The following is a 57,671-nucleotide window of genomic DNA, read 5'->3' as shown; positions in this document are numbered from 1 at the left end:
GGTACAGACCATCCGGGCCAGCGCCTGCCAGAGTTGCTCGGCCCGCAGTGGTTGTGGCCAGAGGGCGCTGGCTTCGGTGACCGGTGGCCGGGCCAACCAGGTCCTGGTCGCCAACAGCATCAATGCCAGGGTGGGCGATGAAGTGACCATCGGTATCGAGGAACAGGCATTGCTCGGTGCCTCCATGCTGGTTTATGCCGTTCCGCTCGGTGCCATGGTGCTGGGAACCATCGCCGGACATAATCTGTCAGGGGGCAGTGATGGTGGCGCCATGCTGGGTGCCGCTGCCGGTCTCGCTGGCGGCTTTTTCCTGGCCAGGCTGTTTCCGGGCCGTCGTGGCGGCTACGAACCGAAGCTTCTGCGGCGCAATCCGGGGTGTGGCCCGAACCTGTCTATAAATCCTACCGATTTGTAAGTTGAAAACGCTTTTACGGGCCTCAAAACTAACCTTATGAGTTGTTAATACAGGGGGTTCAACATGCCGAGAAAGATAACAGTGGCCACCCGGACATTACCCGCGTTCCGGATCGACAAGGTGCTGGGTGCCCTGCTGATGATGTCCGTCATGGTGATGGTGTTCTGGAGCCAGGGCGTCGCGGCCCGCAGCCTGCCGGACTTTACCGGGCTGGTGGAGGAAAACTCCGGTGCCGTGGTCAATATCAGTACCACCACCGAGCCCAAGGGTGGCAACACCGGGTTCGGCGGCATGCCCTTTGATGAGCGCCAGCTGGAGCAGATGCCCGAGTTCTTCCAGCACTTTTTCCGCGGCCCCCAGTCGCCGTTCGGCGGTTCGCCCGGCGGCGCCCAGCCCCGGCGGTCCATGGGTTCGGGCTTCATCGTCTCCAGTGACGGTTACGTGCTGACCAACAATCATGTGGTCGAGGGAGCCGATGAAATCGTCGTTCGCCTGAACGATCGCCGCGAGCTGCCGGCCAAACTGGTGGGCACCGACCCGCGCTCCGACATGGCCGTGCTGAAAATCGAGGACGGTGGTGACCTGCCTGTGGTCAAGGTTGGCAAGTCCCGGGATCTGAAAGTCGGCGAATGGGTGTTCGCCATTGGCTCACCGTTCGGTTTCGATTACACCGTGACCGCCGGCATTGTCAGTGCGTTGGGCCGTTCCCTGCCCAGTGAAAACTACGTTCCGTTCATCCAGACCGACGTTGCCATCAACCCGGGTAACTCCGGCGGGCCGTTGTTCAACATGGATGGCGAGGTTGTCGGTATCAACTCCCAGATCTATACCCGCTCAGGCGGTTTCATGGGCGTTTCCTTCGCCATCCCCATTGACGATGCCATGAACGTGTTCCGGCAGATCCGTGACAAGGGCATGGTATCCCGGGGCTGGCTTGGCGTCCTGATCCAGGAGGTCAACCGCGACCTGGCCGAATCCTTTGGTCTGAAGCGGCCCCGCGGTGCGCTGATTGCCGAAGTGATGGAAGGGTCTCCGGCCGAGCAGGCAGGCCTGCAGTCCGGTGATATCGTACTCGAGTATGACGGCGATGAAGTCCAGTTCTCCTCGGATCTGCCACCCATGGTTGGCCGTACTGCGGTGGGCGAGACCGCCCGCCTGACTGTCCTGCGTGGCGGCGAGGAAATGACCCTGGAAGTGGAAATCGGTCAGCTGCCGGATGAAGGTCAGGCCCAGAGCCAGGCGCCTTCTGGTAACGACGGTGGCTCCTCTTCAGCACCCCTGGGCATGACCATTGAACCGCTGCCCGCGGAACTGGCCGATTCGCTCGGGGTTCCGGGCGGTGTGGTGGTCACCGATATCGGCCGCGGTCCGGCGTTCGAAGCAGGGATCCGGCCCAAGGATGTGATCACCGAGATCAATCGCCGTGAGGTGCGTTCGGTTTCCGATTTCCGGGAAGTGGTGTCATCCCTGCCGGAAGGTCGGGCCGTATCGGTGCGGATCGTACGTCAGGGCAGGGCGCTGTATCTGGTCATGAAGCCCTGATCCGGTAATCCTGAAGCCGTAAATAGCAGTCAGAAAGCCCCCGGGCCGGTCGGAGCGACAGGCCCGGGGGCTTTTGCTATACTCGCGCGAACCGAAGAAAAAGAGGCCAAGGAACGGACCCGGACCGATGATGAACAAGAAGGAACTTCCCCTCCGCAGACTGCTGGAATTCCGCAATGCTTGGGTAGCCTGGCTGGTCTTTGCCGTTGGTATCGCTGTGACGATTGTCCTTTGGCAGGTGTCGATCCGTCTGGTGGAGGATCGCACCGAGGCACGGTTCCGGACCCAGTCGCTTCAGCTCAAGACCGCAATCGAGGAACGCCTGCTCAACTACGAGCAGGTTCTGGCCGGCAGTGCCGGACTCTTTGCCGTCGCCGGCGATGTCTCCCGGGAACAGTGGCGCGAATACGTCGACAAGGTCGATATCAACCGTTATTACCCCGGAATCCAGGGCATAGGTTATGTCCGGCGTATCGGGGTGCGGGGAATGGCCGATCACATTGCCTCGGTCAGGGCCGAAGGGGTGCACAATTACCTGGTGACCCCGCTGGGTACAGGGCCCTATTACTACCCCATGGTTTACCTGGAGCCGGGCACCGAACGGAACCGGCGCGCACTTGGCTATGACGCGTTCAGCGATCCCAAACACCGGCAAGCCATGGAACAGGCCAGGGACGAGGCTGTTCCCACGGTCACCCCCAAAATAGTGCTGGTGCAGGAGGAGGTGGCCGAGGATCAGGCCAGCTTCCTGATGTACTATCCTGTCTTTCAGGGCGGCACCATTCCCGAGAACCGTGCCGAGCGGCGCATGATGCTTGCCGGGTATGTTTTCAGCGCCTTCCGAATGAACAACCTTCTCGATGGCATTGTCGGGCTGATTGCCCCTTTTCTTGATGTCAGGATCTACGACAACGGCGTCATCAGCCGGGATGCGGTGATGTATGGATCGAACCTGGGCTCCCTGGATAACGAGTTCAGTTTCGAGATGAGCCAGACCATCACCCATGGTGGCCGTGACTGGCTGCTCCAGACCCGTTCCACCCCGGCTTTTGATTACCTGGCCTCCGACCCACGGCCGCCCATCGTCCTGGGCAGCGGTGTGGTCATCAGCGTGCTGCTGTTCCTGTTCGTGCTTGCCCTGGTTCGTTCCCGCCTGATGGCCCAGATCACCGCCGGCCGTTACCGGGCCATAACCGAGGGTGCCGCGAATGTGACCCTGGTGATGGACCGCAATGGTCAGCCCCGGTATGCCAGCCCCTCCAGTCTCGACATCCTCGGGTTCGAGCCGGAGAAAGTGCCTGAACTGGCCTTCGGGGACCTGGTTCACAGTGACGACTGGCCTCAGCTTCAGCGCGGGTTTGAGGAATCGATCAAGTCTCCAGGCAAGCAGATGCCGGTCATTCGGGCCCGCATCAGGGATGCCGGTGGCCAATGGCGGGACATGGAAGGCACCTATACCGCCATGTTGTCGGTGCCGGGGGTCAATGGTGTGGTGCTCAGCCTTCGCGACCTCACCCAGCTCAAGGCGGCGCAATCGGAACTGCATCGACTGGCGTTCTACGATCCGCTCACAGGTCTGGCTAATCGCCAGCTGTTCCGGGACCGTCTCAACCATGTGGTGCGTCGGTGTCGCCGCAGCGGAGACTCGGCCGCGTTGATGTTCCTGGATCTCGACGGCTTCAAGCGCATCAACGACACCCTCGGTCATGATGCCGGCGACGAGTTGCTGCGCCAGGTTGCCTATTGGCTGGAAGGGTGTGTCCGGGAGGAAGATTCGGTCGCCCGGCTGGGCGGTGACGAATTTGTGGTGCTGCTGTCCAGGATCAGTGGCCCCGATGCCGCCGGCAAGGTGGCGGATACCATTCTGCGCCGGTTGTGCCAGCGGGTCCGGCTCAATGACCACGAAGTGGGTGTGACCGTCAGTATCGGTATCACCATGGTGCCCCAGGACAGCGAGGATTCCGGCACGCTGATGAAGTACGCGGACCTGGCAATGTACCGGGCCAAGGAGGTCGGCCGGAACACCTACCAGTTCTTCACGCCGGCAATGAATATCCAGGCCGCCCGGCGCCTTCTGCAGCAGGAAGAGTTGGCGACCGCCCTGGATGAGGACCGCTTTGTCCTGCACTACCAACCCAAGGTGGACCTGAATACCGAGCGGGTCATCGGGGTTGAAGCTTTCCTGCGCTGGCATCATCCCGAAAAAGGCCTGGTCTCGGCCCAGCAGTTTATCGGGCTGGCTGAAGAAACCGGGCTGATCGTGCGCCTGGGCGAGCAGGCACTGCGCCAGGCCTGTATCCAGGTACAGGCGCTTGAGCGGGCCGGCTTTGACTCCCTGAAAATGGCAGTGAACCTCTCGGTGCGCCAGCTGACCGACAACGGATTCCTGGACATGGTTCGCCAGGTAATCACCGAAACCGGTGTCTCACCGGAGTGCCTGGAGCTGGAGATGCCGGCGGAGCTGCTGAACGAGGATCCGCGCATGCTGAGGGAGTTGCTGGTCGCCCTCAACGACCTCGGTGTCTGTCTGATTCTCGATGATTTCGGCACCGGCTCCTGCTCACTGGTGGCGCTGCAGCAGTTGCCGCTGGACGTAATCAAGATTGACCATCGCTTCATTCGCGACATTCCCTACAACGTCAGTGCCACCGATGTTGCCTCCGCCGTTATCGCGCTGGCCCGTAACCTGCACCTGACGGTGGTGGCCGAGGGCGTGGAAACGCTCCAGCAACTGAGCTTCCTGAAAACCGCCGGTTGTGCCCAGTGTCAGGGCAACCTGTTCAGTTATCCGCTGGATGAGGATGCCCTGATCGGCTTCCTGATTCGCCAGTATGAGAAACCGCTGATTTCCTGATCATGGCAATGGCCGGCGGTAACCGGTAAAATCACGCCGTTCCCGGATCCCGGTAGCGGCCCCTCCGGGCTCAATCCTTCGTCTTAATTATGAGTATTCATTTTCTGTGACTGAACTGAGCCGAATCCGTAACTTTTCCATCATCGCCCACATCGACCACGGTAAATCCACCCTCGCTGATCGTTTTATCCAGATCTGTGGCGGCCTGACGGACCGTGAGATGGCCGAGCAGGTCCTGGATTCCATGGACCTGGAACGGGAGCGCGGGATCACTATCAAGGCCCAGAGTGTCACGCTCAACTACAAGGCCCGGGATGGTGAGACCTACAAACTGAATTTCATCGACACCCCGGGCCACGTGGATTTCTCCTACGAGGTGTCCCGCTCCCTGTACGCCTGTGAAGGTGCGCTGCTGGTGGTGGATGCCGGGCAGGGCGTGGAAGCCCAGTCCGTGGCCAACTGTTACACCGCCATCGAGCAGGGCCTTGAGGTGGTGCCGGTCCTGAACAAGATGGACCTGCCCCAGGCCGAGCCGGACCGGGTGGCCGCCGAGATCGAGGATATCATCGGCATCGAGGCATCCGACGCCGTGCGCTGCAGTGCCAAGAGCGGCCTGGGCGTGGAGGATGTGCTGGAAGATCTGATCCGCAAGATTCCACCGCCCAAGGGTGACCGCAGCGCGCCCCTGCAGGCGCTGATCATCGATTCCTGGTTCGACAACTACCTGGGCGTGGTATCCCTGGTGCGCGTCACCGAGGGTACCCTGCGCAAGGGCGACAAGATCGTGATCAAGTCCACCGGCAAGGCCTGGAATGCCGACAAGGTGGGCATCTTCAATCCCAAGCCCAAGGATACCGATATCCTCGAGGCGGGTGACGTAGGGTTCGTGGTTGCCGGCATCAAGGATATCCATGGCGCGCCGGTGGGCGACACCATCGTACACCAGAAGTTCGCGGCAGAGACTCCGATGCTGCCCGGCTTCAAGAAGGTCAAGCCGCAGGTCTACGCCGGCCTGTTCCCGGTCAGCGCGGACGACTATGACGACTTCCGTGACGCCCTGGAAAAGCTGACCCTGAACGACGCCTCCCTGTTCTTCGAGCCGGAGAATTCCGACGCCCTCGGTTTCGGTTTCCGCTGTGGTTTCCTGGGCATGCTGCACATGGAGATCATTCAGGAACGGCTCGAGCGCGAGTATGACCTGGATCTGATTACCACCGCGCCGACGGTAATTTATGAAGTGTTGACCAAGCAGGGTGAGACCCTGTCGGTGGACAACCCCTCGAGGCTTCCGGATATTGGCTCTATCGAGGAGATGCGTGAACCCATCGTGGAGGCCAATATCCTGGTGCCACAGGAGCACCTGGGTAACGTGATCGCGCTGTGCGAGGAGAAACGCGGCATCCAGAAGAACATGCACTTCATGTCCACCCAGGTGCAGCTCACCTATGAGTTGCCCATGGCGGAAGTGGTGATGGACTTCTTTGACCGGATCAAGTCGGCCAGCCGTGGTTTTGCTTCCCTGGATTACCACTTTGTGCGCTTCCAGCCGGCGAACCTGGTACGCCTGGACGTGCTGATCAACGGCGAGCGGGTGGATGCCCTCGCGCTGATCGTTCACAAGGAGCAGGCGCACTACAAGGGCCGGCAGCTGATCGACAAGATGAAAGAGCTGATTCCCCGGCAGATGTTTGATATCGCCATCCAGGCGGCTATCGGCACCCACGTGGTGGCCCGGGTGACCGTCAAGGCTCTGCGCAAGAACGTGACCGCCAAGTGTTACGGTGGTGACGTCAGCCGTAAGAAGAAACTGCTGCAGAAGCAGAAAGAAGGTAAAAAGCGTATGAAGCAGCTGGGTAATGTCGAGGTGCCTCAGGAAGCGTTTCTTGCCGTGTTGAAAGTCGACAAATAACAGAAGGCACCCGGATGGATATCGATTTTCCCCTGGTTCTGGTAGTACTGACCTTTGCGACAGGTCTGATCTGGCTGGCGGACAAGCTATTCCTGCGTGAGCGCCGGCTTGCGGCGGCCCGGGCCAGCAGCCCGGGCACCGGTCAGGAAGATGAAGCGGTATCCGGCGAGGAGGAACCGAAAGAGCCTTACCTGGTTGATCTGAGCCGTTCGTTTTTCCCGGTCCTGGCCATCGTCCTGATCCTGCGCTCATTCCTGGTAGAACCGTTCCAGATTCCCTCTGGCTCCATGTTGCCGACACTGGAAGTGGGTGATTTCATCCTGGTCAACAAGTACGCCTACGGAATTCGCCTGCCGGTGGCCGGCACCAAGATCCTGGAGGTCGGCGACCCCGAGCGGGGCGATGTCATGGTGTTCAAGTACCCGGAAGACGGCGCCACCAACTACATCAAGCGGGTGATCGGACTGCCCGGTGATCGCATCCGGTACCAGGACAAGCAGCTGTTCATCAACGGCGAACAGGTCGACAGCCGGTTCGTTGCGCGGTTGCCACCAATGGAGTTGCGGCGCGAGGACCTCGGAGAGGTGGAACACGATATCTTCCTGACCCTCGGACGGGCCGGCAGCTCCGGCGAAGGCGAGTGGGTGGTCCCCGAAGGCCATTACTTCGTGATGGGGGATAACCGGGACAACAGCAATGACAGCCGCTACTGGGGCACGGTGCCGGACGAACTGATCGTCGGCAAGGCCTTTGCGATCTGGATGCACTGGAAATCGATCACCAGTCTGCCATCCTTTGATCGTGTCGGTGGTATCGAATAACGCAGACTAATCTGGAGTGCAGTTATAATGAAGAAAAACAATCTCTCCACGATGGGGCGTCAGGGCGGCGCATCCGTCCTGACCATTCTGATCATGGTGCTGTTTTTCGGCAGCCTGCTGACACTGGTGGTCAAGCTGGGGCCGGTCTATATCGATGACATCACCATTCAGGAGGCCCTGGAGAGCCTGGATGGCACGGAAGGTCTTTCGACCATGGGGCCGGCGCAGGTGCTTACCCTGATCAACAAGCGTCTGAGCGTCAACAATGTGCGTGGCTTCGATCCCAAGCACATTTCCGTGGAAAAGAATGGCGAGTTCGTCGTGATCAAGGTGGATTACGAGGTTCGCAACAACCTTTTCAGTAACGTGGATACTGTTATCCACTTCAAGCATGAGTATGAGTTGAAGGGCAAGTGAGTTCACAACCGGATCTGGATCAGTTACAGCGGCGCATCGGCTATCAGTTCAAGTCTCCCGAGCGGCTGCTGCTGGCGCTCACACACCGCAGCTACGGCAACCAGAACAACGAGCGACTGGAGTTCCTGGGGGACTCCATCGTCAATATGGTCATCGCCGAGTACCTGTTCCTGAACTTTGACAAGGCCAGGGAAGGGCAGCTGAGCCGGCTGCGTGCCCGCATGGTCAAGGGCGTGACCCTGGCGGAGATCGGCCGCGAGTTCGAGCTGGGGAAATACCTGCGCCTGGGATCCGGTGAACTCAAGAGTGGTGGATTCCGCCGGGAGTCCATCCTCGCCGATGCTGTCGAATCCATCATCGGCGCCATCTATCTGGACAGCGATTTCCACACCTGTCGTTCCCAGGTGCTGCGGTGGTTCGAGCAGCGCCTGCGAAACCTGGATCTGCAGGATACCCAGAAAGATCCCAAGACCCGGTTGCAGGAGTATCTGCAGTCGCGGCAGTTCCCGCTGCCCCGCTATGACGTGATCTCCGTCGACGGTGAAGCACACAACCAGACCTTCCATGTATCCTGCGCCCTGCCATCCCTCGATCGCAAGACCACCGGCACCGGCAGCAGCCGTCGTGTGGCCGAGCAGCAGGCAGCCCGTAACGCCCTGAAAGAGCTGGGTGTGGAGAATTCCTGATGAATGATATTACCCGTCCCGAGAATCCCGACAGCCGTTGTGGATTCGTGGCCATTGTTGGCCGCCCGAATGTCGGCAAGTCCACTCTGCTGAACCATATCCTGGGACAGAAGCTGAGTATTACCTCCCGAAAGCCCCAGACCACCCGACACGAGGTGCTGGGCATCAAGACCGACGGTCCGGTCCAGGCCATCTATGTGGACACCCCGGGCATGCATGAAGACGAGCCCCGGGCCCTGAACCGCTACATGAACAAGGCCGCCTCGTCGGCGCTGATTGATGTGGATGTGGTGGTGTTCGTGGTGGACCAGCTGGCCTGGACCACCGCGGATGAAATGGTGCTGGAGAAGCTGTCCAGAGTGAAGTGCCCCGTGATCCTGGCCGTCAACAAGGTCGACAAGGTGGAAAACCGGGACGCCCTGTTGCCGCACCTGGAGATGCTGTCGAAGAAGCGGGAGTTCGCAGAAATCATTCCGCTGTCGGCGCTAAAGGAAACCAACCTTGAGCCCCTGGAAGAGGCGGTTGGCCGCTATCTGCCCGAGAGCGTGCATTTCTATCCGGATGACCAGATCACCGATCGCAGTGAGCGATTCATGGCAGCGGAAATTGTCCGGGAAAAGATCACCCGTCAGCTGGGTGCCGAGCTGCCCTATTCGGTAGCGGTGGAGATTGAAGAGTTCAAGCATCAGGGCAAGACCCTGCATATTTCCGCCCTGATCCTTGTGGAGCGTGAAGGCCAGAAGAAGATCATCATCGGCGACAAGGGCGAGCGCATGCGTCGCATCGGTCAGGAAGCCCGCACCGACATGGAGCGGATGTTCGGAAGCAAGATCATGCTCCGGCTGTGGGTCAAGGTGAAGCGCGGCTGGGCGGACAGCGACCGGGCACTCAAAAGCCTGGGCATGAACGACTTCTGAGGCGTCTATGAGGGGGCCGGAACAGCAGGAGCCCGCCTATGTCATCCACCGCCGCCCGTGGCGGGAAACCAGCCTCATGGTGGATGTATTCACCCTGAACCGGGGCCGGATGACAGTCATCGCGCGTGGGGCGAACAGTGCCAGAAGCCAGCTGAAGGCCCAGCTTCAGCCTTTCCAGCCGCTGCTGCTGGACTGGACCGGGCGCGGTGACCTCAAAACCCTGACTCAGGTTGACGTGCGTCCCGGGCCGGAGCTTAAACGCACCGCTTCGCTCTACAGCGGACTGTACCTGAATGAATTGCTGCAACGCATTCTGCCTGCGGCCGATCCCCATCCCACCCTGTTTGCGGCCTACATCGATGCCATCAGCGAGCTCTCTGCTACCTCCGACATAGAGCCGGTGCTGCGCCGGTTCGAGCAGGCCTTCGCCGGCGCCCTTGGCTACGACTTTGCCTGGGACCAAACCACCGATACCGGTGAATCTGTCGAGGCCGGCCAGCGCTACTACTATGATCCGGAACAGGGCATTGTCTCGAAACCTTTTCAGGGCGTACGTTTGCAGGATTTACCGGGTGAGGTTCTGCTGGCGGTCGCCGCCGGCGACCTGGAATCCGCCGCCAGCCGCCGGCTTGCCAAGCGGGTCATGCGGGTGCTGGTCGACTACCTGCTGCAGGGTCGCCCATTGAACAGTCGAAGCCTTTTCAGTCACCTTCGGGGAGAACACCATGAATCCTAGAGTATTGCTTGGCGTCAACATCGATCACGTGGCCACCCTGCGCCAGGCCCGTGGCACCCGTTACCCGGATCCGGTACAGGCGGCGATTCTTGCCGAGGAAGCGGGGGCCGACGGTATCACCATTCACCCCAGGGAAGACCGGCGCCACATCCAGGACCGCGATGTCCTGTTGCTGCGTGAAGTCCTGCAGACCAAGATGAATCTCGAGATGGCCGTCACCGACGCCATGCTGGCGTTTGCCGAGCAGGTGCGGCCTGAGTGTGTCTGCCTGGTGCCGGAGAAACGGGAAGAGCTGACCACCGAGGGTGGTCTCGACGTTGATGGCCAGGAAACGCGGGTCGCCAAGGCGTGCGAGCGGCTGGGCCGGATTGGTGCCGAGGTTTCCCTGTTCATTGATCCGGACCCGGTCCAGATCGATGCCGCAGTTCGATGCGGTGCGCCGGTGGTGGAGTTGCATACCGGAGAATATGCCGAGGCAAAAACCGCCGAAGAGGAAGACAAGGCGTTTCAGATCATTGCCAATGCCGTGGCCTATGCCCGCAAGAAGGGGCTGATCGTGAACGCCGGCCACGGCCTTCATTACCACAACACCGAGCGGGTGGCCGCCATCCCCGGCATCAACGAGCTTAATATCGGCCACGCCATCATTGCCCGGGCCGTGTTCACCGGCCTGAAAGAAGCTGTGGCCGACATGAAGGCCATTATTGACCGGGCCTGCGGCCGCGCCTGACGCCGGGGGTCAGGGCGCGGTGCCGGTCTGGTACTGGTCCTGCCGGAACAGCGGTTGCCAGTCGGTCTGCTCGCTCCAGGCGTGCAGTCGCTCCATGGCCTCCAGCAATTGATCCTTGTGAGCCCCGATATCCGGGGCCGAGCACTTGAGGGCGGTTTCCAGCTGGTTGGCGGCGGCTCTCAACTCCGGCACACCGCAATAGCGGGTAGCGCCATGGAGCTTATGGACGCAGTCCAGCAAGCTGTCCATGTCGCCCTCTGCCCAGAAATCCCGGATTTTCTGCATGTCCGGGCGCAGCTGTTCAACCAGCATGCTGAACAGCTCTTCCGCCAGATCTGCCTTGCCGGCGGCCAGCTGGATACTCTCTGACACACTGACGCAATCCTCCTGCACCCTGCGCGAAGAAGGCCGAAGCGGCTTCCGGGTATCCCGGACCTCGGAAAAATTGGGTGGGGTGCTGCGATTGCCGCAATCATACCCTGTGTATTCCCGGATAATCGCGGTCAGCTCACTACTGCTGATCGGCTTGGCCATGTAACCGTCAAATCCCTGCTTTGCCAGCGCCTCCTGTTCATCGGCGAGGGCATGGGCAGTCAGGGCGATGATGGGGGTCCGGTGAGTGTTGGTGTCCAGCTCGCGGATCCGGGCGGTGGTCTCGACGCCATCCATGCCGGGCATCTGCAGGTCCATGAACACCAGGTCGAAGGGCTTCTGCCGCGCCTTACTCAGGGCGTCGAAGCCGTTGCAGGCGGACTCCGCCTCCAGCTGGCAGTCATCCAGCAGGGTCATGACCAACTTCAGGTTGGCCTCGTTGTCGTCCACCGCGAGCACCCTGGGGACGTTGTTCCGGGCCTGACGCCCGGTGCCAGGGGCGTAACTGTCGATGGCCCGCCCGCCGGCGTTGATGCCATGCACGAGGAGCAGCAACTCGTCATAGAGGGCGTTGCGGCACACGGGCTTGGTCAGATGACCACTGGCGAGCCCGGAAAGCCCGGGATCATGGCTTTCCAGAGTAGGCGTGAGCAGCAGTGTCCGGCAATCACGCTCGACTTCGAGGTTATGCAGCAGGTTGCGGTACTGACTGGAGTTGAGCAGGTTCCGGGTGATGCCGACAATGGCAACCGCGTAGCCGGCCTGGCTTTTCTGGGCTTCCTCGATCTGTTCCTGCATGGCACCGGAGGAGGCAACCCGATCCACCACCATGCCCCAGTCCCGAAGCATATGCTCGACGGCCAGCCCCGTGGTCTTCTGATGTTCCAGGTAAAGAACCTTCTCGCCCTTGAGGGCGTCCCTGGGCGTGACGACCTCGCCGGTGGCCGACAGTTCGGTGTTCAGGGTGAACCAGAAGGTGGAACCCTTGCCCAGCTCGCTCTCCAGCCCGATCTGGCCGCCCATTTCCTCCACCAGTCGCTTGGAAATGGCCAGCCCCAGGCCGGTCCCGCCATACTGCCGGGCAGTGGAGGCATCCGCCTGGCTGAAGGCATTGAACAGGGATTGCTGCTGGGCCCGGGAAAGTCCGACGCCGGAATCGGTGATGCTGATCTTCACGGTCACCCGGTTGTTCTCCTGGTCCTCGTCCTCCAGGCTGGCCCGCAGCACCACTTCCCCGGTCTGGGTGAACTTGATGGCGTTGTTCACCAGGTTGGTGATGATCTGCTTGACCCGCAGCGGATCGCCCATGACGTTGTCCGGCACATCGTTATAGACCAGCGGGGCCAGATCCAGGTTCTTGCTGTGGGCCGCCGGCGCCAGCATGACCATGACTTCCTCGATGATGTCCCGGAGCTGGAAGGGCACCCGGTCCAGAATCAGTTTGCCAGCTTCGATCTTGGAGAAATCCAGGATGTCGTTGATGATCGTCAGCAGGATCTCCGAGGATTTCCGGATCGTGTTGAGATGGTCCCGTTGTTGCCGGGGCAGGGGGCTCTTCAGCAGCAGTTCGGTGAAGCCGATGATGCCGTTGAGCGGTGTCCGGATCTCGTGGGACATGTTGGCCAGGAACTCTGATTTGATCCGGCTGGCTTCCAGTGCCTCCTTGCGGGCAAAGTCCAGCTCGATGTTCTGGATCTCGATGGTTTCCAGGGTCTCACGCAGGTCGCCGGTGGCCTGATCAATATTCTGCTGCATCTCGGCCTGGGCCTTGCTCAGCTCCTCGGCCATGTCATTGAGGCCGGATTCCAGCTGCTCGAATTCCGGACCGGCACCGGTATGGACCCGGGTATCGAGCTTGCCTTCCTTGAGCTTCGCCACCGCCTCGTTCAGCTCGAACACGGGATCGGTGAAGGCGCGGCTGAGGCGCATAGCGATGGCCAGGCTCAGGAGTACGCCGCCGAGCACCAGCAGCAGGGAAATGAGCATGGCCTTGTAAGTTTCTTTCTCGGTGCGGACATGGGACATCTCCACCGACACCCAGCCGAGCGGCTCCTTCAGCTCGCTCATGGACTGGCGGGCGTCCGGATCGAGCATGGTCTCGATCATCAGGTCCTGCAGATACACGGGAGTCACGAACCGCGTGCTGTTCTCACCGGCCATACGCATGGCATGGTCGGGGGGAAGGGTTCCGGAGGCGGGTGCCTGGGAGCTGCCGGGCCCGGTGTGCAGCAGTCGACGGCCGTCGCTGCCATAGAAGGTAATGGAGCGGACATCCTGTTCTTCCAGCAGGGCGTTGGAAAGGCTGCTCAGCAGGCTGCGATTGGCGGTAAAGAGGCCATACTCGGAACCTGCAGCCAGCTGCCGGGACAGTGATTCCCCGCGATCGCTGAGCAGGCTCTCGATGTTGTTTACCCAGCTGTAGGTAAAGAACAGCCCGAGAATCAGGGTGGTCAGCAGGGTGGGGACCAGAGTCACCACCAGCACTTTCTTGCGAATACCCCAGCGCCGCATACGATTTTCCTGAAAATTGCCCTGCCACGGGAATGAACCCGCAGTCACTTCCCTGTCAGAATAGATGATCCGGCCGGGACTGACTGTGGTATCTGTCCCGGACCAGACAGAAAAAGTACAGGTTATAGCCGCCGGTCATGGATATAGCGAGAAGCTGTATTGGGATGCCGGGGCCATAACGCGTATGATTCGGAGCCAAAAGTGTACCACAGGGTTTTATTATGAATTTCCCCACCATTGAAGATTATGTTGGCCATACCCCGCTGGTCCGCCTGCAGCGCCTGCCGGGCGATACCAGCAATGTCATCCTGGCCAAGCTTGAAGGCAATAACCCGGCCGGTTCGGTGAAGGACCGCCCGGCACTGAGCATGATCCAGGAGGCTGAGCGCCGTGGCGAGATCAAACCCGGGGATACCCTGATCGAAGCCACCAGTGGCAATACCGGAATTGCCCTGGCCATGGCGGCCGCGATCAAGGGCTACCGCATGGTATTGATCATGCCGGCCAACATGAGCGAGGAGCGTCGGGCTTCGATGCGTGCCTATGGTGCCGAAATCATTACCGTCAGCAAAGAAGAGGGCATGGAGGCAGCCCGCGACCTGGCCCTGGCGATGGAAGCCGAAGGCAAGGGCAAGGTGCTGGACCAGTTCAGCAACCCCGACAACCCGCTGGCCCACTACCGCACCACCGGCCCGGAGATCTGGGAGCAGACCGAAGGGCGCGTGACCCACTTTGTCAGCTCCATGGGTACCACCGGGACCATCATGGGTGTCTCCCGCTACCTGAAGGAGCGTAATCCCGACATCCGCATCATCGGCCTGCAGCCGAAGGAAGGCGCCTCGATTCCCGGCATCCGCCGCTGGCCCGAGGAATACCTGCCGAAAATCTACGATGCCAGTCGCGTGGACCAGGTGCTCGATATCGGCCAGGACGAGGCCGAGAACACCATGCGGGCCCTGGCCGCCCGGGAGGGCATCTTCTGTGGGGTGTCCTCCGGCGGTTCGATCGCAGCGGCCCTGAAGTTGTCAGAGCAGGTTGAAAACGCCGTGATCGTGGCCATTATCTGTGATCGCGGTGACCGGTACCTGTCGACAGGTGTCTTCCCCGGCGCCTGAACCAGCCAGCAAGAGATTTCAGTATGAGTAGAAGACGCAGGAAGGTTCTGCCCAAGGAGCCTGTGCGCTGTGTAATTGAAACCCTGAGCCATGACGGCCGGGGTATCGCCCGCAATGACGGCAAGACCCAGTTCGTGGACGGCGCACTGCCCGGCGAAACGGTGATGGCGAAAGTGGTCTCCACCCGCAGCAAGTTCGACGAACTGCGGACCCTGGAAGTGCTCGAAGCTTCGTCCGAGCGCCAGGAGACCCCCTGTGAGTTTGCCGACCTGTGCGGCGGCTGTAGCCTGCAGCACATGAGCGGCGATGCCCAGATCCGGTTCAAAGAAGACACCCTGCGCCAGCATTTTGCCCATTTCGGGGGCATCGAGCCGGAGGAGTGGGTGGCGCCCATGCGTTCCGAGGCCAGCCTCGGCTACCGGCGCAAGGCCCGTCTGGGTGTCCGTTTCGTCAAGGCCCGGGAATCCGTGCTGGTGGGGTTCCGGGAGAAGCGCAACAGCTTCCTGACCGACATCGATCGCTGCGTGGTCATGGATCCGCGCATCGGTGAGCGCATCTTGCCGCTGCGCGAATTGCTGCACAGCATGGATGCCTTCGACCGCATTCCCCAGGTCGAGGTGGCCTGCGGTGATGATCTGGCGGCCATGGTGTTTCGCAACATGGATGAGCTCAGCCCCGGCGACCGGGAAAAACTCATCGCCTTCGGTCAGGCCCACGACTTGCATATATACCTGCAGCCCAAGGGACCGGATACCGTACACCGGATCTGGCCGGAATCGGCTGGTCGGGACGATGAGCGGCTGAGCTATCGCCTGGACGAGTTCGATCTGACCATGCAGTTTCATCCCATGGACTTTACCCAGGTCAATGCGGGTATCAACCGGTCCATGGTACACCGTGCGGTCGAGTGGCTGGATGTCCAGCCGGGCGAGCGGGTGCTGGACCTGTTCTGCGGGCTCGGTAACTTCACCCTGCCGCTGGCCCGTCGTGGCGGTCAGGTCGTCGGTGTCGAGGGTGACGACGCCATGGTGGTGCGCGGACGTGAAAATGCCGGGCTGAACGGTCTGGACAACGTGACCTTCCACGGTGCTGACCTGCATGGCGATTTTACCGGTCAGTCCTGGGCGAAAGAGGGCTTTGACAAGATCCTGATCGATCCGCCCCGCTCCGGTGCCGAGGAGATCTGCAAATACCTGACGGCGTTCGGCGCCGATCGTATTGTTTATGTTTCCTGCAACCCGGCAACCCTGGCCCGGGATGCGGGCGTGATGGTGCGCAATGGCTACCGCCTGGTGCGCGCCGGTGTGATGGACATGTTCCCGCACACCACCCACGTGGAGTCTATCGCCCTGTTCGAGCGGGCCGATCGCTGAACAGGATTGAGCGCGGGCAGGGATGTCCGCGACAACGAACAGGAACAACAAGACCGATATGGTAAAAGTTCGCGAAGATTATGCTGTAACAGGTGATGGCGAAGTCGACATCGAACGGTGCGTCAGCCACATCGCCTCGCAAACCCATCTCGAAGACGTTGACCAGTTCCGCCGGGCCTGTGAGAAGGCGGCAGAGATCGATCTGCAGGCGTTTCGGGAAGACCGGTTGTGGGCGCCGGGCTCGAGCAGCTTCCGGATCGGACTGGAGATGGCCCAGGTGCTGGCGGAGCTGCACCTGGACCAAGCCAGTCTGGTCGCCGCCATCCTCTACCGGGCGGTGCGCGAGGAACGGGTGCCGCTGGAGGAAATCCGCAAGGAATTCGGTGATGAAGTCGCCGGGCTGATCAACGGTGTCCAGCAGATGGCGGCAATCTCCTCCATCCATCACCCGCTCAAGGGCAATGTGCTGGGCCAGAGCGAGGGTCAGCTGGATAACGTGCGCAAGATGCTGGTCACCATGATCGACGACGTGCGCGTTGCCCTGATCAAGCTGGCAGAGCGGACCTGCGCTATCCGGGCGGTCAAGAACGCGCCGGAAGAGAAGCGCATGCGGGTGGCCCGCGAGGTTTTCGACATCTACGCGCCCCTGGCCCACCGGCTGGGTATCGGTCATATCAAGTGGGAACTGGAGGATCTGTCCTTCCGTTACCTGCACGAAACCGCCTACAAGAAGATTGCCAAGCTGCTGGACGAGAAACGTCTCGACCGGGAGGGCTACATCCGCCGGGTGATCGAAACCCTGCAGGTGGAGTTGCGTGCCTCCGGCATCGAGGGCGAGCTCTCCGGCCGGGCCAAGCATATCTACAGCATCTGGCGAAAGATGCGCCGCAAGGGCATCGACTTTTCCCAGGTCTATGACGTGCGCGCCGTGCGCATCCTGGTGCCCGAGGTGCGGGACTGCTATGCCGCGCTGGGGATCGTGCATTCACTCTGGCGCCACATTCCCAACGAGTTCGACGACTACATCGCCAACCCGAAAGAAAACGGCTACCAGTCGCTCCATACCGCGGTGATCGGGCCCGAGGGCAAGGTCATGGAAGTGCAGATCCGGACCCACAAGATGCACCAGGAAGCGGAACTGGGGGTCTGTGCCCACTGGCTGTACAAGGGTACCGACAAGCACAACAAGTCCACGGGCTATGACGCCAAGATCAACTGGCTGCGTCAGGTGCTGGAGTGGCAGGAAGAGCTGGGCGATCTGTCCGGTCTGGCCGATCACCTGAAGTCCGATGTGGCGTCGGACCGGGTGTATGTTTTCACCCCGGAAGGCCACGTGGTGGATCTGCCTCAGGGCGCGACGCCGGTGGACTTTGCCTATCGGGTGCACACCGAGATTGGCCATGCCTGCCGCGGCGCCAGGGTCAACAGCCGGATTGTCCCGCTGACCTATCCGCTGAAGACCGGGGATCAGGTGTTCATCCTCACCTCCAACAACCCGGCGCCGAGCCGTGACTGGCTGAACCCGAGCCTGGGCTATATCCAGACCTCCAGGGCACGCGCCAAGGTGACCCACTGGTTCAAACAGCAGGATAGGGACCGCAACATTATTGACGGTCGCGCCATTCTGGAGGACGAGTTCAAACGCCTGTCCCTGTATGACGTGGATCTCGAAGAGCTGGCCCGGAAAGTGAACTGCCACAGCTCGGCCGACATGTTCGCAGCGGTCGGGGCAGGGGATCTGCGCCCGACCCACGTGGCGAACGTGGCCCAGCAGATGATCGAGCCCCGTTCCGAACAGCTGGACCTGAAGCTGACCACCCAGCGCAAGAAGCCCTATGACACCGAGTCGGATATCCAGATTCTCGGGGTGGGCAAGCTCAAGACCCAGGTGGCGAAATGCTGCAAGCCTCTGCCGGGGGATGCCATTGGTGGTTATATCACCGTGGGTCGTGGGGTGACCGTGCATCGCCAGGATTGCCTGACCTTCCTCAACCTCCGGGAGTTCGAGCCGAACCGGATCATCGAGGTGAACTGGGGCGGCAAACCGGCGGCGGTCTATCCGGTGGATATCGAGATCGAGGCCTACGACCGTTCCGGACTGTTGCGGGACATCACCCAGGTACTCTCTGCGTCCAAGAGCGATGTGCTGGCACTGAACACCCAGACCAACAAGGACGAGAATACCGCGACCATGACGGTCACCGTGGAAATCTCCAGCCTTGAGCAGCTGGCCCGGCTGCTGGCGCAGATCCGTAACCTGCCAAACATCATCGACGTGAGGCGCAAGCGCGGATGAGTTACACCATTGACGATCTCAAAACGCTGATGGCCCGACTGCGAGACCCGGAAACCGGGTGTCCGTGGGACACGAAGCAGACCTACGGCTCCATCGTGCCGCACACCATCGAAGAGGCCTACGAGGTAGCGGATGCCATCGAGCGTGGTGACTATCCCCATCTGAAGGACGAGTTGGGTGACCTGCTGTTCCAGGTCATCTTCTATGCCCAGATCGGCCGGGAAGACGGCCACTTCGATTTCGATGGCGTTGTCGACCATCTGGTGCGCAAACTGGTGCGGCGTCATCCCCATGTCTTTCCCGAGGGCACCCTGGAGAGCCGCATCGACCCCGATAACCGGCCCAGTGAAGCCTGGATCAAGGAGAGCTGGGAGCGCATCAAGGCTGAAGAGCGTGCCGACAAGCCTGAAACCACGGAGCCGGTCAGTCGCCTCGACGGCATCGCCCGCACCCTGCCGGCCATGGCCCGGGCCGAGAAACTGCAGCGTCGGGCGGCCCGCCACGGTTTTGACTGGCCCGATATCGGGCCGGTGTTCGACAAGCTCCACGAGGAAATCGACGAGCTCAAGGAAGCCTGGCAGGCCGCGGAAGCCGGTACCGGTGATCGCGATGCCGTCGAGGATGAGCTCGGGGATCTGTTGTTCGTCTGCGTCAATCTGGCACGGTTCATGAAGGTTAATCCGGAGCAGGCTCTCAAACGAACCAACCACAAATTCGAGGCCCGGTTCCGTGCCATCGAGCAGGTGCTGACGCAGGAGGGTCGCGACATGGACGAGGAGTCCCTGGAGGCGCTGGATGCCATCTGGCAGGCGGTAAAAGGCGTCGAGAAGGACCACTCCGGGCACTGAGGACCTGTCTCCGGTAAGTACAATCCGTTACCAATCCGATGGTTCCCAAACCCGAGGCTTCGTCTACACTTCCGGTAACGGACGCACAACTTCAGTGCGCCGGATACTATCAATAAGATGCAGGAGTGCAGGCACCATGAAAATCAAAGATCTGGTCAACTACTGGGACAAGCACGCACGGGGACGGCTGACCCGGGACGCCTATTTTATGGCGCTGTCTGACCAGCATCACAAGCGACTTGAGAAACTCGCGGCACTGTATCCGATGAAGTCGCCACAGGATCTGATGCGGGACCTGATTTCCGCAGCCCTGGACGAGTTGGAAACCAGTTTTCCGTATGTTCAGGGGACCCGGGTTGTGGCTTACGATGAGGATGGGTTCGAGATTTACGAGGATCAGGGCCTGACCCCGAAGTTTGTCAGCCTGAGCCAGAAGCACATCCAGCGCCTCAAGGCCCGCCAGCTGGAATCCGTGGCCTGACCACAGGAAGACTTCCAGCCTGAATTGCCCTTCCGGAGTGGTGCCTTCACCACTCCGGCACGACCGCCTGCCCCTGTTTACTTATCCTTGCTTTCCAGCTTGTCCTTGATCGGGCTCTGACGCACCAGGTCGTCCAGGGCGGCACCGATCATGTCATTCAGAATGTCGGCCTCGGTACGGTCCGGATACAGCTCTGCCAGGGCAGCAATCCTGGCGGCATCCTCCAGCGGCAAGCGGAGGTTGTAGTCGTGGGTACGTTCCACGGGCTCTTTTTCGTTCTCCCAGTGTTTGGGAAGATCAGTCACTTTCATGAATACTCCTTGCGACCACAAGCGGTTACGCCAATAGACTTTCTCGGCTGATTCTTAGTATCGTAAGTTTACTTCGCCTCCGTCAATTCAAAAGGACGTCAATGTGACTGAGCTACATCCGGATCTGCGCGAAAACGTACGAATGCTGGGCGAACTGCTGGGGCAGAGTATCCAGCGCTTCCCCGGCCAGGACTGCTATGACCTGATCGAGGAAATCCGGGCGGCGGCGAAAGCTGATCGCCGGCAGGAAAGCGGCTCCGGCCAGCGGCTGGTGAACCTGCTGAGAAAACTTGGCGACGATGAGCTGCTGCCGGTCACAAGAGCGTTCAACCAGTTTCTCAACCTGGCCAACCTGGCCGAGCAGTACCATGGCATCCGCCGCAAACGCGGGCATCAGTCCGATCTGATGGTGGAATCCCTGGGGGAAGTGTTCGACCGGCTCAAATCCGGCGGCGTGCCCGCGGAGGAGTTGCATCGCCGAGTTGCTGACCTGCGCATCGAATTCGTGCTCACCGCCCATCCCACCGAGGTGGCACGGCGCACCCTGATCATGAAATACGACGAGATGTCCGATTGCCTGTCCCAGCTGGACCATGACGATCTCATGCCGGCGGAGCGGGACGAGATCGTCGCGCGACTGTCCCGGTTGATTGCCGAGGCCTGGCATACCGATGAGATCCGCCATGAGCGGCCGACCGCGGTGGATGAGGCCAAATGGGGATTTGCCGTTATCGAGAACAGCCTCTGGCAGGCCCTGCCGGATTTTCTGCGCAGTCTTGATGTCTCACTGTCCGATGCCACCGGCAAGGGCTTGCCACTCCAGGTGTCGCCCATCCGCATTGCCTCCTGGATGGGCGGTGACCGGGATGGCAACCCCAACGTCACCCACGAGGTGACCCGCACCGTGTTCCTGCTCGGTCGCTGGATGGCGGCGGACCTGTTCCTGCGGGATATCCAGTCACTGCGGGCGGAGCTGTCCATGTGGCAGGCCAGTGATGAACTTAAAGCCATAGTCGGCGAGTCCCGGGAACCCTATCGCCAGGTGTTGGCGGAACTCCGGGACCGGCTGGTGAAAACCAGGGACTGGGCCGAGGCGAAGGTGCACGGGCAATCGGCCGATGCCGAGGGCATCCTGTTCGAGAACGAAGATCTCACCGGACCGCTGGAACTCTGCTACCGTTCCCTGATGGAGTGCGGCCTGGAAACCATTGCCAACGGGCCGCTGCTGGATACCATCCGGCGTGCCCACACCTTTGGCCTGCCACTGATCCGCCTGGATATCCGCCAGGAGGCCTCCCGCCATGCCGAGGCGGTGGCTGAAATGGTCGACTACCTCGGCCTCGGCGACTACAGCAGCTGGACTGAGGACGAACGCCAGGCCTTTCTGGTCAAGGAACTCCAGGGCCGACGGCCACTGGTGCCTCGGAACTGGGAGCCATCGGACAACGTCCGGGAGGTGCTCGCAACCTGCGAAGTGGTAGCCGCACAGACACCGGAAGCTCTCGGCTCCTACGTTATCTCCATGGCCAGCAAACCCTCGGACGTGCTGAGCGTGATCCTGCTGTTGCGGGAAGCGGGCATGAAGTTTCCGATGCGGGTGGTGCCTTTGTTCGAAACCCTGGATGACCTTCGGGGCGCGCCCGATGCCATGGCTTCCCTGTATGAGGTGGAATGGTACCGGGAGTACTGCCAGGGTCGTCAGGAAGTGATGATCGGCTATTCCGATTCCTCCAAGGATGCCGGCCAGCTGATGGCCGCCTGGGCCCAGTACCAGGCCCAGGAAAAACTGACCCATGTGGCCAACCAGTACGGTGTCCATCTGACCCTGTTCCATGGTCGTGGTGGCACCGTCGGCCGGGGTGGCGGCCCTGCCAATCGCGCCATCCTGTCCCAGCCGCCCGGCTCGGTGAACGGCAGTTTCCGGATCACGGAGCAGGGCGAGATGATCCGCTTCAAATTCGGCCTGCCGCGTCTGGCGGTGCAGAGTCTGACCCTGTACAGCACAGCGGTGATCGAGGCGACCCTGGCGCCACCACCGGAACCCGAGGACAGCTGGCGCGAGACCATGGACTGGCTGACCGAACGTTCCCTGAAAGCCTACCGGGACGTGGTTCGGGAGAATCCGGATTTTGTACCCTATTTCCGCCAGGTGACGCCGGAACAGGCACTCGGCAAACTGGCCCTGGGCAGCCGTCCGGCCAGGCGCAAGCCCTCCGGTGGTGTCGAGAGCCTGCGAGCCATTCCCTGGATCTTCGCCTGGACCCAGATGCGGCTGATGCTCCCGAGCTGGCTGGGTAGCGATGTGGCGCTGGAGGAAGCCGCCCGGGAGGACCGGCTGCCGGAGCTCCGGGAAATGATGCAGGGCTGGCCGTTCTTCCGGACCTACGTGGATATGCTGGAAATGGTGCTGGCCAAAGCCGACCTGAGGATTGCCAGCTATTATGAACAGACTCTGGTCGAGGACAGCGAGTTGCTGAGCCTGGGTGAGGGGCTGCGTGAACGCCTCGCTGGCTGCATCCGACGGGTGCTGGAGCTGAAGGAGCAGCAGGATTTGCTGGAGCAGGAACCGGTCTTTGCCCACTCCATGAGAGTGCGAAATCCCTACACCGACCCCCTGCATTACCTCCAGGCCGAGCTTCTGAGGCGTGACCGGGAAAGCGAAGGCAAGGGTGAGGTGCCGGAAATGGTGGAACGGGCCCTGAAAGTGACAATGGCTGGCATTTCGGCCGGTATGCGTAACACCGGCTAACCGGGCGTTAACCATCTGCCAGACACAGACATAGGAGTATCGGGTGTGGCGCTTGCGGCCAGGCTGGAGCAGTATCTGAGTGAACAGGGTCTGTCCTACCGGGAGCTGGCCATCGAGCCGGTCCCGAACCTGGACGCGGCGGTGATCGCCTCGGGCCGGTCCCAGCACGATTTTGTCCAGGCCACGCTGTTGCTCGATATCGACGGGGTGGTGATGGCCGTTCACCGGTTCGACAGCGCCCTGGATATTCCGGCGGTACAGCAGCTGACCGGGCGCCGGCTCCAGCCTCTGACTGCCCGTCAGAGCAAACGGCTGTTCGAGGACTGCGAACCGGGATTTGTGCCGCCGGTCGGCGGCGCCTACCGGGTGCCGGTGCTGGTCGATGAGGATGTTATCAATGGCCAGCCGGTGCTGTTTTCCGGGGGCCGAAACGATGCCTTGGTCGAGATTGACGGGGAAACCCTGAAAATCCTGTTGGCGGATGCCTTCCGGGCCCGGCTGGTGATTCACGGCCAGGGTGGCAGTGACCGGGGGGCGCTGACCCTGGACGAAGTTGCCGGCAAGTTGCGGAATATCTACCGGCTTCCGCCGATGCCGGCACTGGCCCCCCAGATTCGTTCCATGGCAACCAGTGAAGGGGCGGTCGCCGAAGACCTCGCCGACGTCATCGAGCTGGATCCCAGCCTGACGGCGCAGATACTACGTTATGCCCGGTCCGGGCTGTTCGAAACCTCCGGCGAGACCGAAACCGTGCGTCAGGCGGTCACCCGGGTTCTGGGGGTCGACCGGGTGGCCCATATTGTCCAGGGCAGCGCCCTGGTTGGTGGCTTCGGCATTCCCCGGGATGGGATCCTGGGCATGCAGGCATTCTGGTCCCACGCTCTGTACTGCGGGTTCCTGTGCCAGCGGATTGCACCCCGTTGTGGTGTTGACCGGGATATGGCTTACCTGTGCGGATTGCTTCACAACTTCGGTCTGCTGTTGCTGGGGTATCTGTTCCCGGCGGAATTCGAGGAGCTCAGTCGGCTACGGGAGAGCAATCCTGAAGCCAGCATGAAGGCCCTCGAACAGCAGGTGTTCGGGCATGGTGACGAGGAAGGTGAGCTGGCTGTGGGCCATGGTGCCATTGGCGGTCTTTTCCACCGTTTCTGGCAGTTGCCCGAGCCGGTCATCAAGGCCGCTGGCATGCACCAGTACCAGGGCTACACCGGTGAGCATGAGACCTATGTACTGATCGTGCAGCTGGCGAACGGACTGCTGAAGTCCAGGGGAATCGGGGATGAGTTCAACGAGGATAACGTCCCGGTACTGCTCGCTTCCCTGGGCCTGAGACAGGACGCGGTATACGACTTCGAAAAGGACATCGACAGCCTGTCCCCCGACCTTGACGCACTGACCTCTTCCCGCCCATCCTGACTGCCTTCCGGTGCCTGCGACAGTCTGACGCTGCTGCTTTTCGGTGCATGATACTGAGGTCGACTTTCTATGGGCAGGCTGACTTCGTATAATGCGCGTTCGCCGTTCCGGGCTTACATCTGTACCGATCAGAGAGGTTGTCGCAAAGGCAGGGGTTTTTGCCACAGCTTTTCAAACGATAATGACTAAAACGGGAGCACAGCGTTATGCGAATCATCATGTTAGGCGCGCCAGGCGCAGGCAAGGGGACTCAGGCACAGTTCATCACTGAACGCTTCAATATTCCCCAGATCTCCACTGGCGATATGCTGCGGGCCGCGGTCAAGTCCGGTTCCGAGCTGGGTAACCAGGTCAAGGAAGTCATGGCCTCCGGTGGTCTGGTATCCGACGACATCATCATCGCCCTGATCGAAGAGCGTATCCAGCAGCCGGATTGCAAGAACGGCTTCCTGCTGGACGGGTTCCCGCGCACCATTCCCCAGGCGGAAGCGCTCAAGGACCAGGGTATTGCCATCGACTATGTCGTCGAGATCGCTGTCGATGACGAGGAAATCGTCAGCCGCCTGTCCGGCCGTCGTGTCCATGAGGGCAGTGGCCGTATCTATCACGTGAAATACGATCCGCCCAAGGTGGAAGGCAAGGACGACGAGACCGGTGAGCCCCTGGTTCAGCGCGAGGACGACAAGGAAGAAACCGTTCGCAAACGCCTGAAGATCTACCACGAGCAGACCGCTCCACTGATCGGCTTCTACCAGGACTGGGCCGAGAAGGATTCCTCTGCTGCACCGAAGTACGTGCGCGTGGAAGGCGTTGGCAGTCTGGACAGCATCCGCGACCAGATCCTGTCCAAGCTCCAGTAATCCATCATTGACGTTGAGGCATTCACTGCCGTGAAACTGCTGGCACTGGATACGTCATCAGAGGGCTGCTCCGCAGCCCTTCTTGTTGATGGCGAGATAACCGAGCGATTCGAAGTCGCTCCCCGCGGCCATACCCGGCTGCTCATGCCCATGGTGCGGGAATTGCTGGCGGAGAAGGGTCTGGCCCCAGCCGATCTGGATGCCCTTGCATTTGCCTGCGGGCCGGGGTCGTTTACCGGTTTGCGGATTGCCACCGGCGTGGTTCAGGGCCTGGCCTGGGGCCTCAACCTTCCGGTGGTTCCGGTCTCCTCTCTCGCTGCCGTGGCCTATGGCGCCATGGAGTCCCTCGATATCGCCGAAGGCGATGCCGTGGCCGTTGCGTTCGATGCCCGCATGGGTGAGGTCTACTGGGGCTGTTACCGGCGCAGTGACGGCCTGCCCCAACTGCTTGGCGAGGAACGGGTCTGTCCGCCGGAGGCGGTCAGCCTGACCGGCGAAGCCGAACACTGGTACGGTGCGGGTCCCGGCTGGCAGTTCCGCGACCAGATGCCGGCAGAAGTGTCCGGCCCGATGGTGTCCGTGGCGCCGGAGTTGCTGTTGCGGGCCAGCTGGGTAGCGCGTCTGGCCGAGAAACCGGCGGCAGAGGGGCACACTGTAACCGCTGAACAGGCGCAACCGGTCTACATCCGTGATGAGGTGGCCTGGAAAAAGCTGCCTGGCCGCGAGTAACCCGTGGCCTCTCCCCATCCTGACCATTCATCTGACTCTCTCGCTATTGCCCGCAGCCCCCTGGGCGATCACTCCCGGGCCGTGGAACTGAGCGAACGCCTGGGATTTCCCTATCTCGGGGTGGTTCGCCCCCGCGATATTTCCGATGTACCGGTACTGCTGTTCCTGGACGAGCAGGGGCTTTGCCTGCAGTTGACCGGAAAAGGCGCGCCCGGCCCGGTCCGGGTCGAGTTTGTTTCCGGCAAGATGGGGTATCGGCGTGAGCATGGTGGCGGCGCCGGTCAACTGGTTGCCCGGGCCGTGGGCCTGCAGAAGACCAAAGCCCGGCTTAACGTGCTGGACGCGACCGCGGGCCTGGGCCAGGATGCCTTTGTGCTCGCCAGCCTCGGGTGCGAGGTGACCCTGTTTGAACGCAACCCCGTTATCCATGCGCTGCTGGAGGATGGCCTGGCCCGCGCCGCACTCAATGTCGAGTGCGCGCCGATCGTCGCCAGGATGACCCTGGCCGCCGGCAGCAGCATCGACTGGCTGCACCAGGCGGACGGTGGATCAGTGGATGTGGTCTATCTGGACCCCATGTTCCCGCACCGGGACAAATCCGCACGGGTGAAGAAGGAAATGGAGGTGTTCCGCCAGATCGTGGGCGATGACGAGGACGCCTCCGAGTTGCTCGAGGCAGCTATGAAAGTCGCCACTTACCGGGTGGTGGTCAAGCGCCCCCGCAAGGCTCCCGCCATCGAAGGCCCCGAACCCAGCACCCGGGTCGAAGGCAAGAGCAGCCGCTACGACATCTACGCCATCAAGGCACTGCCGGCAGCCTGAACGGATCAGGCGCCGAGCATGGTGACCTGCTGGATGGCCTGACGCTTCTCTACGCTCAGCACCAGGCGGGCGTCGTCCGCCACTTCTTCCAGTCCCTCGCCGTAGTTGATCAAACCGTTGTCATCGGTGGTGATGACGCCATTCTCCTGCATGTTGGCAATGAAATTCCGGAACAGGGTTTTATCGAAGAATTCCGGAGCATTCAGGCCGAACAGGATCGACATACGCTCCGCCAGCAGGGTGCTCTGCTCTTCCAGTTCCGCAGCGCTGATCTTGCCCGAACCATACTTGCGCAGGATGCCCAGGGCGATGTGGTAGCGCTCCAGGGTCTGGATGATGAACCGGGACAGCACCCGCAGTCGCAGCATGGCTTCGGTGCCTTCCTCGGGACGGCCAATGCGATCGTCCTCGAGGGCTTCCAGCAGTCCCTGTTCCACCAGGATATCAATCCAGTGATTGATGACACCTTCCACCTCGTCGGCGGAATACTTCAGGAACAGTTCTGACTGCAGGTAGGGGTATGCCACGGTCGCCAGGAACACGATCTTGTCCCGGCGCAGGGAGTCCTTGTTCTCGAACAGGCTGGCAACCAGCGAGGGCAGGGCGAACAGGTGCTGGATGTTGTTTCGGTAGTAGGTCATCAGGATGGCATTGCTGCCCTCGAGCGCAATAATGTCGCCCAGCTTCTGGGGCTGGCGGGTGACCAGTCCCATGTCCTCGCAGTAGGCGACCCAGTCCTTGCCCGACCCTTCCGGCAGAGTGACCGTGTTGGCATAGGGGAAGGCCTTCAGCAGGCCGGCATACTGGTCCATCAGTCGTATCAGTTGGCCCTCGTCCATGGCCAGGCGATCGGTCCCGAGCAATACCGTGGCGGTCATGCCGATGGGATTGACGGCGACTGAGGCATTGATGTTTGAAGCCACCCGGAGTGAAAGCTGGTCAACGGCCCGGGTCAGCCACGCCGGCCGGTATTCGGCATCGTAGGCTTCCTGGCGCCAGCTCTCGTGGACATCGTCGAGGACGTCGGCCAGCGGAATCGCTTCACCGAAGTTCACCGCAACCCGCCCGAAGGAATTGGTTAGCTTGCGGGCGGTCTTGGCCAGCCCGAACACGCTCTCTTTCTGTTTCTTCTTGCCACGCAGCTCGCCAAGGTAGGAGCGGCCTTCCATGACTTTCTCATAGCCGATGTAGACCGGCACGAAGACGATGGGTTTGCGGTGATCCCGCAGGAAGCTGCGAACGGTCATGGAGAGCATACCCGGACGCGGTGACAGCATGCGCCCGGTCCGGCTGCGGCCGCCTTCGACGAAATACTCCACCGAGTAGCCCCGGGAGAACATTACGTGCATGTATTCGTTGAACACGGTGGCGTACAGCGGGTTGTCCCGGAACGAGCGACGCATGAAAAAGGCTCCGCCCCGGCGCAGGATCGGCCCGACGATCGGCATGTTCAGGTTGATGCCGGCAGCGATATGCGGGGGCATCAGGCCGTTCTTGTACAGAACGTAGGACAACAGCAGGTAATCGATGTGGGAGCGGTGGCAGGGCACGTAAACCACGGCGTTGTCCTGGGCTACTTCCTTGGCGACCTTGATGTTGTTCACCGCGATGCCGTTGTAGATGCGGTTCCAGAGCCAGGACAGCACCACCTCCAGAAAGCGAATGGTTACGACGGACATGCTGGCGGCAATTTCGTCCGCGTACTTGTAGGCCTTGGCCCGTACTTTCTCTGGCGGGATATCGTCCCTGGCGGCGGTTTCGCGGATTGCTTCCTTCACGGCCTGGGTGCGCACCAGTCCCTCCACCAGGGTGCGGCGATGGGACAGGTCCGGCCCGAGTACGGCCTGGCGCACCCGGCGGAAATGGGTACGCAGCAGCCGGGCAAGCTTGCGGTTTGCCCGTTCCTCGCTGTGCCGGTACTCATCAATCACCTGCTTGAGGGACAGCGGCTGGTTGAACTGCACGTAGGTGTTGCGGCCGTGCACCATGATGATCAGGAACTTCTGCAGGCGCCCGGCCACCGACCAGGTGTCGGACAGCAGCAGTTTGACCAGGGATTTCTCCTTGTCCGGGGACCGGCCCCAGAACATGGACACCGGCACGATCTGAACGTCCTGGTCCGGATGCTCCAGGCCGTAGCGGACCAGTGACTTGAACTCGGTGGTGGGTACCGGAGTCTGGCGACCGCCGCTGAACAGGCCGCCGATGCGACGGTAAAGGAAGAAAAACGAATGGGAGGGCCCGTTCTTCACCGGCAAGGATTCGGTTGCACCGGGCAGCCCGACGCGGATGACCTCCTGTTCCAGCACCAGCCGGCTCGACAGGGAACTGTACTGGAGTACGTAGCACACCGGCTTGTCCGGATTGAGGCCCAGGGATTCGGCATTGTTTCCGCTGACGTCTGTCCGTACCCACAAGAACAGGATCTTGCGAAGAATGGTCAGAATCAGGCTGCGAATGCCCTGGTAAAATCGCATAAATCGTCGCTCCGGTGACTGAAAACAGGCGCTAAGTTTACTTGGTTGCGTACGGTGCGGAAAGTCGGCCCGCGATTCTTGGCACTTGCCGCAATGTGGTACATTTCTCCATCACCGTTTTTGCACAGCGAAGTATTGCATGAACTATTCAGACACAGACTGGAAACCCGGCTGGAGTACCGACAGGCCGGAGCCGAAAGACCTGGTACTGCTGGTGTCAGGAGCCAATATCCTCAAGCCCGAAGAGGGCTGGCTGGTAGGCCGGGATGATCCCCGACTCGTCGGTGTCGATGCCGATTCGGTGGCTCTGGGCTCCATCCGTGAACGGGCAGTCTATGTTACCGAGGTGCCGGAAGATACCGCGGGCTTCGAGTTGGTCAACCTCCGGGAGGCGATCCTGATGCGGGAGGATGTGCCCACGGCTCTTTTGAGCACGGGGTTCCAGGTCTGGCAGTGGTGGCGGGATCACCGTTTTTGTGGCCGCTGTGGCGGGGAGACCGGGTTTCATCCCCGCGAACGGGCGAAGTGGTGCGACACCTGCCAGATTCCCTGGTATCCACGGCTTGCGCCCTGTGTGATCGTGGTCATTCGCCGGGAGGATCGTTTCCTGCTGGCGAAGAATGCCCGGGTCAAACGTCATTTCTACAGTCTGATTGCCGGTTTCGTGGAACCCGGTGAAAGCCTGGAGGAAGCGGTGGCCAGGGAGGTCATGGAGGAAACCGGACTGGCCGTCACCAACGTGCGCTATTGCGAATCCCAGCCCTGGCCGTTCCCGCACCAGCTCATGGTCGGCTTTTTCGCCGACTACGCCGGTGGAGAACTGGTACTCCAGGAGGACGAGTTGTCCGATGCCGGCTGGTATCGCCCCGGTGATACACCGCCGGTGCCACCGCAGACGACCATCGCGGGCCGGCTGATCCGGCTCATGGAGCGGGAGATAGCTGAGGCCGGAGGCACCCGTGACTGACGCTCCGGCGCCGCGCATCCTGGTTTTCGATTCCGGCGTGGGTGGCCTTAGCGTTGCCCGGTGCATTCATGAAACTCTGCCGGGTGCCAAGCTGGTCTACCTGGCGGACAATGCCGGCTTCCCCTACGGCGATCAGCCGGAACCGGTGGTGATCGAACGCTGTACCACCCTGATCCGCCGGGCGCTTGGGGAAATACCCTGTGACGTGGTGGTGGTGGCCTGTAACACCGCCAGTACCGTGGTTCTGCCCCGATTGCGGGCGCTGATTGATGTGCCTGTGGTGGGGGTGGTTCCGGCGATCAAACCCGCAGCCGGCCAAACGGCCAATCGCCGGATCGGTGTGCTGGCCACCCCGGCCACTGTGCGCCGGCCCTACCTGGATCGGCTGATCGATGAGTTTGCCGGTGATTGCCAGGTGGTGCGGGTCGGGCACCCGGCTCTGGTGCGCTGGGCCGAGCAGCTGGTACGGGGAACTCCGGTGCCGGAGGCGGAGCTGCGGGAGGTGTTGGCCCCCCTGGAGCGGTCAGCCGTGGATACCGTGGTACTCGGCTGCACTCATTACCCTCTGCTGCTGGATGCGTTGAAAGCTGCACTGCCGGAGGTCCGGCACTGGGTGGATTCCGGCGATGCCATTGCCCGGAGAGTGCAGTTCCTGCTCAGTGAGGCCGGCCGGGACCTGGGTGCCATCGCCGGGGGCGAGCATCCCGAGCCGGTCCGTGCGGTGTTGCTGTCCGGGGAGGTGCCCCACGGATTGGCAGGGTTCATGGCGTCATTGGGCCTGGCGGTGCGGCAAATCGAGGCGCGCTGGGGTGGGCTGGCGGACCCGGTCAGATCAACCGGGTCAGTTTGAACATGGCCAGGAACTCCATGGCCGGGATGGCCCGGCGGTGGCAGCAGTAGGTCTTGAATACCTCGCCCCGGAACCGCGACTTTGTGAATTCCAGTCCCTTGAAGTTGTATAGGAAATTGCCTTTCTCGTACACCAGATGCAGCAGGCGTTTGAGCAGACGGCTTTCCTGGTGTTCCATGGTGCTGTCCAGTGACAGCGGAATCAGCCCCAGGTCCAGGTAGGGCACGCCTTCGGCCCTGAAAACCTCCATGGCATGGGCCATCAGCGTGTAGAAGATGCCCTGGCGGAAATCGGCATTGGCCCGGGAGATGTTGGGTACGTAGCTGATGATCTCGTTGTTCCGGTAGACGGGGTCGAAGTAGATGAACCCCACCGCCTTGCCATTCTGGTAGGCATAAAAGTGCCGTTCATTCTCCCGGTATGACATCTCCATCGGCCGGATCAGGAAGCGGATTTCGTTGCTTTTGCACTTTCGGGTGCGGATCCAGGCTTCGGAGATCTCCCGGGTGTGATCGTCGCTGAAACGTTCCTTCACGGTAACCCCGTTCTTCTGTGCCTGGTTCAGGGCCGTGCGCAGAATCTGCTTTTTCTTCCCGCTGAGACTCCAGCGGGACAGGTCGATGCGGGATTCGCTGCCGAACTGGGTTCCGAACAGGCCAAAGCGCTGGTGCAGAAAATCCACGACCGGTCGTGACACCTGGATGTAGCTGGCATTCGGGTAGCAATGGTGAAACTGCTCCAGGATCTCTCCGAAGTTTTCGGGAGCGCAGACCGGGTCGGACAGAACAAAGGTGCCACCCCATTTGCGCATGAACGCAATGTAGCCGATGCCTGGCAGGTCAAAGAAACGCATGCCCGGCTGCAGGGTTGAAAAGGACTGGGAGTGGGTGCCGTACTTCTTCAGGTAACTCACCCGTTCGGCAAAACTGAAGTTCCCGCTGTCCAGTTCGCGGGCGTTGTCCAGTGCAAGAATCTGATCCGTCATGTCTCTGCTCCGGGGTTATTGTTCTTGGGCAATGTCTTGGAGTCAGGCCTGTTTGCGCCCGAGGATGGACCAGTAACAGTCCATGTTCAGGAGCTTGAAGTGCTTCTTGTCGGTGACCTCGAGGCCGAGCCGCTGCATGTGTTCCGGGTAGTTGTAGATCTTGTGGAAGGCGTTGTTGGCAAACAGCCAGAACACGAACACGGCCATATACCAGTAGAGCTTTTTGAACAGGCGGGACAACAGGTTGCCGGTGGGGTAACAGAAGTCGCCGACCACTACCCGGGCGTCTGCCTTGCCGAGGCGAATCAGATGCTCCAGAACCTTCACCATCATGTCCTCGTCGAACACGTTGAGGAAGAAGTTGGCGACGACCATGTCGTACTGCTCGAACTCCTCGACCTTCATGATGTCACTGTGAATCCGGCGGATACTCAGGTGCGGTGCCTCTTCCTGCTGGGCTTCGGCAAACTTGCGCAGCATGGTTTCGGACAGGTCGACCACGGTAACGTCGGCGCCAAGCTCGGCGGCACGGATGGCGTCCCGGCCATGGCCGACACCGGCGAACAGGATGCGGTCACCCGGACGGACGGTTTCCACATCCAGCATGGCGGTCTTGCAGCGATGGATGTTCTTGCCGCTGTAGAGGTTGCTCAGGAAATCGTAGACGGGGCCAATGTACTTATACTTGTCGCGCATGATCACAGTTGCCTGTACCTGTTCGGGGGATGCTGAAACGTTATTGTCTTTGTTGACCCTGATTTCGTAACAGGGAGTTCCGTTTCAGCGCCTTGAGCTTCGAGAGTAGAGAACAGGTGGGGGGAATTATGTGCAGTACTGCGCATTTCCGGATACACAAAGTAACGCAACGCAACACTTTGCAAACCCGGTCAAGAATTTTGCTAGGAGTGTCAGACAATCAGTTTGATGTCAGAAGGAGACGGCTTTGACCGTCCTCTCTTCCAGGGCCTTGAAAACCTCCCCGGCTGGTCGTGCGGGCCCGTAGAAGAAACCCTGAACCTGGTGGCAGCCCAGGTTGCGCAAATACGAAAGCTGCTCGTCCGTTTCCACGCCTTCGGCGACGATTTCCAGCTTCAGGCCATGGGCCATGGCAACGATCGCGTTGACGATACAGGCTCCCTCCTCGCCGCTGCGAATGGCACGGACAAAGGACTGATCGACCTTTAGGGTATGGATGGGCAGCCGGTGCAGGTAGTTGAGGGACGAATAGCCCGTGCCAAAATCATCGATGGCGATGCGCACACCAACCGTCGCCAGTTCCCGCAACTTGTGACTGATCTGGTCCAGATCGCTCATGATCACGTTTTCGGTGATCTCGATCTCCAGATTGTCGGGTGGGAAGTGCTGTTTGGTCATCCGCCTGACAAGATTGTCCACGAAGCGGGGATGCTCCACCTGGGTCGGGGAGAGGTTCACCGCCAGGCGCAGGTCCGGATGGCCGTTCCGGATCCAGTCACCGACATCCCGGAAGGCCCGGTCCATGACCCATTCGCTGAGCTGGACGATGAGCTTGGTCTCCTCGGCCAGGGCCAGGAAATCCCCGGGATACAGGAGGCCGCGTTCCGGGTGCTGCCATCGCACCAGTGCTTCCAGACCGACGATACGGTTGCTCCTGGAACAGACCTGAGGCTGGTAGAACACCCGGAGTTCATCCCGCTCCAGGGCCAGGCGAAGATCCCGCTCCAGGTTCAGCCGGTTGGCGGTATCCACGCTCATGGTCTGGGAGTAGAACCGGTAACCATCCTTGCCACGCCCTTTAACGTGGTACATGGCAATATCGGCGTTCTGGATCAGCTGATCCAGGTTCTCGCCGGCCTCGGGGTAAACCGCGATCCCGATACTGACGCCGACAAACACCTCGTGCTCGCCCAGCTGGAATGGAGCCTGAAGTGCCCGGATCAGCTTTCTGGCGATCTGCCGGGCGTCGTCATTGTCATGGATCGCCGGTAGTAGCAGGGTGAATTCATCCCCCCCGAAGCGGGACAGGGTGTCTCCTTTCCGCAGGCACTTCTCCAGCCGCTGGGTCACGGCCTGGAGCAGGCGGTCACCCATGGCATGGCCGAGGGTGTCGTTGATGATCTTGAAGCGATCAAGGTCCAGGAACATTACTGCCAGCTTTTCCTTACCCCGTCGGGCCTGGGCGATCGCCAGTTCCAGGCGGTCCTTGAACAGGGCGCGGTTGGGCAGGCGCGTCAGCAGGTCGTGATAGGCCTGGAAATTGATGAACGCCTCGGCCTCCTTGCGCTCTGTTACATCCCGGGCCGTGCCATAGTAACGGGCGGATTTCGGGGTTGCGCCGATCTGGCTGTCACCGGTGTGTGGCCAGGTCTGGGGATCGATCGGAAAGGCCGTGATCTCAAAATGACGGGTTGCCTGCTGGCTGCCGCGGGTTTTGAGCCGAACTTCCAGAGTGCGCGGGTTATCTGCGGTGATGTTGGCCCCTTTCAGGGCGTAGGTTCCCTTGGACACGTCCCGGTCGTCGAGAATTTGCCGGAAGTGCTGGCCGCAGAGCTCCTCCGGTTGGTAGCCAAGCAGGGACTCGACCTTGCTGTTGATGAAGCAGATAAAACCTTCCTCATCGAGCATGAACACGATGTCCGGCGAGGTGTTGACGATATAGCGATGAAGGGCTTCGGATTTTTCCAGCCGCACCTGGATATGTTCGTGTGCCCGCATGAGGGATTGCTTGTTGATGACACTCTCGACGGTTGCCAGCAATTCCTCGGGGTCGAAGGGTTTGCGGATGTAATCGAGTGCGCCCCGGCGCAGCGCGCGGCTGACCGCCGCAAACGAACTTTCGCCGCTGACGACAATGGTGCCGCAGTCCGGTTGCTTGCGGGACAGTTCCGCCATGACCTCGAAACCGTCCACGCCGGGCATTCGAAGGTCCAGCAGTGCCAGGTCAAACGACTGTTGATCAATCAGTTCACAGGCTCGCTCGCCCCCTTCGGCTTCGGTTACCTCGTAGCCCTGGCTGCGCAGCAGGGAGGCAAGCGAGCTCAGAAGCCGCGGCTCATCGTCCACTACCAGGAGCCTGGCCGGGAACCCCTGGCTCGGGGTTTGATCAGCGTGTTCAGGTTTCATTGGTCGGTACCCGTCGGTTTGTCATCAGGCGTTTTCTTTTTATGGAGCGTTGCCGGGAGCAGGATGCGGAAAGTGGTTCCGCCCGACCCCGTCCGGCAAGCGATGATGCCGTCCATGTCATCAACGAGTTGTTTCACAATGCTCAGGCCAAGACCGCTGTGGCCGTCTCCCTTTGTGGTTTTCACCGGCGCGAACAGTTTGTCCCGGACTGCTTCCGGGATGCCCGTACCGGTATCGGATATCTCAAGCTCTACCCAGGTTCTCTGGTTTTGCCAGACCGGGGCCGAGGTTCTCAAGGTGACCGTGCCACCGCTCTCCGGCAGTGCCTCTGAGGCGTTGCGCAACAGGTTGATAATGACCTGGCGCAGAGCCGAGGCGGGACCGCTTACCAGGGCGGGATTGTCGGTCAGATCCAGCCTGAGCCGGCGTTTGCCGTCATCGAACAGGCTGTCTTCGACAATGCGGCTGAGGCTGTCGAGCTCGTCATTGAGCGAGATGCCGCCGGCGTGTTCCGGCCCCGTCCCCTTCTGGCCCATCTGTTGCAGAAGGTCGCCCGCCCGGTCCAGTTCCTCGCGGATGATGTCCAGCTCCTGGTGCACATCAGGATCATCGAGCCGGTTTCGTAACTGGTATATGTATTGACGGATGATGGTCAGCGGATTATTGACCTCGTGAACCTGTTTGCGGAGCTGCTGGCGGTCCAGCTCCTGCTGGAGGTTTTCGGCGGAATCGGTGATCTGCCCGGTGGCTTGGCGGTTGGCAACGATCTGGCCGAGGCGATGACTGAAAAGACTTGCCAGCTCCAGAGTGCTGTCCTGCCTGGTTTCATCGGAGCCCAGTGCAAAAACGCCGGCGCATCCGCTGCCGGCGTTGACCGGTATGGCTATCATTGAGGGCGTTCGAAGCAGGGACAGCAACTGGCGGTCAAGTACCGTGCGGTTGCGACCGGTGAGCTTGACCGGGTTGCCGGTATTGAAGGCCTCGGTCAGGGCACTGCCGCCCGGATTCGGTGAAATCGTGAGCTCGGGAGCGTCGGTTCCTGTCCCCGCGATTAATGCGAGGAATTTGTCCCTGGGTGCAAAACCAAGGACGGAAGACCCGGTGATCAGGCCCAGGCTGTTCGCGGCCTCGGCAATCAGGCTGTCCGTGGTTTGTCCCGGTTCGGCGAAGTCCAGGGCCTGGTTGACGATGGCCTGCTGGAGGATTACCTCTTGCAGTTCCCGGGTTGCCCGCTCGCCGTCATAGTTGTCATCCAGGGCAATCCCGAGGGAACTGGCGATGCCGGTCACTTCGTGGGCGATGCGCCGGTTGATCTCCCGGGTCAGCTCTTCGCTGAGACCGAAAACGGTGTCGGCAGCGGCAATGCCTGCCGCATCGGACAGGGCGAGCCGGGTGGCCAGGCTGATCAGTTTGACCAGGTGGCCGGCGTCCCTCGACTCCTCCGGCGCGGCCTGTTGATAGCGCATGGCGTCCGCGGCCATTGGTCCCAGCCCCCAGGCGCTGACCAGGTCAGCCGCGACCTCGGACTGGTTGTTCAGATAATGCTGGCGGGCATCCGGAGTGGTGGCTTTAATGGCAACCAGTTCGCCGATGTTATGGAGCACGCCGAGCATGAAGGCTTCTTCGGGGTAGGGATAGCCGGTGAGCGTGGCCAGGGCCCGGGCGGTCAGCGCGGTGGTCAGGGAGTGGCGCCAGAAATCCCGGATTTGCCGCCAGTCATCGTTGCCAAGCCCGAATTGCAGCTGGTTCAGCGCTGCGGTCAGCACAAGGCTCCGCAACCGTTGCGGGCCAAGGCAAATCAGGGCCTGCTCGATGGATCGAATGCGGCCTTCATGGGATTCTGTGGTCAGGTTGGCGAGGGAGAGAACGCGGCCAACGAGTCCGGTATCGGCAGAGATGATGCCACTGATGGTCTGGAAACTGGCGTCGTCATGACAAGCCTCGAGCGCCCGCAGCGTTACCTCCGGGAGACTCGGTAGCTGTAGATCTGGCGCTAGTTCCATAGGCATGCCTTGCCGAACCCTGATCAGACGTCGTTTCCTGACGCCGGTTTCATTCTTGTTATCCGGAAATCCTAAACAATCGTTTCCGGTTATTAAACGCTCGTTGTTGTTTTAATGAGCAATATATTATCTCATCTGTGATATGTGTAGACTTTTTACAGGTTAGTTTGTTATTCGCTGTTTTCCCAGGGATGAGAACACATTCAGATGGCCCTTCAACCGGATACCGACAAACACAATTTGAACCACCCTCACACGGTTGCCATTGCCGGAGGTGTGGGCGGGGTAGGAAAGACCTCCGTGGCGCTGAACCTGGGCCTGACCCTGGCGAGGCAGGGTAAACGGGTGTTGTTGCTGGACGGTGACAGCGGGCCCTCCAGTGTCACAGCACGGCTGGGACTGGAGGCAGGCAGAGATCTTTCCGGGGTGCTTGAAGCACAATATGCTCTGGAAGAGGCCCTGCTGACCGCGGACTATGATCTCGATATCCTGCCCGGAGCGGCTGGCTTGCACCGGTGCCCGGACATGGATCAGCGTGATGCCATGACAGCGCTGGCGGCACTGGATGAGCTGGAACGCGGTTATCACTATGTGATTCTGGATACCGGCAGCGGCACCGATCTTCCGGGTTTGCACATGGTGGCCAGCGCGGCACTGGCCTGTATGGTGGTTACACCGGATCCCGATTCCCTGAAACAGGTGTTTTCTCTGGTCCGGAATCTTAGAAAACGTGGTTACCGGCGGGTGCCCAGCGTAGTGGTCAACATGGCATCCGGAGCCAGTCAGGCACAGTCGATTTTCCAGCGGCTGGATGGTGCCGTCGGGCGTCATCTGGGGGATTCCCTGCATTATCTCGGCGCGCTCTGGCGTGACGAAACTCTGCGCCAGTCCGTGACGACCGGAGTCCCGGTGGCGACTTTGCCGGTATCCGATCCTTCCTGCCGCCAGTTTCACACCCTCGCCGATATGCTCGACGTCCGCCTTTCCCGCCTGCCACCGGAAAAATCGGGAGTGGCGGGTTACTGGCAGTCGGTTCTTCGACGCCGGCACAAAACGGAACTGCACCACCAGGAAGAGAGTGTCGGGCGACCCGGGAGCGAGGAAGAACGTCTCTCGGCCGCCATGGATGAGCTGGACTCGGTACTCGGTGAGCGTATCGACCCCATGCTGCGTTATGAGGCATTCAACCGTTTTTTTGCACTGCTGGGGCGCAACCTGGATGCCGATAGCATCGAGTTTATCCAGACCGGTCTGGCGGCCATGCCCTGGGAAAAAATGCCGCCCGCGGACCGGCAGCACATGGCCACTCACTTATGGCATCTGGCAGACCAGATTGCGCCCCCAGAGAGTGACAACCCCAAACCAGCCGCTGTGCCTTCGGCAGCCCCCGAACCCCTGTTTGACCGCATCAGCCTGGGAGAACAGGAGCGCCTGGTGCGGGCTCTGAGGGAGCAGCCGGCGGACGTTTCCATTGATCAGCTGCTTCGCGCCCTCGCCAGTCACGGTGGTGGCCGCTCCTGAGATGTGTCTCCGGTATGCCTGTTTTCTTGTCATTTTATTTATGTTTTATGTGTCGTAATTTTGCGGTTTGTCACCGTGTTGTCACGGGGATTGTGCAAACATTGATCGCAAAGAAAGGTATGGTGGCCCGTAATATGCAGCCCATCCGGTGAAAGGTTGGATGTGATCCGGGGCCACCGCCCCGGCAGGTATCGATCCGGCTAACCAGCTCAGTCAGAGAAGGAGTTCGTCCATGGCAACACAGCAAATCACCCCCGAAGCATCTTCATCGAAGGTACTCGATGCACTTCGCGGAAAGCAGGTTCTGGTTACCGGTACCACCGGTTTTCTGGGTAAGGTTGTCCTGGAGAAGCTGATCCGGACAGTGCCGGATATCGGCGGCATACACCTGCTCATTCGGGGAAATAAACGCCACCCGGATGCCCGGAGCCGGTTCCTGAACGAAATTGCCACCTCGTCCGTGTTCGAGCGCCTGCGAGCGGAGGATTCCGAGGGTTTCGAAGCCTTTGTCGAGGACAAGATCCATTGTGTCACCGGTGAAGTGACCGAGCCCCGCTTCGGCCTGCCCCCCAGGGATTTCAACGCCCTGGCCTCCGGCCTGGATGCGGTGATCAACTCTGCCGCGAGCGTGAATTTCCGCGAGGAGCTCGACAAGGCCCTGGCGATCAACACCCTGTGTCTGGACAACATCGCCGGACTGGCACTCAGCAACCCGGAGCTGGCAGTAATTCAGGTCTCCACCTGTTACGTGAACGGAATGAATGCAGGGCAGGTGACCGAGTCCATCATCAAGCCTGCCGGTGAAGCGATCCCCCGAAGTGAAAGCGGTTGTTTCGAAATCGACGAGCTGGTCAACCTGCTCGAAGACAAGATTGCGGACGTGCGTTCACGCTATTCCGGCAAGTTGCTGGAAAAGAAACTGGTGGAGCTGGGTATCCGGGAAGCCAACCGTTACGGCTGGAGTGACACTTACACCTTCACCAAATGGTTGGGCGAGCAGCGGCTGATGAAGGCGCTGGCGGGCCGCTCGTTGACCATTGTTCGCCCGTCCATCATCGAGAGCGCACTGGAAGAGCCGGCGCCGGGCTGGATTGAAGGGGTGAAGGTGGCGGATGCCATCATCCTGGCCTACGCCCGCGAGAAGGTGACCCTGTTCCCGGGCAAGCGTTCCGGTGTCATCGATGTCATTCCGGTGGATCTTGTCGCCAATGCCATCATCCTGGGGCTGGCCGAGGCGTTGTCCGAGCAAGCAGCTCACCGCATCTACCAATGCTGCAGCGGCAGTTCCAACCCGATCTCCCTGGGCGAGTTTATCGACCATCTGATGGCGGAATCCAAGAGCAACCATGCCGAGTACGACCAACTGTTCTATCGCCAGCCCAGCAAGCCTTTCGTGGCGGTGAATCGCAAGCTGTTCGACACCGTGGTTGGCGGGGTCCGCGTCCCGTTGAAGCTGACCGATCGGGTGCTCAAGCTGCTGGGCCACACCCGGGAACTGAAAATGCTCCGGAACCTGGATGCCACCCGTTCGCTGGCGACCATCTTCGGCTTCTACACGGCTCCGGATTATATTTTCCGGAACGATGAACTGATGGCTCTGTCAGCGCGGACGGGTAGTCTGGATCAGGCGCTGTTCCCGGTGGATGCCCGTCAGATTGACTGGTCGATGTACCTGCGCAAGATCCACCTCGCCGGCCTCAACCGTTATGCGCTCAAGGAACGAAAACTGTACAGCCTGCGCGCGTCCCGTGATCGTAAAAAGAAAGCGGCCTGACCCGATCGGGCATCCGGGTCTGGTCGCAATGACCGGATCCGGCCATTTTTACTGGCGATTTTCCCGTCTCGGACTATCCTCAAGATAGCTTCTCAGTTTGTGTTTTTTCCAGCCATTTCTTGCAGTTTGACGTCAGTTTTGGACTAAAAGTGCAGGCACATTAGGACGTTAGTCTAATTCATTGTGTGGTGGCACACATGTTGAACTACGACTATCCGTCTTCTGGGCCGGAGAGGCCCGATCGCTCTGTTTTTAAAAAAACCGACAATGACAACAGACTCTAACTCAAAGGGGGAGCACAATGACTGATAAACAGCTATATCCGGTAAGCCCGGAAGTGGCCGAACGGGCCCTGGTAACCCGGGAGCAGTACGACGAAATGTATCGTCAGTCAGTCGAAGACCCGGATACCTTCTGGGGCGAACACGGTAAGCGGATTGACTGGATCAAGCCTTACACCAAGGTCAAGCACACCTCTTACGACTACAACAACCTTTCCATCAAGTGGTTTGAGGACGGTGTCCTGAACGCCTCCGCCAACTGCCTGGACCGTCACCTGGCGGATCGCGGTGACCAGACTGCGATCATTTTCGAGGGTGACGATCCCTCCGAGTCCCGCAACGTCACCTACCGTGAGCTGTACGAAGAGACCTGCAAGTTCGCCAACGTCCTGAAAGATCAGGGCGTCAAGAAAGGCGATGTGGTTACCATCTACATGCCGATGATCGTGGAAACCGCGGTTGCCATGCTGGCTTGTGCCCGTATCGGTGCGATCCACTCCGTGGTCTTCGGTGGTTTCTCTCCGGAAGCACTGGCGGCACGGATTGTGAACGGCAAGTCCCGCTTCGTCGTTACCGCTGACGAAGGCCTGCGTGGCGGCCGTGCGATTCCCCTGAAGAAGAACGTGGATTCCGCACTCAAGCATGAAGAAAGCGCCAACGTTGACAAGGTGATTGTTGTCACCCGCACTGGCAACAAGGAAGTACCCTGGACCGAGGGCCGTGACCTGCGTTACGAAGACCTGATGAAGTCCGCCTCCGCCGAGTGCGAGCCCGAGCCGATGAACGCGGAAGACCCGCTGTTCATGCTGTACACCTCCGGCTCTACCGGTGCTCCGAAGGGCGTTCTGCACACCACCGGTGGTTACATGGTTTACACCTCCATGACCCACGAGTATGTGTTCGACTACCACGACGGTGATGTCTACTGGTGTACCGCCGACTTCGGTTGGGTGACCGGCCACAGCTACATCCTGTACGGCCCGCTGGCCAACGGTGCCATCACCCTGCTGTTCGAGGGTGTGCCCAACTACCCGGACAGCTCCCGTATGGGTCAGGTGGTCGACAAGCACAAGGTCAACATCCTGTATACTGCGCCGACCGCCATCCGTGCACTGATGGCCCAGGGCGAGTCCTGCATGGACGGCACCACCCGCGAAAGCCTGAAACTGCTGGGTTCTGTGGGCGAGCCGATCAATCCGGAAGCCTGGGAGTGGTACCACCGCGTTATCGGCAACAGCAAGTGCCCGATCGTGGACACCTGGTGGCAGACCGAGACCGGCGGCATCCTGATTTCTCCGCTGCCCGGTGCGGTGGACCTGAAGCCGGGTTCCGCAACCCTGCCGTTCTTCGGTGTCCAGCCGGCGCTGGTGGATAACGAAGGCAACATCCTGGAAGGCAAGACCGAGGGTAACCTGGTTATCCTGGACAGCTGGCCTGGCCAGATGCGTACCATCTACGGTGACCATGAGCGTTTCGTGCAGACTTACTTCAGCACGTACAAGGGCATGTACTTCACCGGTGACGGTGCCCGTCGTGATGAGGACGGTTACTACTGGATCACCGGCCGTGTGGACGACGTACTGAACGTGTCCGGTCACCGCCTGGGTACCGCCGAAGTCGAAAGCGCACTGGTTGCCCACGACAAGGTGGCGGAAGCTGCCGTGGTTGGCTATCCGCACGACATCAAGGGTCAGGGCATCTATGTCTATGTCACCCTGGTGCAGGGCGAGGAGCCCAGCGAAGAGCTGAAGAAAGAACTGGTCCAGTGGGTACGTAAGGAGATCGGTCCGATCGCTTCTCCGGATGTGATCCAGTGGGCGCCTGGACTGCCGAAGACTCGTTCTGGCAAGATTATGCGTCGGATTTTGCGTAAGATTGCCGCTAACGAGCATGATCAGCTGGGCGATACCTCTACTCTGGCAGACCCGGGTGTAGTGGACGAGCTGATCAGCAGCCGCGCGTTCAAGTAACGCCGGCTGTCAGCCAATAACCTGTGAGGAATCTGTTGAATGACACAAACAATTATCGTCGCTGATGATCACCCGCTGTTCCGAGCAGCATTGAAGCAGGCGGTCAGTCAGGCGGTGCCGGATGCCAAGACGGTTGAAGTCGACAGCATCAAGTCACTGCAGGCGGCGGTAGAGTCGCACCCGGACGCGGATCTGGTTCTGCTGGACCTGAACATGCCCGGTGCCCACGGCTTCTCCGGGCTCGTGTTCATGCGCGGGCAGTATCCGGGTTTGCCGGTGGTGGTTGTGTCAGGATCGGAGGAACTGCAGGTAATGCGCCGTTCGATCGACTACGGGGCGTCCGGCTTCATTCCGAAGTCGGCGCCGCTGCCGACCATTACCGAGGCGATTCAGGCAGTCCTGGAAGGGGATGTCTGGCTGCCGGAGGGTGTGGCAGAAAGGATCGAGCGGATGCAGTCCGAATCGACAGATTTCTCCGAGCGTCTGGCGTCCCTGACGCCGCAGCAGTTCCGGGTGCTGGGTATGCTGGCCGAGGGCCTTCTGAACAAACAGATCGCCTATGATCTGGATGTTTCGGAGGCCACCATCAAGGCCCATATCACGGCGGTATTCCGGAAGCTGGGGGTTCGTAACCGGACCCAGGCAGTGATCGCAATCCAGCAGATGGAGATCGATCCCTCGGACCAGTCGCTTTCCGGTGGCTGATTGAAGTTGGAGTCAGATGAAAACTTTCATCTGACTCCGGGTTGGACCTGAAAAACGGGAGCCTTTGGGTTCCCGTTTTTGTTGGTGGGGCTGTAATCCCGGGGCTGCGGTTATTTGCTGCCGGCGTAACCGAGTCTCTTGTCAACCAGGTTGAACAGGTCACGGCCCTTGTGCCACAGATCGAAGTTCTCCAGGAACTGGTCGGTCAGGGCCCGCTTCCAGCCGATGAAATCGCCGGCCATGTGGGCGGTCATGATGACGTTTTCCATGTCCCAGAGCGGGTGGCCCTTGGGCAGCGGCTCTTCCTCGAAGACATCCAGGGCGGCGCCGGCGATTTCGCCATCTTCCAGGGCAACGATCAGATCATCGGTTTTCACGATGGGGCCGCGGCCGATGTTGATGAGCCTGGCGCTGTTGCGCATCGCCTTGAACGCCTTGTGGTCGAACAGGCCTTCGGTCTGGGGGGTCAGGGGCGCAGCAATGACCACAAAATCATAGTGGGGCAGCTGGTTGAACAGGTCATCGTTGCCGTGCACCGCCACGAAATCCGGATCGTCGTGGCGCGGGGTGCGGGCGATGCCATGGGGCTGGAGCCCCGCTGCGCGGACCAGCCGGCCGATCTGGCGACCAATGGAGCCGGCACCAACCACCAGCACCTGTTTGCCCTCGGCCCGCTCGGTGTCCCGGTGTTTCCACTCGTGCCGGTGCTGGAGGCGAATGGAATTCGGGAAGTCCTTGGCGAACATCAGGATGGTGCAAAGCACATACTCGGCAATGGTCCGATCGAAGATGCCCCGGGCGTTGGTGACGACCACGTCGCTTTCGATCAGGCCCGGGAACATGAGGGCATCGACGCCGGCACTGGTGGCGTGAATCCACTGGAGTTTGTCGGCGCAGGGCCAGGCGGCTTCAAGGGCCTCGGTCCTGAAATCGGTCACCATCATCACATCGGTACCGGGCAGGGTATCTCTCAGCGTCTGTTCATCACAGGCAAACCGGACTTCGGCCCGGGCTTTTAGCGCATCCATGCCCGGTGGCTGCTGCTCGCCAGGGGCTGTCAAAACGGTTACAACCGGTTTGCTTTGCTGAGTCATTGGGCCTCCGCCTCGTTATCGGTGAACAATGAAATTGCTGCGGTGGGTTGGGTGTACCGCTTCCTACAGTCTGGTTTGACGATGGAGCCCGGTCAACCTGGGGAGGTCATCAATAAGATGGGGGCAGATGAATAAGATGGGGTCAGATGAAAGTTTTCATCAGACCCCGGGTATCGGATCAGGGGTCTGAAGAAAGCCTTCTTCTGACCCCGGGATTCCTTACCCGGAGTCAGTCGCCAAGAAGGGGTCAGACGAAGGCGTTCATCTGCCCCCGGGGCGGTATTTTTACTTATCTCATCTTTGTTGGTTTTTGTCTTGTACCGCCTGTTTTTACTGACTAACCTGCAGAGGTAGGTCTTTTTCCGTCCCGTCCCGAGGAGGTATTTATGGCAGAAGCTCCCAACCGCGAAACCGGCCAGGCCAAGCCGCGCAAGATCAAGTATCGTAAGGCGAAGGCCAGTTGGAACCCTGCCATGCAGGCGATTCCGGTATCCGGTATTCGTCGTCTGGTGAATATGGCCTCGAGCATGAAGGACGTGATCCACCTGTCCATCGGCCAGCCGGATCTGCCAACGCCCAAGCACATCATTGATGCCTACGTTGACGCCCTCAATGCGGGCCAGACCGGCTATACCATGGATGCGGGCCTGCCGGAGCTGTTGGTGGCACTGCGAGACTATTACGGTCGCCGTTACAACCGGAAGCTCACCCGGGACAACATCCTGATTACCAGCGGCGCCACCGAGGCCATGTACCTGGCGTTGTCCGCCACCTCGGCACCGGGCCGCCAGTTCATCGTCACCGACCCGTCTTTCCTGCTGTACGCCCCGCTGATTCGCATGAACGGTGGCGAGGTCAAGTACGTGCCCACCCGGGCCGAGAACAACCACCAGCTGGATCCGGATGATGTCATCCGGGCCATGGGTTCGCGGACTTTTGCGCTGGTTCTGAACAATCCGAACAACCCGACCGGGGCGGTGTATCCGCGCAGCACCGTGGAGACCATCCTGGAGGAGTGCGCCTACCGGGGCATCCAGGTTTATGCCGACGAAGTCTACGATCACCTGATCTTCGATGACGACGATTTTGCCAGTGTCCTCAACTGTTCCATGGACCTGGACAACATCATGTGCATCAGCAGTTTCTCCAAGACCTACAGCATGGCAGGCCTGCGGGTTGGCTGGGTGATTTCCAGCCAGGCGGCGATCAAGTCGCTGCGCCGGTACCACATGTTCACCACCTCGGTGGCCAATACCCCGGCCCAGTTCGCCGGTGTGGCGGCCCTGACCGGCGACCAGCAGTGTGTACGGGACATGGTGGACATCTACCGGGAACGGCGGGACAAGGTGGTGGAACTGATTGATCAGACGCCCTACATGACCGGGTATAAACCAGGGGGCGCATTCTTTGCCTTCCCGGACCTGCCACCCCATGTGGACGGCTCGGATCTGGCGCTGCGCATGCTCAAGGAAACCGGGGTCTGCGTGGTGCCGGGGGATGCCTTCGGGGAGGAGTGCACCAATGCCCTGCGCATCAGTTTCTCCACTACCTGCGAACGGCTCGAAGAGGCCTTTGACCGGATCATCCCCTGGATGGCCAAGCAGCAACTGTAAGGAGCCTGTGTGTCTGCCCTGGAGTCTGTGCTCATCCAATGCCCCTACTGCTGGGAGACGCTGGACATCAGCGTCGACCCGTCAGTGGCGGAGCAGGAGTACGTAGAGGACTGCCAGGTTTGCTGCCAGCCGATCCTGCTGCATGTGACCATCGACGAAAACCTCACGCCGCACGTTGAAGCCCGGGCCGAAAATGAGTAAGTCCGGGTTATCCTGACCAATCTGTAACATCCCGCAGTTGCCCGATTCCGCCCCGTGGCGCAGGATAAGACCATCTTTCGGAGGAACCATTGATGAAAACATTACCCAACCGCGCCCTGTGGGCCGTCCTGGCCGTTGTAGCGCTGCTCTCCAGTGGCTGTGCCAGCATTTCCCCCTACTCTATTTCAGAGGGGGAGCTGGAAAGCCACCTGAAAGACGTGGTGGCGGAGTACGACCGCAAGCAACTGCAGAGTGGCTCCCCGCTCAGCCTGAGCCTGAATGACGCTGACATTACCCTGGGCCCGGACGGACGGGATGTTGCGGTGATTGACGTGCGCGGTCAGGTAGCCCTGAATGCCCTGATGGCAAAGCTGCCCGTGGACATCGCCCTGAAAGTGGAAGGCGCGCCTTACTATGACAGCCAGGAAAAGGCCGTCTATATCCGGCGCCTGCAACTGCTGGAAAGTAGTATCGACTCCCCCTTCTTCAAGGGTGATCTGGCGCCGGTGACCGATACCGTCATGCGCGTGGTAGCCCAGATGCTGGAAACCATGCCGGTGTACCGCCTGGATGAGGCCGACTTTGCCCAGCGGATGTTCGGGATGGTGCCGATGGATGTGAGGGTGGCGCCCGGCCGCCTGGAATTCGTGATGGACAACGAATGAAAGTGGGGGCACTACCATGGGGTCAGATGAAAGCCTTCATCTGACCCCGTTCTGGGTCTATCTACAAAGTTGAAAAAGGGGTCAGAAGAAAGCGTTCTTCTGACCCCGGGTTCACGCTCAAGCTTCGGATATAAAAATGGGGTCAGATGAAAGCTTTCATCTGACCCCGTCGTCTTGAGTCTGACTTCAAATTTCAGGCAGTCGCCTTCAACGCCTCCTCGAAAATCCCCGTCGCCTCGTCGATCTGCTGCTGGTTCACAATCAGCGGCGGCAGCCAGCGGACGATCTCGTGATAGGGCCCGCACCGCAGCATCAGCAGTCCGCGCTTCTCGCATTCCTTGAGCAGGTTGCCGGCCCGCTCGCCATCCGGGCAGTCGCCTCGACGCATTTCCACGCCCACCATCAGGCCCTTGCCGCGGATGTCCGCCATCTCGGGGTAGTCCTTCTTCAGGGCATGCAGGTTGTCCCAGAGGCGCTGACCCATCTTCGCCGCGTTCTCGACCAGGCCTTCCTCCTTGATCACATCAATGGTGGCGATCGCCGCAGCCGCGGACACGGCATTGCCGCCGTAAGTGCCCCCCTGGGACCCGGGCCAGCCCTTGGCCATGGTTTCCTCGGAGGCTGCCAAGGCCGAGATCGGGAAGCCGCTGGCCAGGCCCTTGGCAATCATGATCGCATCCGGCGTGACACCAAAATGTTCATGGGCCCAGAACTTGCCGCTGCGGCCGAAGCCGGCCTGGACCTCATCAAACACCAGCATGATGCCATGCTTGTCGCAGCGTTCCCGCAGGCCCTGCATGAAGCGGGCATTGGCGGGCACGTAGCCGCCTTCCCCCTGAACCGGCTCGATGAGCATGGCGGCGGTTTCCTTCGGGGCGGAGTAGGTCACAAAGATCCGGTCCAGCTCCTTCAGGCAGAAATCCGTGGCCTCCTCGACACTCCAGCCGTAATGGAAGGCGTGGGGGAAGGGGGCAACCACCACGCCACCCATCATCGGGCTCACGCCCGCCCGCAGGCCGACACTGGAGGTGGTCAGGGACAGCGACCCCATGGTCCGACCATGGAAGCCACCGTGGAACACAATGATGTTCGGGCGACCCGTGACTTGGCGCACCAGCCGGATGGCACCCTCGGCCACTTCCGTCCCGGCATTTGAGAAAAAGAAGGCATTCAGGGGATCCGGCGTCAGTTCACCGAGCTTCTCGGCCAGCTCCGGCAGCCTGGGGTTCATCACCGTGGTGGCCTGGGCATGGATCATGGTCGCCACCTGTTTCTGGGCGGCCTCCACAACCTTCGGGTGGCAGTGACCGGTACTGGTTACCCCGATCCCTGAGGTGAAATCCAGGTAGCGCTTGCCCTCCGGATCAATAATATAGGCGCCTTCGCCCTTGGCGGCGGTGATGCCGGTAGCCTGCTTGAGCAGGGGGGATAACTTGCCTTTGTGCTCGGTCACATTGCACCTCCAGAAGTGGGTGGAATACCTCTTTTGCAGACTAGTCAGGCCTCCAGACGTTTACAAATGGCCTGGCCTATTTCGTGGGTGCCGCGTTGAGTCCCGGCATTTTCGGCCAGATCGGCGGCGACGGCATCGAACAGTTCCTTGCCGGCTGCGGCCAGGGTCGGATCCTTTCGGCCCAGCCATTCCAGCATACGGGCCGTGGTGAACAGCATGGCAGTCGGATCCGCCAGGCCCTGTCCGGCGATGTCCGGAGCGCTGCCGTGGGTCGGCTCGAACATGGACGGCATGTTGCTGTCGGTGGGATTCAGGTTGCAGGACGGCGCCACCCCCATACCCCCGGACAGGACGGCGGCCAGGTCGGTGAGGATGTCGCCCTGGAGGTTGCTGGCAACGACGACATCGAATGCCCAGGGGGCCTGGACAAACTTCATGCAGGCGGCGTCCACCAGTTCGTGATGGGTGGCAACATCCGGGTATTCCTTGCTGATCGCCTCGAAGGCTTCGGTGTACATATCCCCCCAGTAACGCAAGGCGTTGCGCTTGGTTACCAGGCATACCTGGCTCTCGCAGGTCTTTCCGTCCAGGGTCCGGAAGCTGCGGGTACGGCCATCCCGGACCCGCTCTTCCGCCCGTCTCCGGGCCTGCTCGAAGCCGTAACGGATGATCCGGTCGGTGGCCTTGCGGGTGAACACCTCCATCTGGGTGGCCACTTCATCCGGCGTGCCCTGCCGTAGCCGGCCCCCCTGGCTGACATACTCGCCTTCGCTGTTCTCACGAATCACGAGCATGTCGATATTCTTGGCCCGCTCGTCAGCCAGGTACTGCCGAGCGCCATCGAGCAGGCGGGCAGGGCGTTCACATACCCACTGATCGAAGCCCTTGCGCATATCCAGAAGCGGGGCCAGGGAAATGCTGTCCGGCAGCAGGTAACGGTCAGGATCATCCATCGGACCCGGATCACCCAGGGCGCCGAGCAGGATGGCGTCGTACTGTTTCAGTTGCTCCAGTGCATCCGAAGGCCATGATTCTCCGTTCTCCTCATGCCAGGCATGAGATGGCCAGGGGAAACGGGTCCACTCCAGCGCCAGGCCATGCTTGGCGCGCAGGATTTCAAGGCAACGTACTGCCTCCGCTACCACTTCCGGACCAATGCCGTCGCCCGGTGTAACGGCAATACGTGTAGATTGGACCATTCTGGAGACTCCTTTTCATAAAAGACGCGTATAAGTACAAAAGTCAGTGTAGTCACCCGTTCCGGGGATGCCACCGGTTGTCCCCGGCGATTGCGTACGTGGTTTTACCAACAGAAAGCCAACAACTACAGTTTGGAGAAGTATGTTCAACAGACATGCGGCCGTCGCCTGTACTGAGAAACCAGGAGTAGATGTGGAGCGACCTGAAGTTCTCTTTGACGCGTCCCATTGCGGTCAATGCGCCTGCGGAGAAGGTCTGGGCTTTTCGTTCAGCTTTGCCTTCCAGCCAATCGTGGATGTCGTCAACCGCTCGGTGTTCGCCCACGAAGCCCTGGTCCGGGGAACCGAAGGCCAGGGGGCGCACCATATACTTTCAAGGGTTAATGAGCAGAACCGGTATGCCTTCGACCAGGTCTGCCGGGTCAAGGCGGTCAAACTTGCCTCCCGTCTCGGCATGGACTCGATGCTCAGCATCAATTTCATGCCCAATGCGGTGTACCAGGCGGAATACTGTATCCGGACAACGCTGGCAGCGGCCAAGACCTACAACTTCGACACCAGCAAGATCATCTTCGAGCTGACCGAAAACGAAAACCTGTCCTCCGTCCAGCACCTGGTGTCGATTATCGAGGCCTACCAGGAGATGGGATTCAGTACCGCGATCGATGATTTCGGGGCTGGCTACTCCCGCTACAATATTATGATGGCGAGCCCGCCGGACCTGCTGAAACTGGATATGGGGCTGGTCCGCAATATCAATGCCGAACCCAACAAGCAGGCGGTTATCGCGGGTATCATTGCCATGATGGAGCGCCTGGGTGGTCGAATCATCGCCGAAGGGGTGGAAACCAAGGAAGAGTATTTCTGGCTGCGTTCCCAGGGCATCACCCTGTTTCAGGGGTTCCTGTTCGCCAAACCGGGTTTTGAGTGCCTGCCGGAACCCGAGTATCCTGCCTGAGCCAAGCTTTCACCGAACCTGAAAGGACACGAAATTGCTCTATCGCATCATCACCATCATCGGCGCACTGGTCTTTGTCGCCGCCCTGTTCGGGCTCATCTGGTTCTTCTGCAAAAAGTTCCTGGAGCACCACGGCGTGACCGACCAGGTTTCCGACCGCGCCACTGTCCTGGCCACCTGGACCTTTGCCGGTATCAGCGTCGGCCTGGTATTTGCCGTGGCCGGCGCATTCGTGCTTGGCCCCTGGGCCTTTTATCGCACCCTGCGTGGCCATGGCGTAAATATCTCCGATGCGGCGGCCGTCTGGTGGGGACTGGGGATTGTGGTGGCGTCTCTGGGGATTACCGCTGCCGGCTTTTTCGGGTTCCTGGCGGCGGTGGGGGCTTACTGAGTTTCTGAAAAAGGGGTCAGATGAAGGCTTTCATCAGACCCCGCTTACCCTCAAACTCCGGGGTCAGAAGAAAGCCTTCTTCTGACCCCTCCTTTATTCACCCCACCTTAACTGACGCTCCGAAGCTGCTCCCTCAACCACACCAACGCCGGTTCCTTCTCATAAGCCTTGTGCCAATACAGATGCACATCCAGAGAGGGTAGATCAGCCGGTGGATCCATGAGAACGAGGGACGAGTTCTCCGCAATAATGCGGGCATAGGTTTCCGGCATGGTGAGCAGCAGGTCGGTGCCTTCGACTACTCGGCAGGCGGCGAAGTAATGCTGACACCGCAGGCGTATGTTCCGGTGCACGCCCAGGCGTGAAAGCTCGAAATCCTCGATGCCCGGTCCCTCCGTGCGGGATGAAACGAGCACGTGCCGGGCGGATAGGTAGCCTTCCATGGTCAGTCTGTCGCCGGCAATGGGGTGGTCCTTGCGAGCGAGAACTACCAGTCTATCCCTGCGCATCAGTTCATGGCCGGTCTGACTGCTCACCGGCAAGAGGACATCCACCGCAAAATCCAGTTTGCCTGCGGCCAGCTGTGTTTCCATCTCGCGCCGGGCAATGCGGCGGGAAACGATCTCCAGCTCCGGGTAGGCATCGAGACGCTGCATCAACTGGGGGAGAAACGTGGATTCAAGTACGTCCCTCAATCCCAGGGAGTAGGTCTTGCGCTGGTTGGCCGGGTCGAAGGCATGGAACTGGTTCACCGCACTCTGGATCTGGGTGAGCCCCGGTCGCATCGATTCCAGGAACCGGCGGGCCAGGGGCGTGGGGATCATCTGGTTGCCCTGGCGGGTGAACAGCGGATCGTCGAAGTGATCCCGCAATCGGGACAGGGAATGACTCACCGCCGGCTGGGTAAGATGCAGGGCCTTGGCGGCCCGGGTCAGGCTACCTTCCCGGTAAATGGTGTCGAATACATGCAGCAGGTTCAGGTCCAGGCGATTCAGGGCCATGATCAAGATCCGTTTTTCTGAATAAGTCCGGATAATGATAAAGGATTAGAATAATTCAGTCGCCTAATACCTTGGTCCTGCCTAGACTGGGCTCAATAAGCGCTAAGAGCGCCGGATTTCAGAATCAGTGAGGACAGGCAATGGACTTCAACATCTCCGAAAAAGGCCAGGATTATCTCAACCGCGTGAAGCAGTTCATGAAGGATGAGATCTTTCCGATCGAAGAGCAGTACCACCGGGAATTGATGTCCCGGGAGAACCGCTGGGTGGTGTTACCGATCATCAAGGAGCTGAAGGAGAAGGCGAAGGCCCAGGGTCTGTGGAACATGTTCTTCCCGGACGAGAAATACGGCTGCGGCCTGCTCAACTCCGACTACGCCCTTATTGCCGAGGAAACCGGGCGGAGCTTCATCGCCCCGGAAATCTTCAACTGCAACGCGCCGGATACCGGCAACATGGAAGTGCTGATTCACTACGGCTCCGAGGAGCAGAAAGCTGAGTGGTTGCCCAGGTTGCTGAGTGGTGAGATCCGCTCCGCCTTCTGTATGACCGAGCCGGCAGTGGCGTCCTCCGATGCGACCAATATGGAAGCAACTGCCATCGTCGAGGGTGACGAGGTGGTGCTCAACGGCCGTAAGTGGTGGAGTACAGGCATTGGTCACCCGGACTGCAAGGTGGGTATCTTTATGGGCCTGACGGACCCTGATGCCCACAAGCATCGCCAGCATTCCATGGTACTGGTACCGCTGGATACTCCGGGGGTGAAGATCGAGCGTATGCTGCCAGTCTTCGGCGCCTACGATGAGCCCTACGGCCACGGTGAGGTGCTGTTCGATAATGTGCGCCTGCCCAAGAGTGCAATCATCGCCGGCCCGGGTCGCGGTTTTGAAATTGCCCAGGGCCGTCTGGGGCCGGGGCGCGTACACCATTGCATGCGGGCAATCGGTGCGGCGGAGCGAACGCTGGAATTGTTGATCAAGCGGGCTACCACCCGGGAAGCGTTCGGCCGGCCTATTGCCAAGCTGGGTGGTAACCCGGACATCATTGCCAATGCCCGTATGTCCATCGAGCAGGCCCGCCTTCTGACGCTGAAGTGTGCGTGGGCGCTGGATACCAAGGGCATCATGGGGGCGCTGCAGGAGGTTTCGATGATCAAGGCGGTGGTGCCGCAGATGTTGCAGACCATTGTCGATCAGGCCATTCAGATTCATGGTGGTGCCGGTGTCAGTGATGATGACTTCCCGTTGACCCAGTTGTTTGCCTATGCTCGGGTATTGCGGTTGGCGGATGGGCCGGATGAGGTCCATCGGGCTATGGTGGCTCGGCTTGAGCTTCGGAAGTATAAGTCCTGAGCCGTGGGCTTCTAATTCAGGTGCCGGGGATCTGTAGGCCTCCAACTTGGGTGGATGGAGCAGGTGGGAGACGGTTTCTGAAACACGCTCCTTCGGCACGTCCATGTGACGCTTGAGCTCCGCCATCCATGGCTCCGCACAGTTTCAGAAACCGTCTCCCACCTGCTCCTTGAAACCTTGGGAGTGGGCGACTGGTTTAGAGGCCTTGATCAGCTGACTCGGAACTTCGGGAGCTGATGCCGGGTAGGCCTTTCCAAAACCTTGCGGAGCCATGGATGGCGGAGCAGAGCGTACAGGGACGTATTCACAGCGTGTTTTGGAAAGGCCTACCCGGTAGCAACTCTTGCACCGATAAAAAGAACATGAACTCCAAACGTGACGGAGAGAAATAGCAATGACGCAGCGAGTATTCATTACCGGAGGGGCCAGTGGTCTCGGCCGGGCGATTGCATTGAGGTATGCCAAAGAAGGCGCCAAAGTCTGCATAGGGGATATCAACCCGGAGCAGGGTGCGGCCGTCGAGCAGGAGATCAATAAGGATGGCGGCGAAGGCTACTTTGTCGAATGCGATGTGCGCCGGCTGACGGATTTCGAGAAGGTTCGGGATGACCTGGAGAAGAAGTGGGGCGGCGTGGATGTTGTCGTGAACAACGCTGGTGTGGCCTCCGCCGGGTCTATTGAAGACACCACCATGGCGGACTGGGAGTGGATCCTGGATATCAACGTTCTGGGCGTCGTTCGAGGCTGCAAGGCGTTCACGCCGTTGTTCAAAAAGCAGGGCTCCGGGGCCTTTGTAAACGTGGCTTCCATGGCTGGGCTCATGCTGGCGCCGTTGATGGACAGTTACAATGTTTCCAAGGCCGGTGTGATTGCCCTGTCCGAGACTTTGAGCCAGGAACTTCGTGATGCCGGCATCCATGTCAGCTGTGTGTGCCCGGCGTTCTTCCAGACCAACCTGGCTAGCACCATGCGCTCGGATATTCCGGGCATCCAGCAGAACGTGAACAAGCTGATGAAGCGTTCCAGCATCACCGCCGAGGATGTGGCCGAGGACATTTTCCGCAGTGTGGAGGACAAGAGTTTCTGGGTGCTGCCTCATGCGAAAGAACGCCGGATGTGGGTGTTGAAGCGCCACGCGCCGTGGGCTTTTGACTGGCTGATGCATCAGGAGAGCAAGCGCTGGATGAACAAGATGGGCGGCAAGGCCAACGCCTGAGTGGCCGGAACAGACCACAGGAGAAAGTGAATGACACAGATCGACCAGGCGGTGGATATCCGTGAGGGTGAGGAACTGGATATCGGCGCCGTCGACCGGTTCATGAAACAGGCGATTCCGGGGCTGGAGGGCCAGCCCTCTATCAGGCAATACCCTGGGGGTGCCTCCAACCTGACCTATCAGGTGGATTACGGTGACCAGTCCTATGTGCTGCGCCGGCCACCGTTCGGGAAGATCGCCAAGTCCGCCCACGATATGCTCCGGGAAGCGCGGGTGATGCAGGCGCTGAAGCCGGTTTACCCGTACGTGCCGAATATCGTGGCCATCTGCGACGATCATGACGTTCTGGGTTGTGATTTCTACGTTATGGAACGCCTGAAGGGCATTATCCTTCGCCAGGATTTCCCGAAGGATTTCGAGCTGAGCGAGGCCGATACCCGCAAGCTGTGCCTGAACGTGATCGACAAGCTGGTGGACCTGCACCGGGTCGACGCCCAGGCGGCAGGTCTCGATAAGCTGGGCAAGGGCGCCGGTTATGTGCAGCGCCAGATTGGCGGCTGGAGTGACCGCTTCCGCAAGGCCCGGACTGACGATGTGGGAGATTTCGAGGCGGTGATGAACTGGCTGAATAACAAGATGCCGGAAGATATCGCCCAGGTGGTTATTCACAACGACTATCGTTTCGACAACGTGGTACTGAATCCGGACAACCCCTTCGAAGTCATCGGTGTGCTGGATTGGGAGATGGCCACCATCGGCGATCCGCTGATGGATCTGGGCAATAGCCTGGCCTACTGGATCGAGGCGGACGACGAGGGGCCGTTCCAGATGCTTCGGCGTCAGCCGACGCACCGGCCTGGCATGCTGACCCGCAAGGAAGTTGTCGACTACTACATGGAGAAGTCGGGTTTTCGTGCCGATAACTTCGACTTCTACGAAATCTACGGCCTGTTCCGGCTGGCGGTGATCATCCAGCAGATCTACTACCGCTTCTATCACGGCCAGACCAAGGACAAACGTTTCGCCGCCTTCGGCCACGCCGCCAATTACCTGGAGAAGCGTTGCCAGCGGCTGATCAGCGAGAGCACCCTGTAATGGCGACCATTTATCTGATCCGACACGGCCAGGCCAGCTTCGGCAAGGACAACTACGACCAGCTGTCGCCCAGGGGTTGGGAGCAGGGGCAGGTGCTTGGCCGCTGGCTGGCGGGAAAAGTCACCCCCAACGCGGTGTTCGGTGGCAACATGGAGCGCCACCGGGAGACCGTTGAGGCCATCGCATCCGGGTTCGGCCAGGCGCTTCCGGATATGCAGGCGGTTGAAGGGCTGAACGAATTCGACCATATGCAGGTGGTCGAGCGACTGAAGCCGGAATGGGCGGATCGTCAGGTCATGGCCCGCGATATGGCCGCCTTTCCCAAGCCTGCGCGGCTGTTCCAACAGGTGTTCGAGGAGGCCATGGCGCGCTGGATCAGCGGTGAGTATGACCATGAATACGCCGAGAGCTGGGGTGCGTTTCAGGAACGGGTCATTGGCGCGCTGGATGAGCTGATCGGCTATGCCGATGGTGGGGATGTGCTGGTGTCCACTTCTGGCGGCCCGATTGCTGTCATTGCCCAGCACTTGCTGGCGCTCTCCGATGAGAAGGCGCTGGCGGTGAACAATGTCATCGCCAATACCAGTGTCTCCCGCATTCTCTATTCCGGCCCGCGCCGCAGCCTGGCCGTCTTTAACAACTACAGCCACCTGGAGGCGGAAGACCCCGCCCTGGTGACATTCCGATAACGCATTAGGGGAAATCCATGAGTACCAAGAACCTGTTCGATCTGTCCGGCAAGGTGGCCCTGGTCACCGGCGCCAGCCGTGGTATTGGCGAAAGCGTGGCCCGGACCCTCGCTCATTACGGAGCCCACGTCATCGTCAGCAGCCGCAAGATCGAAGGCTGCGAGAAAGTGGCCAGCAGCATCCGTGATGAGGGTGGTAGCGCCGAGGCGGTGGCCTGCCACATCGGGGAAATGGACCAGATCGAAGCCATCTGGGAGCATATCGACAAGGCACACGGCAAGCTGGACATCCTGGTCAACAACGCCGCCGCCAACCCGTACTTTGGTCCGGTGGAAGACACCGATCTCGGCGCCTTCCAGAAAACCGTGGATGTGAACATTCGCGGCTACTTCTTCATGTGCGCCCGCGGTGCCCAGATGATGAAGAAGCACGGTGGCGGCGCGATCGTCAACGTGGCGTCCGTCAACGGTGTGAACCCTGGCCATTTCCAGGGTATCTATTCGGTTACCAAGGCGGCCGTTATTTCCATGACCAAGTCCTTCGCCATGGAACTGGGCCAGCAGAACATCCGCGTCAATGCACTGCTGCCGGGCCTGACCGACACCAAGTTTGCCAGCGCCCTGACCACCAACGAGGCCATCAAGAAGCAGGCCATGGCGCATATTCCGATGAAGCGGGTGGCGGATCCGGATGAGATGGCGGGGACGGTGCTGTATCTGGTGTCCGGGGCGTCGAGTTATACCACCGGGGCTTGTATTAATGCCGATGGGGGTTACCTGACGATTTGATGCGGGGGGCAGTCGGGGTCTGATGAACTTGTTCATCTGACCCCTTGTTCAGGTTTCACCCCGAGTCTGGGCCATGAAAATGGGGTCACCCATTAGCCAGCCGTAGTCAACAGGCAATACCAATCCACCACAACCGCCGGTTGTGGTGGCTCCTCCCTTCCAATACGCACCCGTTGTTCTCAGTGGTGGTTGCGGACTGATCCGCACCAGACACCCATCAGGATCAAGACCGCTGGTCGCGAACAGCGAGGCGGCCCCTGGCCGAAGCCCCAGAAAACCGTCGGTGCCTGATCGTGTCCAAGTGGATACAGATGTCGTGGTTTGCCAACGTGTGGCACCAGTCTCTTGATGGTTCACGACCAGGGCGCATCAGTGCACCTTTGGTGCTTGGGAGAATGGGCGGGGACTCAT

At 60.4% G+C, this 57,671-nt stretch carries 47 protein-coding genes (1 of these 47 running past the window's edge); 36 read left to right on the top strand and 11 right to left on the bottom strand.

Going from position 1 to position 57,671, the window contains the following annotated elements; translation table 11 throughout:
* From BM254_RS13820 to pdxJ, 10 genes are all read left to right on the top strand, one after another.
* Window positions 1-415, top strand: the 3' portion of a protein-coding gene (locus tag BM254_RS13820) for a SoxR reducing system RseC family protein (protein WP_092004846.1). The gene continues 50 nt to the left of window position 1, outside the view; the window shows 415 of its 465 coding nt (coding positions 51-465); the start codon falls outside the window, past its left edge; its stop codon occupies window positions 413-415.
* A gap of 63 nt (window positions 416-478) precedes the next feature.
* A complete protein-coding gene (locus BM254_RS13815; protein WP_092004843.1) occupies window positions 479-1,957 on the top strand; it encodes a DegQ family serine endoprotease in 1,479 nt (492 codons plus the stop codon).
* A gap of 127 nt (window positions 1,958-2,084) precedes the next feature.
* A complete protein-coding gene (locus BM254_RS13810) occupies window positions 2,085-4,811 on the top strand; it encodes a bifunctional diguanylate cyclase/phosphodiesterase (RefSeq protein WP_092004840.1) in 2,727 nt (908 codons plus the stop codon).
* Between the two features lie 106 nt (window positions 4,812-4,917).
* Window positions 4,918-6,720: a translation elongation factor 4 gene (gene lepA, locus BM254_RS13805; protein ID WP_092004837.1), complete on the top strand. Its 1,803-nt coding sequence runs from the start codon at window positions 4,918-4,920 to the stop codon at window positions 6,718-6,720.
* Window positions 6,721-6,734: 14 nt separating this feature from the next.
* Window positions 6,735-7,541: a signal peptidase I gene (gene lepB / locus BM254_RS13800; RefSeq protein ID WP_092004835.1), complete on the top strand. Its 807-nt coding sequence runs from the start codon at window positions 6,735-6,737 to the stop codon at window positions 7,539-7,541.
* Between the two features lie 27 nt (window positions 7,542-7,568).
* Entirely contained in the window at window positions 7,569-7,958 is a 390-nt protein-coding gene (locus BM254_RS13795; protein ID WP_092004832.1) for a DUF4845 domain-containing protein, read from the top strand.
* Entirely contained in the window at window positions 7,955-8,644 is a 690-nt protein-coding gene (gene rnc, locus BM254_RS13790) for a ribonuclease III (protein WP_092004827.1), read from the top strand. The genes BM254_RS13795 and rnc overlap by 4 nt, the downstream gene beginning before the upstream one ends.
* A complete protein-coding gene (gene era, locus BM254_RS13785; protein ID WP_092004824.1) occupies window positions 8,644-9,561 on the top strand; it encodes a GTPase Era in 918 nt (305 codons plus the stop codon). Before rnc ends, era begins: the two co-directional genes overlap by 1 nt.
* A 7-nt stretch (window positions 9,562-9,568) precedes the next feature.
* Window positions 9,569-10,297: a DNA repair protein RecO gene (gene recO / locus BM254_RS13780; protein WP_092004821.1), complete on the top strand. Its 729-nt coding sequence runs from the start codon at window positions 9,569-9,571 to the stop codon at window positions 10,295-10,297.
* Window positions 10,287-11,027 (top strand): pyridoxine 5'-phosphate synthase, encoded by a 741-nt coding sequence (gene pdxJ / locus BM254_RS13775; protein ID WP_092004818.1) that lies wholly within the window; start codon window positions 10,287-10,289, stop codon window positions 11,025-11,027. Before recO ends, pdxJ begins: the two co-directional genes overlap by 11 nt.
* A 9-nt stretch (window positions 11,028-11,036) precedes the next feature.
* On the opposite strand, the gene BM254_RS13770 is transcribed toward pdxJ, so the two are convergent.
* Window positions 11,037-13,910 carry an ATP-binding protein gene (locus tag BM254_RS13770; RefSeq protein WP_092004815.1) on the bottom strand — a complete coding sequence of 958 codons (2,874 nt, stop codon included), beginning with the start codon at window positions 13,908-13,910 and terminating at the stop codon, window positions 11,037-11,039.
* A gap of 221 nt (window positions 13,911-14,131) precedes the next feature.
* Here BM254_RS13770 and cysM point away from each other — a divergent pair, with 221 nt between their 5' ends.
* From cysM to BM254_RS13745, 5 genes are all read left to right on the top strand, one after another.
* Window positions 14,132-15,025 (top strand): cysteine synthase CysM, encoded by an 894-nt coding sequence (gene cysM / locus BM254_RS13765; protein ID WP_092004812.1) that lies wholly within the window; start codon window positions 14,132-14,134, stop codon window positions 15,023-15,025.
* A 23-nt stretch (window positions 15,026-15,048) separates the two neighbouring features.
* A complete protein-coding gene (gene rlmD, locus BM254_RS13760) occupies window positions 15,049-16,398 on the top strand; it encodes a 23S rRNA (uracil(1939)-C(5))-methyltransferase RlmD (protein WP_092004809.1) in 1,350 nt (449 codons plus the stop codon).
* A gap of 58 nt (window positions 16,399-16,456) precedes the next feature.
* Window positions 16,457-18,694 carry a GTP diphosphokinase gene (relA, locus tag BM254_RS13755; protein WP_092004807.1) on the top strand — a complete coding sequence of 746 codons (2,238 nt, stop codon included), beginning with the start codon at window positions 16,457-16,459 and terminating at the stop codon, window positions 18,692-18,694.
* Window positions 18,691-19,542 (top strand): nucleoside triphosphate pyrophosphohydrolase, encoded by an 852-nt coding sequence (mazG, locus tag BM254_RS13750; RefSeq protein WP_092004805.1) that lies wholly within the window; start codon window positions 18,691-18,693, stop codon window positions 19,540-19,542. Before relA ends, mazG begins: the two co-directional genes overlap by 4 nt.
* 136 nt (window positions 19,543-19,678) lie before the next feature.
* Entirely contained in the window at window positions 19,679-20,023 is a 345-nt protein-coding gene (locus BM254_RS13745; protein ID WP_092004802.1) for a pilin assembly protein, read from the top strand.
* 77 nt (window positions 20,024-20,100) lie between these two features.
* On the opposite strand, the gene BM254_RS13740 is transcribed toward BM254_RS13745, so the two are convergent.
* Window positions 20,101-20,334, bottom strand: coding sequence for a hypothetical protein (locus BM254_RS13740; protein ID WP_092004799.1), 234 nt, complete (start codon window positions 20,332-20,334; stop codon window positions 20,101-20,103).
* Window positions 20,335-20,437: 103 nt separating this feature from the next.
* Here BM254_RS13740 and ppc point away from each other — a divergent pair, with 103 nt between their 5' ends.
* The 5 genes from ppc to BM254_RS13715 all read left to right on the top strand — a co-directional run bounded on the left by ppc (window position 20,438) and on the right by BM254_RS13715 (window position 26,910).
* On the top strand, window positions 20,438-23,083 hold the full coding sequence (ppc, locus tag BM254_RS13735; RefSeq protein ID WP_092004796.1) for a phosphoenolpyruvate carboxylase: 2,646 nt from the start codon (window positions 20,438-20,440) through the stop codon (window positions 23,081-23,083).
* Window positions 23,084-23,128: 45 nt separating this feature from the next.
* Window positions 23,129-24,499, top strand: coding sequence for an HDOD domain-containing protein (locus BM254_RS13730; protein WP_092004793.1), 1,371 nt, complete (start codon window positions 23,129-23,131; stop codon window positions 24,497-24,499).
* 206 nt (window positions 24,500-24,705) lie between these two features.
* Window positions 24,706-25,359, top strand: a complete 654-nt coding sequence (adk, locus tag BM254_RS13725) for an adenylate kinase (RefSeq protein ID WP_092004789.1) — start codon at window positions 24,706-24,708, stop codon at window positions 25,357-25,359.
* Window positions 25,360-25,389: 30 nt separating this feature from the next.
* Window positions 25,390-26,088, top strand: coding sequence for a tRNA (adenosine(37)-N6)-threonylcarbamoyltransferase complex dimerization subunit type 1 TsaB (tsaB, locus tag BM254_RS13720; protein ID WP_092004786.1), 699 nt, complete (start codon window positions 25,390-25,392; stop codon window positions 26,086-26,088).
* A 3-nt stretch (window positions 26,089-26,091) separates the two neighbouring features.
* Window positions 26,092-26,910: a class I SAM-dependent methyltransferase gene (locus BM254_RS13715; protein WP_092004783.1), complete on the top strand. Its 819-nt coding sequence runs from the start codon at window positions 26,092-26,094 to the stop codon at window positions 26,908-26,910.
* A gap of 5 nt (window positions 26,911-26,915) precedes the next feature.
* Here BM254_RS13715 and plsB read toward each other — a convergent pair whose 3' ends face one another.
* Complete coding sequence (plsB, locus tag BM254_RS13710; RefSeq protein ID WP_092004780.1) at window positions 26,916-29,387, bottom strand: glycerol-3-phosphate 1-O-acyltransferase PlsB; 2,472 nt, start codon at window positions 29,385-29,387, stop codon at window positions 26,916-26,918.
* 139 nt (window positions 29,388-29,526) lie between these two features.
* Between plsB and nudC the strand changes: the two genes are divergently transcribed.
* Window positions 29,527-30,354, top strand: a complete 828-nt coding sequence (gene nudC / locus BM254_RS13705) for an NAD(+) diphosphatase (protein WP_092004775.1) — start codon at window positions 29,527-29,529, stop codon at window positions 30,352-30,354.
* Entirely contained in the window at window positions 30,347-31,204 is an 858-nt protein-coding gene (gene murI / locus BM254_RS13700; protein WP_092004772.1) for a glutamate racemase, read from the top strand. Before nudC ends, murI begins: the two co-directional genes overlap by 8 nt.
* On the opposite strand, the gene BM254_RS13695 is transcribed toward murI, so the two are convergent.
* The 4 genes from BM254_RS13695 to BM254_RS13680 form a co-directional block, all read right to left on the bottom strand.
* Window positions 31,182-32,189: a DUF2156 domain-containing protein gene (locus BM254_RS13695; RefSeq protein ID WP_092004769.1), complete on the bottom strand. Its 1,008-nt coding sequence runs from the start codon at window positions 32,187-32,189 to the stop codon at window positions 31,182-31,184. The two genes, murI and BM254_RS13695, sit on opposite strands and share 23 nt — an antisense overlap.
* Before the next feature lie 42 nt (window positions 32,190-32,231).
* Window positions 32,232-32,885, bottom strand: a complete 654-nt coding sequence (locus tag BM254_RS13690; protein ID WP_092004765.1) for a class I SAM-dependent methyltransferase — start codon at window positions 32,883-32,885, stop codon at window positions 32,232-32,234.
* A gap of 231 nt (window positions 32,886-33,116) precedes the next feature.
* Complete coding sequence (locus BM254_RS13685; RefSeq protein WP_092004762.1) at window positions 33,117-35,291, bottom strand: EAL domain-containing protein; 2,175 nt, start codon at window positions 35,289-35,291, stop codon at window positions 33,117-33,119.
* Window positions 35,288-37,294, bottom strand: coding sequence for an HDOD domain-containing protein (locus BM254_RS13680; protein ID WP_092004760.1), 2,007 nt, complete (start codon window positions 37,292-37,294; stop codon window positions 35,288-35,290). The genes BM254_RS13685 and BM254_RS13680 overlap by 4 nt, the downstream gene beginning before the upstream one ends.
* Window positions 37,295-37,501: 207 nt before the next feature.
* Between BM254_RS13680 and BM254_RS13675 the strand changes: the two genes are divergently transcribed.
* The 4 genes from BM254_RS13675 to BM254_RS13660 all read left to right on the top strand — a co-directional run bounded on the left by BM254_RS13675 (window position 37,502) and on the right by BM254_RS13660 (window position 43,545).
* Window positions 37,502-38,815 (top strand): MinD/ParA family ATP-binding protein, encoded by a 1,314-nt coding sequence (locus BM254_RS13675; RefSeq protein WP_092004757.1) that lies wholly within the window; start codon window positions 37,502-37,504, stop codon window positions 38,813-38,815.
* 232 nt (window positions 38,816-39,047) lie between these two features.
* Window positions 39,048-40,589: a fatty acyl-CoA reductase gene (locus BM254_RS13670; protein WP_092004754.1), complete on the top strand. Its 1,542-nt coding sequence runs from the start codon at window positions 39,048-39,050 to the stop codon at window positions 40,587-40,589.
* Window positions 40,590-40,890: 301 nt separating this feature from the next.
* Entirely contained in the window at window positions 40,891-42,840 is a 1,950-nt protein-coding gene (gene acs / locus BM254_RS13665) for an acetate--CoA ligase (protein WP_092004751.1), read from the top strand.
* A gap of 39 nt (window positions 42,841-42,879) precedes the next feature.
* On the top strand, window positions 42,880-43,545 hold the full coding sequence (locus tag BM254_RS13660) for a LuxR C-terminal-related transcriptional regulator (protein ID WP_092004748.1): 666 nt from the start codon (window positions 42,880-42,882) through the stop codon (window positions 43,543-43,545).
* 110 nt (window positions 43,546-43,655) lie between these two features.
* Here BM254_RS13660 and BM254_RS13655 read toward each other — a convergent pair whose 3' ends face one another.
* The gene (locus BM254_RS13655; protein ID WP_092004745.1) at window positions 43,656-44,639 is read right to left on the bottom strand and encodes a D-2-hydroxyacid dehydrogenase; all 984 of its coding nucleotides are present in this window, start codon (window positions 44,637-44,639) and stop codon (window positions 43,656-43,658) included.
* 386 nt (window positions 44,640-45,025) lie between these two features.
* Between BM254_RS13655 and BM254_RS13650 the strand changes: the two genes are divergently transcribed.
* From BM254_RS13650 to BM254_RS13640, 3 genes are all read left to right on the top strand, one after another.
* Window positions 45,026-46,252: a pyridoxal phosphate-dependent aminotransferase gene (locus BM254_RS13650; protein ID WP_092004742.1), complete on the top strand. Its 1,227-nt coding sequence runs from the start codon at window positions 45,026-45,028 to the stop codon at window positions 46,250-46,252.
* A gap of 9 nt (window positions 46,253-46,261) precedes the next feature.
* Window positions 46,262-46,453 carry a CPXCG motif-containing cysteine-rich protein gene (locus BM254_RS13645; protein ID WP_092004739.1) on the top strand — a complete coding sequence of 64 codons (192 nt, stop codon included), beginning with the start codon at window positions 46,262-46,264 and terminating at the stop codon, window positions 46,451-46,453.
* A gap of 92 nt (window positions 46,454-46,545) precedes the next feature.
* Window positions 46,546-47,118, top strand: a complete 573-nt coding sequence (locus tag BM254_RS13640) for a YceB family lipoprotein (protein ID WP_092004736.1) — start codon at window positions 46,546-46,548, stop codon at window positions 47,116-47,118.
* A 193-nt stretch (window positions 47,119-47,311) separates the two neighbouring features.
* On the opposite strand, the gene BM254_RS13635 is transcribed toward BM254_RS13640, so the two are convergent.
* Together BM254_RS13635 and BM254_RS13630 are read right to left on the bottom strand one after the other, a co-directional pair.
* Window positions 47,312-48,571 (bottom strand): aspartate aminotransferase family protein, encoded by a 1,260-nt coding sequence (locus tag BM254_RS13635; RefSeq protein WP_092004733.1) that lies wholly within the window; start codon window positions 48,569-48,571, stop codon window positions 47,312-47,314.
* A gap of 44 nt (window positions 48,572-48,615) precedes the next feature.
* Window positions 48,616-49,770, bottom strand: coding sequence for an isocitrate/isopropylmalate dehydrogenase family protein (locus BM254_RS13630; RefSeq protein WP_092004729.1), 1,155 nt, complete (start codon window positions 49,768-49,770; stop codon window positions 48,616-48,618).
* A 193-nt stretch (window positions 49,771-49,963) separates the two neighbouring features.
* Between BM254_RS13630 and BM254_RS13625 the strand changes: the two genes are divergently transcribed.
* Both BM254_RS13625 and BM254_RS13620 read left to right on the top strand, forming a co-directional pair.
* On the top strand, window positions 49,964-50,728 hold the full coding sequence (locus tag BM254_RS13625) for an EAL domain-containing protein (protein ID WP_175497274.1): 765 nt from the start codon (window positions 49,964-49,966) through the stop codon (window positions 50,726-50,728).
* A 34-nt stretch (window positions 50,729-50,762) separates the two neighbouring features.
* Complete coding sequence (locus BM254_RS13620; RefSeq protein ID WP_175497273.1) at window positions 50,763-51,119, top strand: hypothetical protein; 357 nt, start codon at window positions 50,763-50,765, stop codon at window positions 51,117-51,119.
* Between the two features lie 107 nt (window positions 51,120-51,226).
* On the opposite strand, the gene BM254_RS13615 is transcribed toward BM254_RS13620, so the two are convergent.
* Window positions 51,227-52,120, bottom strand: coding sequence for a LysR family transcriptional regulator (locus BM254_RS13615; RefSeq protein ID WP_092004726.1), 894 nt, complete (start codon window positions 52,118-52,120; stop codon window positions 51,227-51,229).
* Window positions 52,121-52,260: 140 nt separating this feature from the next.
* Between BM254_RS13615 and BM254_RS13610 the strand changes: the two genes are divergently transcribed.
* The 5 genes from BM254_RS13610 to BM254_RS13590 all read left to right on the top strand — a co-directional run bounded on the left by BM254_RS13610 (window position 52,261) and on the right by BM254_RS13590 (window position 57,260).
* Complete coding sequence (locus BM254_RS13610) at window positions 52,261-53,472, top strand: acyl-CoA dehydrogenase family protein (RefSeq protein WP_092004724.1); 1,212 nt, start codon at window positions 52,261-52,263, stop codon at window positions 53,470-53,472.
* A 394-nt stretch (window positions 53,473-53,866) separates the two neighbouring features.
* Complete coding sequence (locus tag BM254_RS13605; protein ID WP_092004721.1) at window positions 53,867-54,688, top strand: SDR family oxidoreductase; 822 nt, start codon at window positions 53,867-53,869, stop codon at window positions 54,686-54,688.
* A 30-nt stretch (window positions 54,689-54,718) separates the two neighbouring features.
* On the top strand, window positions 54,719-55,783 hold the full coding sequence (locus BM254_RS13600) for a phosphotransferase family protein (protein WP_092004718.1): 1,065 nt from the start codon (window positions 54,719-54,721) through the stop codon (window positions 55,781-55,783).
* The gene (locus BM254_RS13595) at window positions 55,783-56,472 is read left to right on the top strand and encodes a histidine phosphatase family protein (protein WP_092004715.1); all 690 of its coding nucleotides are present in this window, start codon (window positions 55,783-55,785) and stop codon (window positions 56,470-56,472) included. Before BM254_RS13600 ends, BM254_RS13595 begins: the two co-directional genes overlap by 1 nt.
* A 17-nt stretch (window positions 56,473-56,489) precedes the next feature.
* On the top strand, window positions 56,490-57,260 hold the full coding sequence (locus BM254_RS13590) for an SDR family oxidoreductase (RefSeq protein ID WP_092004712.1): 771 nt from the start codon (window positions 56,490-56,492) through the stop codon (window positions 57,258-57,260).
* Window positions 57,261-57,671 lie beyond the last annotated feature (411 nt).

Source organism: Marinobacter pelagius, from assembly GCF_900114925.1.
Lineage (GTDB): Bacteria > Pseudomonadota > Gammaproteobacteria > Pseudomonadales > Oleiphilaceae > Marinobacter > Marinobacter pelagius.
Note: the sequence above shows the minus strand (reverse complement) of the source record. Positions and strands in the feature narration are given on the sequence as shown.

Bases quoted from the DNA above. Each gene is read 5' to 3' on its own strand.
- BM254_RS13810 (WP_092004840.1), top strand. From the start codon at position 2,085: ATGATGAACAAGAAGGAACTTCCCCTCCGCAGACTGCTGGAATTCCGC.
- BM254_RS13815 (WP_092004843.1), top strand. From the start codon at position 479: ATGCCGAGAAAGATAACAGTGGCCACCCGGACATTACCCGCGTTCCGG.
- mazG (WP_092004805.1), top strand. From the start codon at position 18,691: ATGAGTTACACCATTGACGATCTCAAAACGCTGATGGCCCGACTGCGA.
- BM254_RS13675 (WP_092004757.1), top strand. From the start codon at position 37,502: ATGGCCCTTCAACCGGATACCGACAAACACAATTTGAACCACCCTCAC.
- BM254_RS13660 (WP_092004748.1), top strand. From the start codon at position 42,880: ATGACACAAACAATTATCGTCGCTGATGATCACCCGCTGTTCCGAGCA.
- BM254_RS13640 (WP_092004736.1), top strand. From the start codon at position 46,546: ATGAAAACATTACCCAACCGCGCCCTGTGGGCCGTCCTGGCCGTTGTA.
- lepB (WP_092004835.1), top strand. From the start codon at position 6,735: ATGGATATCGATTTTCCCCTGGTTCTGGTAGTACTGACCTTTGCGACA.
- BM254_RS13590 (WP_092004712.1), top strand. From the start codon at position 56,490: ATGAGTACCAAGAACCTGTTCGATCTGTCCGGCAAGGTGGCCCTGGTC.
- BM254_RS13610 (WP_092004724.1), top strand. From the start codon at position 52,261: ATGGACTTCAACATCTCCGAAAAAGGCCAGGATTATCTCAACCGCGTG.
- nudC (WP_092004775.1), top strand. From the start codon at position 29,527: ATGAACTATTCAGACACAGACTGGAAACCCGGCTGGAGTACCGACAGG.
- BM254_RS13770 (WP_092004815.1), bottom strand. From the start codon at position 13,910: ATGCGGCGCTGGGGTATTCGCAAGAAAGTGCTGGTGGTGACTCTGGTC.
- era (WP_092004824.1), top strand. From the start codon at position 8,644: ATGAATGATATTACCCGTCCCGAGAATCCCGACAGCCGTTGTGGATTC.
- BM254_RS13650 (WP_092004742.1), top strand. From the start codon at position 45,026: ATGGCAGAAGCTCCCAACCGCGAAACCGGCCAGGCCAAGCCGCGCAAG.
- relA (WP_092004807.1), top strand. From the start codon at position 16,457: ATGGTAAAAGTTCGCGAAGATTATGCTGTAACAGGTGATGGCGAAGTC.
- BM254_RS13690 (WP_092004765.1), bottom strand. From the start codon at position 32,885: ATGCGCGACAAGTATAAGTACATTGGCCCCGTCTACGATTTCCTGAGC.
- acs (WP_092004751.1), top strand. From the start codon at position 40,891: ATGACTGATAAACAGCTATATCCGGTAAGCCCGGAAGTGGCCGAACGG.
- BM254_RS13695 (WP_092004769.1), bottom strand. From the start codon at position 32,189: ATGACGGATCAGATTCTTGCACTGGACAACGCCCGCGAACTGGACAGC.
- BM254_RS13605 (WP_092004721.1), top strand. From the start codon at position 53,867: ATGACGCAGCGAGTATTCATTACCGGAGGGGCCAGTGGTCTCGGCCGG.
- plsB (WP_092004780.1), bottom strand. From the start codon at position 29,387: ATGCGATTTTACCAGGGCATTCGCAGCCTGATTCTGACCATTCTTCGC.
- BM254_RS13685 (WP_092004762.1), bottom strand. From the start codon at position 35,291: ATGAAACCTGAACACGCTGATCAAACCCCGAGCCAGGGGTTCCCGGCC.
- cysM (WP_092004812.1), top strand. From the start codon at position 14,132: ATGAATTTCCCCACCATTGAAGATTATGTTGGCCATACCCCGCTGGTC.
- BM254_RS13680 (WP_092004760.1), bottom strand. From the start codon at position 37,294: ATGGAACTAGCGCCAGATCTACAGCTACCGAGTCTCCCGGAGGTAACG.
- BM254_RS13600 (WP_092004718.1), top strand. From the start codon at position 54,719: ATGACACAGATCGACCAGGCGGTGGATATCCGTGAGGGTGAGGAACTG.
- BM254_RS13670 (WP_092004754.1), top strand. From the start codon at position 39,048: ATGGCAACACAGCAAATCACCCCCGAAGCATCTTCATCGAAGGTACTC.
- BM254_RS13740 (WP_092004799.1), bottom strand. From the start codon at position 20,334: ATGAAAGTGACTGATCTTCCCAAACACTGGGAGAACGAAAAAGAGCCC.
- rlmD (WP_092004809.1), top strand. From the start codon at position 15,049: ATGAGTAGAAGACGCAGGAAGGTTCTGCCCAAGGAGCCTGTGCGCTGT.
- recO (WP_092004821.1), top strand. From the start codon at position 9,569: ATGAGGGGGCCGGAACAGCAGGAGCCCGCCTATGTCATCCACCGCCGC.
- pdxJ (WP_092004818.1), top strand. From the start codon at position 10,287: ATGAATCCTAGAGTATTGCTTGGCGTCAACATCGATCACGTGGCCACC.
- BM254_RS13630 (WP_092004729.1), bottom strand. From the start codon at position 49,770: ATGGTCCAATCTACACGTATTGCCGTTACACCGGGCGACGGCATTGGT.
- BM254_RS13745 (WP_092004802.1), top strand. From the start codon at position 19,679: ATGAAAATCAAAGATCTGGTCAACTACTGGGACAAGCACGCACGGGGA.
- BM254_RS13615 (WP_092004726.1), bottom strand. From the start codon at position 52,120: ATGGCCCTGAATCGCCTGGACCTGAACCTGCTGCATGTATTCGACACC.
- BM254_RS13795 (WP_092004832.1), top strand. From the start codon at position 7,569: ATGAAGAAAAACAATCTCTCCACGATGGGGCGTCAGGGCGGCGCATCC.
- BM254_RS13595 (WP_092004715.1), top strand. From the start codon at position 55,783: ATGGCGACCATTTATCTGATCCGACACGGCCAGGCCAGCTTCGGCAAG.
- BM254_RS13655 (WP_092004745.1), bottom strand. From the start codon at position 44,639: ATGACTCAGCAAAGCAAACCGGTTGTAACCGTTTTGACAGCCCCTGGC.
- adk (WP_092004789.1), top strand. From the start codon at position 24,706: ATGCGAATCATCATGTTAGGCGCGCCAGGCGCAGGCAAGGGGACTCAG.